The organism is Alloyangia pacifica (genome assembly GCF_020524285.1).
GTDB classification, from domain to species: domain Bacteria; phylum Pseudomonadota; class Alphaproteobacteria; order Rhodobacterales; family Rhodobacteraceae; genus Salipiger; species Salipiger pacificus_B.
The window spans coordinates 55,918-112,337 of record NZ_JAIVKX010000012.1 but is presented as its reverse complement, the minus strand read 5'-3'; the positions used below and the strand labels follow the sequence as shown (position 1 = coordinate 112,337).

Genomic DNA, 56,420 nt, shown 5'->3' with positions numbered 1-56,420 from the left:
GCGATCCACGTCGATGGCAAGTTGCGCCTGCCCGAGCTGGTCTGCGACGGCGCGCTGCTGGCCACGCCGGCCGGCTCGACCGCCTACAACTACTCCGCGCACGGGCCGATCCTGCCCATCGGCTCCGAGGTTCTGGCGCTGACCGCGGTCGCGGCCTTCCGCCCGCGGCGCTGGCGCGGCGCCTTGCTGCCCAAGGCTGCCGAGGTGAGCTTCGAGGTGCTCGAGCACGAGAAGCGCCCGGTGATGGCCGAGGCCGACAGCCAGTCGGTGCGCGAGGTGGTGCGGGTCGACATTCGCTCGGCCCCCGACGTGGCGCACCGGGTGATGTTCGACCCGGGCCACGGCCTGGAAGAGCGGCTGATCCGCGAGCAGTTCGTCTGATCCCCGGCCGCGGCTCGGGACAGGCAGCAACAGGAAGGAACAGCCGATGCTCCAGGGCCTGCATCACGTGGCGCTGATCTGCGGCGATTACGCCCGCAGCCGTGCCTTCTACGTCGATCTGCTCGGGCTGGAGGTGATTGCCGAGACCCACCGCGCCGAACGCGACAGCTGGAAGCTCGATCTTGCCGTGCCCGGAGGCGGGCAGCTGGAGCTTTTCAGTTTCCCCGACCCGCCCGAGCGGCCTTCGCGCCCCGAGGCGAAGGGGCTGCGGCATCTCGCCTTTCGCGTCGCCGACATGGCCGAGGCTGTGCTCTGGCTCGAGGCTGCAGGCGTCGAGGTCGAGCCGGTGCGGATCGACCCGCTGACCGGCAAACGCTTCACCTTCTTCGCCGATCCCGACGGGCTGCCGCTGGAGCTTTACGAGATCTGATTTCCGCGCCGCGAGGTCACGGCGCCTCGCCTCTGGGGACTTCGCCTCCCCCGGGCGCTTCCTTCGTAAGCGTTACAAAGAGCCCCCTAAAGGATCTATTCCCCGCTTCCCTTCGGCACCCTATATTGGCGTACGCCAATACGGGAGCGCGAAAATCGGTTGTGATCGTCCCTTTACAACCGCTCGAGCGAACAGAGGGCTTTACTAGTGAGATCGATCACACGGCAACTGGAATGCCTGCGAACTAGCTTGGTACGCTCTCAGTCGCCGACTAGCAGCAGATACACCCGCATTCGGTCCACAACCGCCGGATACTCTTCCACGTTTGAGATCTCTGGCTCATGCTCGATAGTAGCGAAATAGGACTGATGTGTCTGAACGCGACTCAGGAAACCGCGCATGATGTCGCTAAAGGCGAGCTTGTTCGGAGTGTCGAAGCCGCGCCTGACACCGGCTGCAAGGCAGTCAATGACAGAGACCGGCGTAGCCGTTCCATCTGCGATGGCAGGTATCTCGCTTGCCGTGCGCGCGACCAGACCGGCAGCGAATGAAAGGCTGAGCGGCACTAGCTGAGAGACTAGCTCACGGGCGCGCGGGCAAACTGCCTTTTCAGCGGGGTCGCCGCCGAGTTGTCTTTCTATTTCGCGCAAAGGTTCGCCGCGTAACCAAGCCAGAATCCCGGGTTCGAGGTTTCTCACGGCATCGGCCGTGAGCGGTCCGTCCTTCTTGTTTCCGGTAGCCCCGAGAATTGCTCTACCATCACGGATCAGAAGAGCATCGCGCGCATCCTGATCCTCTGCGAGCCATTTGATGATCCAGGACGTCCAGTCGAGTATTGTCTGGGGTAGCTGTTCAATCTGATCCTCGATCCTTTGCCGGAGCGATTTGAGTATGCCAAGCGGCGCGCCGCTCTGAGTGGCAAGCTCCGCTAGGACCTGATCGTTGGCCTCCTTCGCTCTCTCGCCAATAAGCTCGTTCAGTTTCGCGACTTTCGCATCGAACTCAGCTTTCTTATTGCTTCTCTTGGCCGTGAAGGCCGCCAGTGACCGTCCTATCGAGAAACGCGTTGTTGCTTCGGTTTCTGCGCCATCAGGCGAGACCGCAGTAGCCAAGCGGTTCAGGGCATACTCGACATCGGGGTCGGCAGCAGGCGCCACATTAATGCGATCAAGAATTGTCTGCAGGGGATCGCTCAGGGACAGGCAGCGGTCGTCCTCAGGCAGTACTGACTTCAGTTTGTCGAGCACTCCTGGAACGAAGGGGCTGCCGCGCCTGAATTGAAGCACAGCTTCAGGGATCAGCAGTACGATGCCGTTGGCGAGGTGACCGGCACGCCCTGCACGGGCCGCTGCATTCAGTATCTCATGCGCCTCCAGGTCCTCGCGCCCTCCTTCATCCGGGTCGCTACGCTTGTCCCCGGCAAGAATGGCAATATGAGCCGGAAGGTTGAGCCCCTGCGCCAGCGTCGGTGTGGCGACGATGACTTTTGCCCCGTCGGCACGGCGGAACAAGCGTTCTGCCAGATCGCGCTCCTGCCTGAGCATCAGCGCATTGTGGGGCACAGCAGCGGCGGGCCCGCGCAAGATTGCGTGTTCCAGACCGCCGAGCTCAATCTCCAGCGCCTTCCATCTTTCTTCTTCATCTTGCGTTTGCTCTGGCGGGTCACCCAAAAGCGCCGAGATTTCACGAGCAGTAGACGCGGCAGTATCCTTGCGGTTGACGAAGACGATACCTTTCACGCCGTTGCGAGCAGCAGCCGCCGCAACCTGCGCTGCCACCTTATTTACATTAGGGGTCAGATAGATCGAACCATCCCTGTTGAGCTTACCGGTTAACGTGACCGGCGCATCGGATATGGCCGTCAGAGTGCAGCTTGGCGCTGCGCCAGCCAGCCAGTTGTGCTGAAGTCCAAAGAGAGCATGCGGCGGACATTGTAGCGCCTCAGCGGCCGGTTTGCGCAGGTTCTTTGCGCGCTTCTTCTTTCGGACATCCTCCGCGCGCTGAACGGCAATCGCGTTACGTTTCATCTGAGCGATGGCGGCACTCTCATATAGCAGGACGCCACGCGCTTGTCGGCTCGGCTTCCAAAGCGGATCGACAAAAACACAGGTTCGACCGGTAAGCTCTTCAATCCACTCCGCGAATGCAGCGCCATTTTCAAGCATCGCAGAAAGAAAAAGGAAGTCGGCTTCCGGTGCGATGCTGTTGAAGGCAAGGACGCAGAACATTCCGTCCAGCGCTCGGCGGAGACTCGATACGGGGCTGAGGAGATGACATTCATCAAAGACCAGCAGCCCCACGTTATCAAAAGCCTCTGGCGAGTATGACAGAAGCGCAAGACAGCGCTCCGGCGTCATGACTTCGATGCTTTCGAAGTTGGTGCCGGAGGCGAACAAGCGGTCGAAATCGCTCGATACAACAGAACCTTCCAGCGATTCCGGGAAGACCTTCTGCAGATCGTCGGTGAGCTGATCCACGAGTGCATGAGTTGGAGCGACGAACACAACCGACTTGCCGCTTGCGAGCACAGCAGCAATCTTCAGGCAAGAGACCGTCGTTTTTCCCGCGCCGGTCGGCAGAATTAGCACGGCGGAATTGCCGCTTTCATGGAAGCCTTTCGCTATGGCTTCCCTATGATTTGGCCAGACAAAAGGTGCGGCATTCGCACGATGCCTCAGCCAGCTTCGCCAGTAGTCCCCATCTGAACCATCAGGCGGTTGCAGGCGTGTAACCGCCGCGTCCACAATGGTATCATAGGCTGCGAGCAGCAGTGACGCGAGGTGACGCGGTCCCGGGTAGTTAGTCTGAAAATTCTGGGACAAATCGCCGAGGCGACCGTGCTCTAACGAAGAAAGGGCCAACACGCGGGCGAACGCCGCCCTTGCGCCGTCGAACCGCCCTGCCGCCTTCTCAGGCACGTCTGTTGCCAGCACTTCCGCTGCAAACAACTCGACACCGACGACGAGGCTCTCGAAGAGCGCCGTTGTTCCCCGCTGTTCAAGCGCTCCACCGATGAAGAACCCTGCCGGACGGCGTTGCGCGCGTTCAAGAATGCTCTGGAAACTACCGCGCGCCAAGTCACGGATATCTTCGGCCAAAATTGTGCAGACATAGTCCTGCTCTCCATCTTCCGGCCGGATGAAGCGCGCGGCTTCTTGGGCGTCCGCGTACTGCTCGGCCACCAAGAAAAGCACCGCCGCCGCAATCGCTGGATGTATGCTATCCCGATCCATGATGGCAAAAGGCCGGGTTGCATCGTTCTGCTCGAGGTCCTGCGCCAGAATTTGATGTGCTGTACCGGCAACGAATGCGGCTGCCCGGCGGTAGTCAGCGTCGCGCCGGACGGACACAACGATCTCGTATGCGTCGGCAATACGGGCGAGAGGCCACTCGACGTCAGAGGCGCCGTCACCCATCGCATCTTCAGCGCCTTCTACACGTCTCATTCTGCGAGCAGACAGCTCTGCATACTGCGCTGTAAGTAACTGCGGCAGATCGGCGGGATTCAGGCCTGGCAAGGCTGGCGCGGTACGTATGATCTCCGCGGTCACCGGGTCGAACATTAGTGATCTTCCTTCCCGAGCTCGTCGATGAAGGCGATCGCCTGACCGGCAATTTCGTCAAACCAAGTGCGCAGCTCTGAAGGCGGCAGAAATGTTGCTCCGATGCGCTGAGCTCCGGTGATCATTTCAAGACGCTCATATCCCTTGAACAACGCTGTGCGTCCCGCCTCCGAATCGTGTTCAGAATTGATTGTCAATCCGGCACGGTAGGCCCTGAATTCCATATCAAGAACGCGCCCCGCAGCCTCCATGACCGCTTCGTCGGGAATCTTACCGTCAAGTAACGAGGATGTTGCCGCCACCAGCTCCGAAGCCCTTTTGCCGACATGATAGTTTCGGAAGGCAGGCAGAACTTCGTCTCTGAATTTTCTCCGTGGGTCGTTCGAACACTTGTCTTCGAGAATTGTCACACGGACGACCGTTTCACCCTTTTCGTCCAGTTCGATAATAAGCCCATCAAGGCCCTGTGTCGTCGCACTGATGTGCGGGTCTTTCATGAGAACGTTGGCGGCAGCACCCTGTCGGGCGACGATCCAAAAGATCGCCTCGAAGATCAGACCGTCCCGATGCCATCGATGAGCGTCCTGCTTTTCTGGCGTGTCTCCAGTCACGGTCAGACGCTGTTTCGCATCGGCACGGAGCGCGTCGATCGTCAATGCCGGGACCGCTGGCTGCAGGTCAGTGATAATCCGCGCCGCGTGCTTCGCCTGTCCCATAGCGATGATCGCTATGAGCCGGGCCAGTGAATCGAAATCACCGACAGTCCAGTGATCGCCGACACAGTGCTCGTTGACTTTGCACGCAGCCGTCAAAATCGCCGTTGGAGATACCCCCCGGCTTCCGGTTCGTCGGAAACAGACATCTTGTCGGAGCCGTCTGCCTCAAGGGCCTTGTTCATCTGGCTCAGCCCCTCACACCTCGGCCCCACAGGCACATTCTCTACAGCGAACGCGCCGCAGGCAAGCGAGAGCGAATTCGTGAACTTATCTGGTTTTAGGTGGAAAACCTACTCCATGTCGAGCAGTCTTTCCTGATACGTGGCTCGGGGGGGCTCCTCAATCTCGAACATCCGGAAAATTGCAAGCATTCGGGCTCATGGAAACGAACGTCATTTCACCGCACTACTTCACGGGCGGCAGCTTCACCTTGCAGTGTACTGGCGCATTCCACGGCAAATACCGACTGTAATCGATATCCTCGTCAAGGTTGTTCGTTCTCATCTCCGCGAGATCGTCAATCATCCAGGAAAAATAGCGGTACGTGTCCACTCGGTTCAGCTTGCAAGTTTCAACCAATGAGGACATCGCAGCCCACGTATGCCCCCCCCTCTTCACTGCCGATGAAGAGACTGCCCTTGCGCTGCAGGATAATCGGTTTGAACTGACGTTCAACTGGATTTGTATCGAGATCTATTCGTCCGTCTCTCAGGAAAAGCGTCAGAGAATCCCATCGCTCAAGCGTATAATTAATGGCCTTGCCAAGCCTGTCTTTTTGCAACGTGCGAGAAGACATGCCCCTCAATCTCGAATGAAGCTTCTGAACGACTGCCTGGGATCGTTCATTTCGGTATGTTAGTCTCGCAGCCGGTGTCTGGCCACGAAGAATGCTTTCAACATCAAAAAGCTCTGCCATCATTTCCACGACTTCATTTGGCAGGTTCGATTCCATTGTTTGCGCTGCCTTAATGAAGTTGCGCCGGGCATGCACCCAACATTCAACCGACACAATGTTCTCGACATCACTGCCGGGCTGGCCCAGGCGACCATAACCCGCATAGCCGTCGTGCTGTACGATCAACGACTTGCCACCAAGGATCCCGTGTATATGCGCCATCGACCGAGAGGTTCGATGGAAGAAAACCGTTGAACGCGGGGCATTGCCGCCAAATGAGCTATCGTCGCGATGAGCCGCATACATATAGGATTGCCCAGTCTTTCCTTCACCCGGGCGCAGTATTTTCAACACCGTCTCATCGAAGAAGATGCGGGAAGCATCATCCAGAGTGTGGCGTTGTAGTTCAGATGTTACGTGCCCAAGCTCGGCGGCAAGTCGGCCGATCTGCTTGCACATGGTCGCGCGATGATAGGTGGTGCCACTATGATTGAGCATGTTTTCAATCCGATACATGGGCATCCCCCACCCGTAGCGCATGGTCACCAAGTATGCCAGCATGCTTGATCCGCTGGTCACTCCAGGCATTAGCGTAGGCTTGTACAGAGTGCCGACGGTGACGTCGTCTTTTCGGCAGCGATAGCGAAGATACCTGCGTACTACGATATAAAACTTTGCGGGAATTACCTCCCGCTTCTCATCTGGATAAAAACTTCTAATTGTGCCGCCGCAGCCGCAGGGGCAGGGGCAGGGGCACGTTTTCGGGAAATCCATCGGAATTTCAATGCGTTCCAGGCCTTCCCAATTTTTCGCGCCACGGCCGTTTCTGTTACGTGGCCTGGGCGGCGGAGCGACTGAAAACTTCTTGATTTGCCCCGAAAAAGAAGGATTGCCTCCCTCGCTCTGGCCGTCAGTGCGCATAACTCCTTGACGTCTTTTTGCTTTCGTCGATTCAGATTTTGGGCTGTACTGTTCATGCAGCAATTCTACAGTGCGCGCCGCTTCATCCGCCACTTGGGTGGTCAGATCTTCGACTTGGCTCCTTGTGCGCTTGAGCTCCGAGCGCAATGTCTTGATCTCCGACGTTGCCTTGGAAAGCCTTGCTCTCAATTGGTCGTATTCGTTGTCGCGCTGACGATCCGCCCGCTCAATCACTTCCGAGAGCTCTTGAACATACCTGTCCTGGTGGACTGCGAGTTGGGCGCAGGCCGCTTGTATAGTATCCATCCCATCATCCCAGTGGCCAAACAAGGTCTTGGCTCAAAACCGCAAGCAAGACCCGAGTGTACATGCCCGTGGGGTGACGGGCATGAGGCTTGACTTCTTCGTGCGTGTCGGGAATAGATGAGGTGTCGCGCCGAGCGATTTTCCGAGGCCCTAGGGATTACCAGTCCCGGGGCCTCAACTCTTCCAGAGCCCTTGGTTTCTAGCTCATGTGCCTTCTCCGCTGTTGGCAGGGTAGCGGTCCGGGAAAAGCGCTTCCGGGCGAGTAGCCAATGCCTGCGCCAAGATCAGCTCTATGCGCGAGGATCTGCTTTTTCCAAGTGAAACCGCACTGACGGAAGAAACGCTAACCTCAGCGCGTCTCGCGATCTCCGCAAAGGTCAGGCCGCGCAGGGAAAGCTCGTATCGGATCCGAGCATGTCTTTCTCTATCTATGACCAAATCCAATGGATCGCCCTTCACCTTTGCGAATCACTTTAAGAAAGAAATGATGCACTGAATGGTGAAGATCAACAGTGAAGTTGACATGGGGCATTGACGGCTGTTTTTGAAACGCCGCCACTAATCTCCTAATCGGAATTTTTCGCAGAGGCAATATCGATTTTTTCGCAAGCTGTCATCCCGGCTGAAGCTGGTTATTTATAAGCGCTTCGCTCGAGAATGGAGTTATTTTTCGCAAGGCCTTAATTCCTTTTTTCGCAAGTCTTGCGGACGCCTGCTTGGCGTCAATTTCTTCTGCACCTTTTTTGACGTTGCCGGCCTGTAGCCCATTCAGGGTCGGCAGTTTCAAGGTCTTGGCTCGACTTGATCAGGCAAGGTGTATCTGTTCCTCGCGGCCAGGAGGCGCTAGACCTGAAATCAACTCGCGCGAAGAGAACGCGGGCGACTGGCGAAGGGCAGAACACGATGGCTATCAAGAAGAGCGATATCTACAGATCCCTGTGGGACAGCTGTGACCAGCTGCGGGGTGGCATGGATGCTTCCCTCTACAAAGATTACATCCTCACGCTTCTGTTCGTGAAGTACGTCTCTGACCGCGTGGGCAAGCCCGACGCGTTGATCGAGGTCCCCCAGGGCTGCTCTTTCGAGGACCTTAAGAAGCTTCGTGGCACCAAGGACATAGGCGAAGGTATCGACACGGCCATCGCGGGGATTGCCGAAGCCAATGACCTCAAGAACGTCATCGACCGTGCCTACTTTAACGATTCCGAGAAGTTCGGCCGTGGCGCCAAGATGGTCACGACGCTGACCGCGCTCATCAACATCTTCAGCCGGGAAGAGCTGAACTTCAGCCGCAACCGGGCCGATGGCGACGACATCCTGGGCGACGCCTATGAATACCTGATGCGCAACTTCGCGACCGAGTCCGGCAAGAGCAAGGGCCAGTTCTACACACCTGCGGAGGTTTCGCGTGTTGTCGCCGCCGTTGCGGGGGTCAATCGCGCCACGAGCCCGAAGCAGACCGTTTATGACCCCACCTGTGGCTCAGGATCTCTGCTCTTGAAGGCCGCTGACGCCGCCGACGTCGCGCTCACTATCTACGGCCAGGAATTCGACATCACCACCCGCGGCCTGGCCAAGATGAACATGATCATGCATGGGCGGGAGGATGCAGATGTCGCCCAGGGCGATGTCATCGCCGAGCCCCAGTTCAAGGCGTCTGAGACCGAACTTCTTACCTTCGACTTCGTCGTCGCCAACCCGCCCTTCTCGGCCAAGGCCTGGGGCTCTGGCCTGACCAGCGAGACCCGCTATGGCCGCTTTGACCTCGGAATGCCGCCCGAGAAGAACGGAGACTTCGCCTTCCTGCTCCACATCCTTGGTTCTATGAAGGCCACCGGTTCCGGCGCAGTCATCCTGCCCCACGGCGTGCTCTTCCGCGGCAACAAGGAGGCCGAGCTGCGCGAGAAGATCCTCAAGCGCGGCTACATCAAGGCGATCATCGGATTGCCCGCGAACCTCTTCTACGGCACCGGCATCCCGGCCTCGATCATCGTGCTCGACAAATCCCAAGCCCAGGCCGAGCGCCCCGTCTTCATGATCGACGCCTCGCGCGGCTTCATCAAGGACGGCAACAAGAACCGACTGCGTGAACGGGATATCCACAAGATCACCGACGCCTATACGCGCCAGGCCGAGATCGCGGGCTATTCGCGCCTCGTCCCCTATGCCGAGATCACGCGCAACGACTTCAACCTCAACATCCCGCGCTACATCGACGGCTCCGGCCCCGAGGACCTGCAGGACATCGAGGCGCACCTCAAGGGCGGCGTGCCGAACCGCGACATCGACGGGCTGGCCGCGTTCTGGGAGGTCATGCCCGGCATCCGCGCCACGCTCTTCGGGCCGAACCCGCGCCCGGGCTATTCCGATCCGCTGGTCGAGCCGGAGGAGGTGCGCTGCACCATCCGCGACCACGCCGAATTCACCGCCTTTCAGACCCGCGTCCATGGCATTCTCGATGGCTGGGCCGGGGCGAATGCGCCACGCATGGATGGCATCCAGGTCGGCGACAAGCCCAAGGAGCTGATCCACACCATCGCCGAGGACATGCTCGACCGCTTTGCCGACGCGCCCCTGATCGACCGCTACGAGGCGTATCAGCGGCTCATGTCCTACTGGGCCGAGACCATGCAGGACGATGTCTTCATCATCGCCCATGACGGCTGGGAGGCGGCCAGGGAACTGCGCGAGGCGCGCAAGGAGACCGACGACAAGGGCAAGGTCAAATGGCTGGAAGAGGCCGACCTGACCGTGAACAAGGTGCGCCTTGTGGCCGATGTCATTCCGCCCCGGCTGATCGTTGCGCGCTTCTTCCCGGAATTGCAGCAGGCCGTCGATGATGCTCAGGCCAAGGCCGAAGAGCTGGGCCGCGAGATCGAGGAACTGGTCGAGGAACACGGGGCCGAGGGCGGCCTGTTGGCGGACGCGCTGACCGAGGCGGGCAAGCTGACCGCGGCCTCCATCAGGGCGCGCCAGAAAACTGGCGAGGCCGAGCCGGAAGAGGCGAAGCTGCTGAAACAGGTGGCCAAGCTGATGACGGCCGAGACGGCAGCCAAGAAGGCCGCCAAGGAAGCCGAGGAAGCGCTGACCGAGGCCACGCTGAAGAAATACCCCGAGCTGACCGAGGAAGAGATTCGCTCCCTGGTCGTGGATGACAAATGGCTGACCGACATCGCCGATCTGATCGAGGCCGAGATCGAGGCGCGGACCGAGCAGATGACCGCCCGGGTGCGGGTACTGACGGAGCGGTATGGGCATACTCTGCCGGAGGTTGCCGCCTCCGTCGATGATATCGCAGGCAAAGTTGCAGAGCACCTGAAAGCAATGGGGTTCGAACAATGAACTCCTCTGCTGCGGCCACGAACCTACCCAATGGTTGGTCAAAAAGGCGCCTGTTTGACCTGTGCCAGTTTATCCCAGGAAAAGCCCACGAGCCTTTCATAGATCCGCTTGGCGAATTTATCTGTGTAAATTCGAAGTTCATTTCCACCGAGGGCGAAGTCGCAAAGACCTGCAACCAGAATATCACTCCGGCGCGAAGAGACGACGTTCTATTGGTGATGAGCGATCTACCCAATGGTCGTGCGCTGGCTAAGTGTTACTTGGTTGAACAAGACGAGCTTTATGCAGTGAACCAACGGGTTTGCATCCTGCGGCCCCGCCCAGGAGCTGACCCGAAGATGCTCTTCCACGTGCTAAACCGGAACCCCTACTTTCTGGCCTTCAATGATGGCGTGAACCAGACCCACCTTTTGAACTCGGTGTTTGAGAAGTGCGAGCTGGCCGTTCCGGATGAGGCAGAAGAGCAAACGCGTATCGGGTCGGCGCTTTCGGATGCGGATGCGCTGATCGAGGGGCTGGAGCGGCTGATCGCCAAGAAGCGGCTCATCAAGCAGGGCGCGATGCAGGACCTCCTGACCGCCAAGCGCCGCCTTCCAGGGTTCTCTGGGGAGTGGGTGGAGCGCAAGCTCGGGATGCTCCTCACCGTCCGACATGGGCGTTCCCAAAAGCAAGTTGAGGTCGTTTCAGGTCAATACCCCATTCTGGCGACCGGCGGTCAGATCGGCACAGCCAACAGCTATCTCTGGGACAAGCCCTCAGTTCTCATTGGACGAAAGGGAACAATTGACCGCCCGCAATTCGTCGAGTCGCCGTTCTGGACCGTAGACACGTTGTTCTACACCGATATCCAGCCGCCGAACGATCCGCGGTTTATATTCTATGTTTTCCAGAGGATTGATTGGCAGTCTTACAATGAAGCGTCCGGAGTTCCGAGCTTGAATGCCAAGACTATCGAGAACATCGATGTGTTCGTGCCCAGTCCAGACGAACAGATTGCGATCTCAGCGACACTGAAAGACATGGACGCCGAAATCCAAGCCCTCGACGCCCGTCTCGAAAAGGCGCGACAGGTGAAGGATGGCATGATGCAGAACCTTTTGACCGGACGGATCAGGCTGGTCTGACACCTTATTTGAACGAGTATTTTCCAGAACGGAGAGGTCCCCATGAGCAAGATCGGCGAGGCGGAACGCAAGGCCCAGAACCGGGTCATCGACCTGCTCTGCGGGGACAAATCCGGCACCCCCGGGGGCCTCGGATGGCACTACCTCGGCGACTGGCAAAAGCGCGAGGGCAACGCCAATATCGAGCCCTCGCTGCTACGCCCCTGGCTGGAGGCGCGGGGCTATGCGCCTGAGGTCATTACCCAGGCCATCACCCGCCTTGAACGAGAGGCGCGGATGGAAGGCACCAAGCTCTACGAGGCCAACCAGAGTTTCTACGACATGCTCCGCTACGGCGTGGCCATCGCCCCTGGCCCGGGCGAGGCCCCCGTCACCGTGCGCTTTGTCGACTGGGGCAATGCGGGCACCAACGACCTCGGCGTGGCTGAAGAGGTCTCGATCAAGGGCAAGGACGCCAAGGCCTGGAACAAGCGGCCCGATCTGGTGCTCTATGTCAACGGGATCGCGCTTGGCGTGGTGGAGCTGAAGAAGTCCACCGTGGGCGTGGGGACCGGCATCCGCCAGACGCTCGATAATCAACGGCCCGAGTTCATCCGCCATTTCTTCACCACGGTGCAGATCAACTTTGCGGGCAATGACAGCGAGGGCCTGCGCTACGCCCCGATCCAGACGCCGCAGCCCTATTGGCTGGCCTGGAAGGAAGAGAGCAAGATCTCGGCCCGGCTTGACCGCGATGTGACCCAGATGATGGCGCCGACGCGGTTCCTGGAGCTGATCCACGACTTCACCCTGTTCGACGCGGGCATCAAGAAGATCGCCCGCCCCAACCAGTACTTCGCCGTGAAGGCCGCGCAGGAACGCGTGGCAGCGCGCGAGGGCGGTATCATCTGGCAGACCCAGGGCTCGGGCAAGAGCCTGATCATGGTGATGCTGGCGCGCTGGATTCGGGAGGCGTTCCCGGACGGCCGCATCCTGGTGGTCACCGACCGCAAGGAGCTGGACAGCCAGATCGAGGACGTATTCGGCAATACCGGCGACAAGGTGCGGCGCGCGCGATCGGGCAACGACCTGATGGCCGCACTCGCCGATCCGACGGATCGGATCATCTGCTCCCTCGTCCACAAGTTCGGAAAGAAGGAAGAGGGGGAGCTTGAAAGCCTGATCTCCGATATCCAGAACGCCAACATCGGCGCACCCAAGGGCGAGTTCTTCGTCTTCATCGACGAGGCACACCGCACCCAGTCCGGCAAGCTGGCCAAGGCGATGCGCAAGGTGCTGCCCAAGGCCATGTTCATCGGCTTTACCGGCACGCCCCTGCTGCGGTCCGACAAGGGGACTTCGCTCGAAACCTTCGGCCCCTACATCGGCAAGCCTTATCGATTTGACGAGGCGGTCGAGGACGGCGTGGTGCTGGACCTGCGCTATGAGGCCCGCGACATCGACCAGAGGATCAGCGCGCCGGACAAGATCGACGCCTGGTTCGAAGCCAAGACGAAGGGGCTGACCCCGATCGCAAAGGCGACGCTCAAGCAACGATGGGGTACACTTCAACGTGTGCTGTCGAGCCGTGACCGGCTGGAGCAGATCGCCAACGATATCATTCTGGATATGGAGATGAAGCCGCGCCTGAACGCGGGCATGGGGAACGCCATGCTCGTTGCAGGCTCCATCCCCGAGGCATGCGAGCTCTTCGAGATATTCCGGAAGTCCGGATCAATCTTGGCCGACAAGTGCGCGATCGTCACCTCCTACAAACGCGCGGCACCGGAAATCACCGGTGAAGAAACCGGCATGGGCGAGACTGAGAAGCAGCGCGTCCACCGTGTTTATACCGATCTCCTCGGCGATACGTCGGAGGAAGAGTACGAGGAGGAGGCGCTACGGCTGTTCAAGAAAGAGCCGGGGCGGATGAAGCTGCTGATCGTGGTGAGCCGGCTGTTGACCGGCTTTGACGCGCCGACGGCGACCTATATCTACATCGACAAACAGATGCGGGATCATGGGCTGTTTCAGGCGATCTGCCGGGTGAACCGTCTGGACGGCGACGATAAGGATTTCGGCTATATCGTCGACTACAAGGATCTGTTCCGGAACATCGAGAGCGCGGTGGATGACTATACGTCCGAGGCGTTCGATGCCTTCGATAAGGAGGATGTCGAGGGCCTGATCACGGATCGTGCCGAGCAGGCCGATACGGATCTGCGGACGGCGCGCGATGCTTGGCTGGGGCTTCTCGACGCGGTCGAGCAGCCCAAGGGCGATGAAGAGCTCTTCGCGTATTTCTCCAGTCCCGAAGGCATCGAAAGCGATCCGGACGCGGAAGAGAAAGCTCGCCGCCGCCAAGCGCTCTACAAGTTGGCGGGGCGCTATGCGCGTGCCTACACGAACGTCGCCGCCGAACCGGACGGATCGGACTTCAACGAGCTGGAGCTGGCGGAAATGCGCAAGGAGGTCGAGCATGCCATCGGCATCCGTGATGCCGTGCGGCTCCACAGCGGCGATGCCGTTGACATGAAGCTCTACGAGCCGGCCATGCGCCACCTGATCGACAATTACATCAGGGCCGACGACTCTCAGGTCATCTCTCACCTGGATGACATCAGCCTGATTGATCTGGTCGAGAGCAAAGGGGCCAAAGCCGAGGATGATCTTCCGGCGCCGTCCAAGGGGAAGCGTGAGAATGTTGCCGAGGCGATCGAGAACAACGTCAGGAAGCTGATCATCGACGAGACACCCGTGAACCCTAAGTTCTACGAGAAGATGTCGGAGCTGCTGACTGACTTGGTGGCGCAGCGCCGGAGCGGCGCGATCGAGTACGCCGAGTATTTGGAGAAGATCGCGGAGCTGGTAAGGGCCGCGAAATCCGGGCATGGCAATACCTATCCTGAGAGCATGAAATCGCCCGGGCAGAAGGCGTTGTTCGACAACCTGGGACAAGATGAGGCCCTAGCGCGCCGGGTCGACCAGGCTGTACGGGCGACCGCCCCCCACGGGTGGCGCGGTCATACGATGAAAGAAAAGAAAGTCAGACGCTGCCTGGAAGCTGAGATTTCGGATCCCGACACTGTGGATACGCTACTGCAGATACTGAAGAACCATGGTGAATACTGAACACCACATCATCGGAGGAACGCCGGTCGAGGTCCGCTGGAAGGCGATCAAGAACCTCCATGTCGGTGTCTATCCGCCTGACGGCCAGGTCAGAGTTGCGGCCCCGCTGAGCGTCAGTCTCGATGCGGTCAAGCTGGCTGTACTCTCGAGGATGGATTGGGTTCGCCGCAAGCAGGCCCGTTTCCTCGCTCAGGAGCGCCAGACGCAACGGAAGTACGTCTCCGGCGAAACACACTTCGTTTTCGGCCGGCCTCTTCGACTGGATGTGATCCATTGGGATAAGAAGGTCCACCGGATCGAACTCATCGGCAGTGACCGGCTCCGCTATTCGGTGCCGGCAGACACAACGCCTGCAGTACGCAGGCGATGGCTGGAGAATTGGTACAAGGCTCGCCTAAGGGAGCACGTGGCTCCACGGCTCGAGCATTGGTCATCGCACTTAGGCGTTGCAACCGAAACCTGGGGCATCCGACCAATGAAAACGAAATGGGGCAGCTGCAATCCGGACAAGAAAATCGTCTGGCTTAATCTCGAGCTCGCCAAGAAACCCGTTCGGGCGATTGAGTACGTACTGCTGCATGAGCTCGCCCACCTGATATCGCCGCGCCATGATGAGCGTTTCATCAAGGTCCTTGACGACAATATGCCGAAGTGGCGCAGCATACGCGACGAGCTCAATCAGTATCCGCTTGCCGCGTGGGAAGATCTGCAGACACTGGCTCAGTGATGTCGTCGCTCGGCCTGTCGGTGGCGCGCGATTTTTCCAGGGCCTGCCGCCGCAGCTCCATTCCCCGTTCCACAAATCGCCGAACACGTTCCGGATCTGGTTCGTCATCTCGTATCGAAGAGCGGTAGGCGATGGTGACATGGATGGCGCCAACGATGCATGCGCCGATACCAAACACGACGAAGATGATCTCGAATTCAGTCACGAAGCCGCCTCCCTGGTGTGATGAGCGCGTGAAATCGGTTCAATGCAACGTGGGGTGACATTCGAGATCAGCTGCCCTCTGCAACACCCGTGCCGCAGTTCTCAGACTCGGTTGGCTTGCCTGGCCCGCACGCTTGAAAGCTTCGACCGCAGCGTCCAAGGCCACGTCGCTGGTGCCCTGCCTGCGCCCTTCGCGCCAGATGAACATGACCAGTTCGTCAGTCGTTAACGCTCGTAGGGATATCGGTGGGCATCTGCTCAGAAGCGGCTCGGGCAACGCGTGGTAGTTGTTGGATGTCAGGACCCAGATGACCCAGCTCATGTCGAACTTGACCTGATAGAATGGGCAACTCCAGCTTCGTGCGGTCAAGGGCTCCAACAGGGGTAGCAGCGCCTCCGACAGTCCGAATGCGCGGCCTGACATGGAGGTCGCAGTCCCAGACTTCTCGACCTCATCGACGACCATGACCGGATTGCCGACATGTTCCATAAGGATCGTGGAAATGAGACGCCCGGGGCCGGCGCTTCCCCATCCACGCTGGGATCCGACGACACCGAATGAAGCATTTTCATTCGTTGCCTCGATAACGGTCGTGGGTACGGTCAAGAGGCGACCAAGGCGCCGCGCCCAAAAGCTCTTGCCGATCCCGGGAGGGCCATCGAGCAGGATGGGCGGCAGGCGAAGACCGATGGAGCCTTCTCTCACCGACCTGCGCATGGCCTTCCAGACCTGTTCGGTCGCGGGCCCCATCCAGGGCATTTCATCGTGAAGTGCCGCCGCGATTTCATCCGCTTGGTGTTCGGTCTTCAACGTCGCAAGCCGAACGCCGCCTGCCAAGGCGGTCAATCGCTCGCGCTCATCCCTCTGCAAATGGCCCATCCCTGACGCTTCCTGGCGCCGTGAAATAAGCTTCTTGACGCGTTTTTGGATCCTGCTCTTCTCGAGATGGGTTATCCTCACCTCATGCAGTTCCTGATTGTCGACTCCAAGCAGTTCGACTTCATGCGCCGGCTGGCCGACCAGGCCACTTCGCAATAGCCGTAGGTGCTTGATGAAGCGCTTTTCGAGGTAGTCCGCGGTCTGCTCGACGGGAAAGATCTTGCACTGAATGAATGGGATCGTCGCCATCTCACTCGACCTCCGCGGTTGTTTTGTTGAAAATGGAAGGGTGGTGATAGGCGGCCGAGACGACGCGACGCCAGTCGATCCCTTCAAAGAGAGCTTCAAACTGTGCCTTCGTCAGGGTTATCGTCCCGTCGGAAAGTTTGGGCCAAACGAAGCCCGCGCCTTCGATACGCTTGTAGATCAGCACGAGGCCAGTGCCGTCCCACATCAGAACCTTGATCTTGTCGCGTCCCTTAGAGCGGAAGACGAAGAACGCACCGGAGAAGGGATCGAGTTCGAAATTGGTCATGACGTAATTGGCCAAGCCATCCATCCCCTTCCGGAAGTCGACAGGTTGAGTGGCCAGATAGATACGATAGCTGCTGGACGGCGAGATCACTGAGACTGCCCCGCAACACGGATCAGCTTCAGAAGGTCTGCTTCGTCAATGGACAACGGAAACTGGAGGCAAATCCCGCCCATGTACAGATGAGCGGAGCTTGCTGAGCCAATACCTGCAGCGGGTGTTTGGATGGCTGCCGGAGCGAAGGCCGGTTCGACTGATACCTGTGCAAAGGCTGGCCCATCGACGGAGATCTTTTCGCCTCGCTCTCGCCTATCAGCGACCCACCATTTTCTAACCAGGCATTCATGGGCATCCAGCTCGGCGGCGACATCTCCGGGCGACACGCCATCTTCCCGAAGGCGCCTTGTCGCCTCGCGTTTGAGCTCGCTCGGCCAAATCCTCTTGCCCGACGGGGAGGTCCGGATCTTGAACCCCCAGACTTCACGTTCCGCCATAGTCGCCTCCGATCGTAGTTCGGATGCAGACTAGCGGACGAGAGGTGGTCAGGTTTAGAGGGCAATCAGGGGGTCAGATGCAACGCTTACCTTCCTTCACGCCCTCGACCCGGTGGACCACAAAAAAAGGGGGGCCGAAGCCCAGCCCTTTGCATTTCGTGTTGCAGGAAAAAACTTGGGTTTGCCAGATTTTGGCCAACCTTACCCTCGATAGCCGCAATATGTGGTTTTTTCCGAGGGAGAAAGTATGCTCGCGCCCGCGATTATTTCTTCGCCAGCACTTCAGCGCAGATTGCCGCTTCCGAAATACGGAATCGACATCAACTTCTGTCGCAACCCGCAATGCGAACTCTTCGCGGAGCCGCCTGATCCATACATAAGACAAGGACGACCTCCCGCAAAAGTCAAGCGGAATCAACCCCGTGGCGAAGTCATCGGCTCCGACAACGACAAGACCTTCAAGTGCGGGGTCTGCGGCCAATCGTCGATCATCAAGAACAACGGAGCGGTCGTCGAAGAGTATCGCCGGTTGCGCGGCCGCTTCCGGGCGGAGCTGCCTCCGCCGGATTTTTGCCGGAATGAAGTTTGCGGCAACCATCAAAAGTCGCTCGCCCAGAATCCCGGCCTATACCGGAAATACGGTCGCACTGGGACGGGAACGCAGCGCTACATCTGCAAGGCTTGCCTGAAGACCTTCACGGTCGGGTCTCGCATCCGAAAGCAGCACCGCAGCAGCTCGAACCGCGATGTGCTGTGGATGATCACCAATGGGATGCCAATCTCCAAGATCAGCGATTTCACCGGCCTCTGCCCGCGGGATGTCTATCGCAAGATCGACTTCATCTACGACCGCGTCGTCGACCACACCGCCCGGCGTGAAGGCTCCTTCGCATCGGTGGATTGGAACAAGGTGGGGCGGCGCTTCGCGACGGATTCCCAGACGCTACACCTCAACTGGCCGAACAAGAAAACACGGGCGCAGATAGCGGTGCAGCACCTCTGCACGGCCCACGCCAATACTGGATACATCATGGCCGCCCATCTCGGCCTGGACCCGAGCGTGGATCTCCCGGACATCGAGGCGCGAATGACTGCGGCCGGGGATTTCACCTTGCCCCGCGCGTTTCGGAGCCAAGCCCGGGTCTGGTCGGAAACCGAATTCAAAGCGTATCTCGACAAGATCACCAGAGGCGTTCAGCTTCACCCGCTGGAAGCCCGGATGTGGATCTCGATCTGCAACTGCCGCACCGAGGCTCCCTGTTGCGCCAAGACATCGCACAGCTCGCCCACGCGTTTCTCCTGCGCCACTTTCTCGGGAAAGGAGGCGAGCGGTTCGTCTTCGTGCTGGACGCCGATCCAGGCTTGGCGCTGTCCTTCGTCTCGGCATTCGCGAAATGGGTGAAACAGAAGCGCGCCGATGTCATCGTCGTGCAGTTCAACAAGCACAAGTCCAATGACGAGCGGAATATGCTGGTCGGCGACGGAAAGGCGGCGCTCGAACTTGCGACCGGGATCACCCAGGCGAACTGGGCCAAGCTGGAGGTGAAGGAGAAACTCCAACGCACCGACATGGCCATCGAGGGCCTTCTTTGCGGGCATCTGCTTGGTGAGCCCTTCGCTTGGCCCTTCCACACCAAAAGCGAGCCGCACCGCCGTATCCGCATCCTGACGGATCGACTGGAAATGGCACCGGATCGGCGAGCCCGTCTGATGCGCCTCGCGACGCTTCGAAGCGTCGATGCCTACTTCCACAAGGTGCGATCGAATATCCGCTTCGCCGCACGGCCTGCTCATACGCCCAGCGGAAACGGCCGCACCTGGGATCGACATTACCTCTACAATCCGGAGACGATGGTGAAGATCATCGAGATCTACCGTTTCGTGCACAACTGGATCGGCTCATCGAAGACGAAAGAAACGCCGGCGATGAAGCTCGGCCTCGCCCGAGGCAAGATGCGTCTCAGCGAGTTCTTCGAGTAGAAAATGGAACAGCCGCCGATCCCTCGGCGGCTGCAACACGAAATGCAAAGGGCTGGGGCCGAAGCCCCCCTCTTGCATTCCTGCCGACCGGCTCAGCCGCCGAAGTCGTCGAGCATGATGTCCTCTCGGTCCACGCCCAGATCCAGCAGCATGTTGATCACCGACTGGTTCATGATGGGCGGGCCGCACATGTAGAACTCGCAGTCCTCGGGCGCCGGGTGGTTCTTCAGATACTCTTCGTAGAGCACGTTGTGGATGAAGCCGGTGTAGCCCTTCCACTCGTCCTCGGGCAGCGCGTCCGACAGGGCCACGTGCCATTCGAAGTTGTCGAACTCCTTGGCCAGCTCGTCGAAATCCTCGACGAAGAACATCTCGCGCTTCGAGCGCGCGCCGTACCAGAAGGAGATCTTCCGGTCGCGGTTCTCGAGCCGCTTGAGCTGGTCGAAGATGTGCGAGCGCATCGGGGCCATGCCCGCGCCGCCGCCGATGAAGACCATTTCCTTCTTCGTGTCGCGGGCGAAGAATTCGCCGAACGGACCCGAGATGGTGACCTTGTCGCCGGGCTTGAGGTTGAAGATGTACGAGGACATCTGACCAGCCGGAATGCCGGTGGAGCCCGGCGGCGGCGAGGCCACCCGGACGTTGAGCATGATGATGCCCTTCTCATCCGGGTAGTTCGCCATCGAGTAGGCCCGCTCGATCGGCTCTTCGACCGTCGACTCGTACTGCCAGAGATTGAACTTGTCCCAGTCGCTCCGGTACTCCTCGGCGACGTCGAAGTCCTTGTACGAGAGCTTGTGCGCGGGGGCCTCGATCTGGATGTAGCCACCGGCGCGGAAGTTCACGTCCTCGCCTTCCGGCAGCTTGAGAACCAGCGCCTTGATGAAGGTTGCGACGTTCTCGTTGGAAATGACCTCGCATTCCCACTTCTTCACGCCGAAGACCTCTTCGGGGACCTCGATCTCCATGTCCTGCTTGACCGCGACCTGGCAGGACAGGCGGTCGCCGCAGGCGGCTTCCCGCTTGGTGATGTGGCTCTCTTCGGTCGGCAGGATCGACCCGCCGCCCGAATGCACCCGCACCCGGCACTGCGCGCAGGTGCCGCCGCCGCCGCAGGCGGAGGGCACGAAGAGCTTCTGGCCGGCAAGGGTCTGCAGCAGCTTGCCGCCGGCCGGGACCGAGATGGTCTTTTCGCCGTTGATGGTGATGTTGACGTTGCCCGTCGACACCAGACGCGAGCGGGCAACCAGGATGACGGTTACCAGCGCGATCACGATCAGGGTGAAGAGGATGACGCCGAGGCTGAAAGTTTCCATGAGTTCCTAGTCCTCCTGCCTCAGAGTTTCACGCCGCTGAAGGACATGAAGGCCATGGCCATCAGACCCGCGGTGATGAAGGTGATGCCGAGACCCTGAAGCCCGTCGGGAATGTCCGAGTACTTCAGCTTCTCGCGCACACCGGCCATCGCGGTGATCGCCAGTGCCCAGCCGAAGCCGGACGAGACGCCGTAGGTGAGGCTTTCGGCAAAGTCGTAGTTCCGTTCCACCATGAACAGCGAGCCACCGAGGATGGCGCAGTTCACCGTGATCAGCGGCAGGTAGACACCGAGCGCGTTGTAGAGCGGCGGGAAGTACTTATCGAGCACCATCTCGAGGATCTGCACCAGTGCGGCAATCACCCCGATATAGGAGATCAGGCCGAGGAAGGTCAGGTCGATGTCGGGAAAGCCGGCCCAGGCCAGCGCGCCCGGCGCGAGAAGATAGTCGAGGATCAGGTTGTTGGCGGGCACGGTGATCGCCTGCACGACCATCACCGAGACGCCGAGACCAATGGCGGTCGAGATCTTCTTCGACACGGCGATGAAGGTACACATCCCCAGGAAGAAGGACAGGGCGAGGTTCTCGACGAAGACCGCCTTGACCGCGAGAGAGATGAGACCTTCCATCAGTGCGCCTCCACGCTCTGGATCTTGTATTCACGCTCTTCGACCTGGCCCGGCTTCCAGGCACGGATCGCCCAGATCAGCAGGCCGATCACGAAGAAGGCCGAGGGCGGCAGCAGCAGCAGGCCGTTCGGGACGTACCAGCCGCCGTTGTTGACCGTCTCCAGGATGGTGATGCCGAACAGCGAGCCCGAGCCGAAGAGCTCGCGGATCACGCCGACGACCATCAGGATCAGCCCGTAACCGAGACCGTTGCCGACACCGTCGACGAAGCTGGCCACCGGCGGGTTGCTCATGGCGAAGGCTTCGGCGCGGCCCATCACGATGCAGTTGGTGATGATCAGGCCGACGAAGACCGACAGTGTCTTGGAGATATCGTAGGCATAGGCCTTGAGCACCTGGTCGACGAGGATCACGAGGCTGGCGATGATCACCATCTGCACGATGATCCGGATCGAGCTGGGGATCTGGTTGCGCAGCATCGAGATGAACATCGACGAGAAGGCGGTCACCAGCGTCACGGCGATCGCCATCACCAGGGCCACCTTCAGCGAGGAGGTCACGGCGAGGGCCGAACAGATGCCCAGCACCTGCAGGGTGATCGGGTTGTTGTCGATCAGCGGATCGACGAGCTGCGATTTGCGGGTCTGGGCCATCAGATCTCTCCTGCCTTAAGCCGCTCGAGGAACGGGCCGTAGCCCTGTTCACCCATCCAGAAGCGGACAAGGTTGTCGACACCGCGCGAGGTCAGGGTCGCCCCGGCCAGCGCGTCGATATAGTAGTCCTGGCCGGCGGGCGGCGGCTGCTTGGCGACGGTGATCTGCAGCGTGCCGTCTTCGTCACGCAGCTTCTTGCCGTTCCAGAGCGCCTTCCAGCGCGGGTTGTCGACCTCGGCGCCGAGGCCGGGGGTCTCGCCCTGCTGGTAGAACTGCAGGCCATAGATGTCGTTGCCGTTCTCTTCCAGCGCGATGAAGCCGTAGAGCGTCGACCACAGGCCGTAGCCCTCGATCGGCAGCACCACCTTGTCGATCGCACCCGCGTCATCGCGCAGGATGTAAACCATCTGGAAGATCTGCTGCGTGCCGCCAAGGCCCGCCGGGTCCTCGTCGAGCGCGCGCACAAGCGCCGGATCGCCCGAGGTCGCCAGTTCCTCGAAGGTGTCGATCTCATACTGGTCGGTGAACTCGCCGGTCGCCAGCTCGAGCACATGCGGCTCGAAGTCGCTGAAGGCCTCGGCGATGTTCATGCCCGGCTCGTAGACGCCGGCAACTTCCAGAACGTTGCGCTGCTTGTCGCGCAGGCGGTTGTTCTCCTGCACCGGGCGCAGCGAGACCGCGGCGGCCGACACGATCATCGACGCCACAAGGCACAGCACCACGGCCACGGTCACCGTCTTGACGGTGGAATCCGGCGGCATGTCCAGGAAACGGCGGATCATGCCCTTGTTCGCATTGGTGTCAGACATTGCGCTTGGCCCTCCGTTTGATGTTGGCCTGGACGACGAAGTAGTCGATCAGCGGCGCGAACACGTTGCCGAAGAGGATCGCAAGCATCATGCCTTCGGGGAAGGCCGGGTTGATGACACGGATCATCACAACCATGAAACCGATCAGCGCGCCGTAAATGTAGCGACCGACGTTGGTGTGCGAGGCGGAAACGGGCTCGGTCACCATGAACACCAGGCCGAAGGCGTAGCCGCCGACCACCAGGTGCCAGTACCAGGGCATGGCGAACATCGGGTTGGTGTCGGAGCCGATGATGTTCAGCAGCAGCGAGAAGCCGATCATGCCGCCAAGGCAGCCGGCGATCAGGCGCCAGTTGGCGATCTTCGTGGCCAACAGGAAGGCGAGTCCCAGAAGACAGGCTATGGTCGAGGTCTCGCCGAAGGAGCCCTGGATCGTGCCGACGAAGGCGTCCATCCAGCTGATGCCATGCGCGGGCAGCGAGGCGACGCCGTCGCTGGCGCTGACCGAAAGCGCGGTTGCGCCCGAGAACCCGTCGACCGGGGTCCAGACACGGTCACCGGACATCTGCGCCGGGTAGGCGAAGTAGAGGAACGCCCGCCCGACCAGCGCCGGGTTGAGGAAGTTCTTGCCGGTGCCGCCGAAGACTTCCTTGCCGATCACCACGCCGAAGATGATGCCGAGCGCGACCTGCCAGAGCGGGGCCGAAGCGGGCATGATCAGCGTGTAGAGCATCGAGGTCACGAGGAAGCCCTCGTTCACCTCGTGGCCGCGGACCACGGCGAAGATCACTTCGAAGATGCCGCCCGCGATCAGCGTCACGATGTAGATCGGCAGGAAATACAGCAGCCCGTGCAGGATGTTCGCCAGCGGGTTGGCCGGGTTGAAGCCGATGCCGAGCGCGTCGATGATCGCCGCGCGCCAGCCCGATGCGCCGTACTCGGCGATCGCCATGTTGGTCTGCAGGCCGGTGTTGTACATGCCGAAGAGGATGCAGGGGATCGTCGCGATGACCACGTAGGTCATGATCCGCTTCATATCGATGTACGAGCGGGCATGGGGCGCGACGGTGGTCACCGTCTTCGGGGTGTAGATGAAGCTCTCCACCATCTCATAGACGGGGAAGTACTTCTCGAAACGGCCGCCCTTCAGGAATTGCGGCTCGATCCGATCAAAGAAATTGCGCAGACCCAAGGTCTTACCCCTCCTTCTCGATCTTGCTGAGGCTGTCGCGAAGGGCGATGCCGTATTCGTATTTGGCCGGGCAGGCGAAGCCCACGAGCCCAAGGTCTTCCTCGTCCAGCTCAAGCGCACCCAGCGCCTGCGCCTGGTCGGTGTCCATCACCAGCAGCGCGCGCAGCAGCTGCGTCGGCAGGAAGTCCTGCGGCATCAGCTCCTCGAAGGTGCCGATCGGCACCATGGCGCGGCGGCCGCCGTTGAGGTTCGAGGTCAGCGCGTAGAGCTTCTTGGTGAAGGCAGAGCCGAGCACCGGCTGCACCGCGAATTTCGACCCCATCGGGCGAATCCAGCCCATCGGGATCTGTTTCTGGTCTTCCTCGATCAACGTGATCTGGCGGGCATAGCGGCCCAGGAAGGCATCGGGCCCCGCGCCCATGCGACCGCTGAGGATCGAGCCGGAAATTACGCGCACCGGCGCGGTGCCGTTCAGGTCCTCGGCGCAGAGCTCCAGCATCGAAGCCCCTGCAAGGGTGCGCACCAGCCGCGGACGGCCGCACATCGGGCCGGACAGGGCGATGATGCGCGACCCGTCGAGACGGCCGGTCTCGAGCAGTTTCCCGATGGCGATCACGTCATGGTAGCCGATGGTCCAGACGGTCTTGGAGGCCGACGGCGGCTCGAGGAAATGCATGTGGGTGCCGGCAAGGCCCGCCGGATGCGGCCCCGAGAAGCCCGCGGCGGTGATCCCCGGCAGATCTACGCCGGGAACCGTCGCGCCGATTTCCTGGCACAGGTAGACGTTGCCCTCGGTCAACAGCGGCAGCGCCTGCAGACCACGTGCGAAGGCATCGGCGTCCTCGGCGATGATGGTCGCGGCATCGCCGCTGAGCGGCTCGCTGTCCATCGCGGTGACGTAGATCGCGGCGGGTTTCGCATCGGCGCTCGGCACCTTCGAGTAGGGGCGCGTGCGGAACGACGTCCAAAGGCCGGCGGCGCAGAGCTTCTGGGTCAGGCCCTCGGCCGTCGTGGCGTCCCCGACCGACGAGAAGTCCACCGGCTCGGCAGCGCTCGGATCGACCTCGATCTCGACCGAAATCAGCACCCGGCGGGCGCCGCGGTTGATCGCCTTGATTCGGCCTGAAACCGGTGCGGTGACCTGAACCTCGGGGGTGTCTTTATGGGCCAGAATCGGCGCTCCGGCGGCGATGACATCGCCCTCCTGAACCGCGAGTCTCGGCTTCAAACCGATGTAATCCTGCCCCAGAACTGCAACGGTCCGGACCGCTGCACCGTCTTCGATTCCGCCTACGGGTGTCCCCAGCACCGGGACATCGAGACCTTTTCTCAACGTATATTGCTGCACGTCGCTTCGTCCTGTCCATTTTCCGGCAGCCTTATGCGCCGCAACGCCGCAGTTTGGAAGAGTTTGACGAGAAAGTTTCCAATTTAATGTTGAATCACCCGCCAAAACGGCTCAGAAGCCCTTTGTCTCATCGTCGACCCTACAGCTTCTTGCGGAGATACCGGATGAACCCTCTTACCTTTTCTCGCCGTAGCTTCCTTGTGATGCCTTTCGCTCTGGCAGCGTGCAAGAAAGGGTGGTCCGTTCTGGAACTCACCGGGCTGACCATGGGCACGAGCTACTCGATCGCCGCGATCGACCACAGCAACAAGATCGAGAAGGCCGAGCTGCAGAAGGCCGTGGACGCCAGCCTAGCACAGGTCAACGCGCAGATGTCCAACTGGGATTCCAGCTCGGAGATTTCGCGCTTCAACGCCGCTGGCGCCACCGATCATTTCGCCGTCTCGCCCGAGGTTGCGCATGTGATGACCGCCGCGCACGAAATCAACGCCGCCACCGACGGCGCCTTCGACGTCACCGTCGGCCCGCTGATCGACCTCTGGGGATTCGGCGCCGGCAAGACCCGCAGCGACATGCCCTCCGAGGCAGAGATCGCGCAGGCTCTGGCCTGCTGCGGCCAGTCGCAGTCGGTGAACGTCGGCAACGGCGCGCTGCAGAAGATGCGCCCCGAGGCAGAGGTGTACCTCTCGGCCATCGGCAAGGGCTTCGGCATCGACCAGGTCGCGCGCACCCTCGCCAGCTTCGGCATCACCGATTACATGGTCGAGGTCGGCGGCGATCTCTACACCGCGGGCAAGAACCCCGATGGCCAGCCCTGGCACATCGGCATCGAGACGCCCGAAGCCTTCAACCGCGGCGTGCAGCAGGTCGTGGCCGTCTCCGACATGGGCATGGCGACCTCGGGCGACTACCGCAACTACTTCGACTTCGAAGGCAAGCGTTACTCGCACATCATCGACGCCACCACCGGCCGCCCGGTGACCCACAACACCGCCTCGGTGACCGTGATGGCCGAGAACACCATGCTGGCCGACGCCTGGGCGACCGCCCTGCTGGTGCTGGGCCGCGAGCGCGGTCTCGAGATCGCAAATCAGCGTGATATGGCCGCTCTGTTCATTGATCGCTCGGGCAAAGCGGGCGACAAGGGCTTCGAGATCACCGCCAGCGATCGCTTCACCGCGCTGCAGGCCTGATCGCCAACCGCCGCAACCGCTGAGAGAGGGACGCCATGTCGACCTTCATTCTTGCTTTCGGACTTCTGATGATCGTGATGCTGGGCATGGCGCTCGGCGTCATTCTCAACGGACGCACGATCAAGGGCAGCTGCGGCGGACTCAACGCGATCGCGGGCGCAGACCGCTGCGTGGTCTGCAAGCAGGAGGTCGACCCCGACAGCCCGCTGCGCGACCGCCTGCACTGCCCCAAGGCCCGCAAGATGCTCGAGGACATGGAGCGCGAGGAACGCGCGGCGACCTGAGCGGCACGCCTCATTCGACTACGAAACGCCGGCCCAAGGGCCGGCGTTTTCGCTTTTTCACGGAGAGGTTTTCGCAGCGGGCGCCGGGCAAGCGACGGCCCGTGGGTTGGCGCTGCAACGACTGGGGTCGGCACTTTATCTCGGTCAGGCCCGGACGAACTCGGAACGGCATGCAGACGACCCATAGCGCCAGCCCGTCGGGACGGGCAGCCGCTTGCCCGGCGGCTTCGCCTTGAGTCCGGGCAGCCTCAGCCCCCGGTCAGCGGCGTCAGCCCGAGCACCAGCAGCACCACAGCCGCGATCAGCCCGAACACCCAGAGCTGCCAGCGCGGGCCTTCGGCCTTCCACACGCTGCGGTAGCGGTAACCGGCAAGGCACGCAATCACGAAGAGCACCGTGGCGCTGGCGGGAGTCAGCGTAAGCTCGGGCAAGATTCAGACCTCTCGGCTGGAATTCGTTTACTCGTGCGCTGATTGCACTAACCTGAAAGAGGTTCAAGGGAGGGTAACGCCATGCCAGCTTCATACAAACCTCATACCCGCGACGACGACGAACACGAGAAGACCCACAGCCAGACAGTCGAAACCAACCTTTCGGCAGCCGAGGCGACCGTGCGCCACGTGATGGACGGCAAGAGCGGCGATCTCTTCTGGATCCAGCCGCAGGAGACCATCGGCACGGCCGTCGAGGTGCTGCGCGACCAGCGCATCGGCGCGCTGCTGGTCAAGGATCCGCAGGGCGAGCTGGTCGGCATCCTGTCCGAGCGCGACATCGTTCGCCGACTCGCCGACACGCCGGGCCGCACCCTGCCGCAGACGGTGGCCGAGCTGATGACCTCGGAGCTCGAGACCTGCACCCCCGACGAGACGCTGGTGCGCATCCTGCGGCGGATGACCGACGGGCGCTTCCGCCACATGCCGGTGCTCGAGGACGGCCGGCTGGTCGGGCTGATCTCGATCGGCGACGTGGTGAACTACCGGCTCACCGCGCTGGAATACGAAGCGCTGAAGCTCAAGCAGCTGATTGTCGGCTGAGCGCCGACTCCGGCTCGCAAGAAAAAGGCCCGGCAAAAGCCGGGCCTTTGAGGTTACTCCGCACGGGTGGTGTCAGCTCGCGGGTACCACGCCCGCCTGATCGCGCCGCGCCGCGCGCTGCGAGATGAAGGCGCAGACCAGAAGCTGGCTCATGTGGTAGATCATCACCGGCAGCACGATGGCCCCGACCTGGTCGGGCGCGAAGAGCGCCGTCGCGATCGGCAGCCCCGAGGCCAGACTCTTGGTCGAGCCGCAGTAGAACAGCACCGCGCGGTCCGGGTAGGGCAGTCCGAAAAGCTTGCCCGACCCCGCCATCAGAAGCATCGTGATGGCCAGGAACAGCAGCACGACGAGCCCCAGGATCAGCAGGCTCGCGGCGGGAATCTGCAGCCAGAGCCCCGAGACCGTGCCCGCGCTGAAGGCCGAGTAGACGATCAGCAGGATCGAGCCGCGGTCGACCACCATGGTCAGCACCTTGTGCTTCTTCACGAAGGCCCCGACCCAGCGCCGCACCAGCTGGCCCAGAACGAAGGGCAGCAGGATCTGCGTACCGATCTTCAGCACCGCGTCGAAGCTCACCCCGCCGTCGCCCTGGTGCAGCAGCAGCGCGACCAGCGCCGGGGTCAGCACCACGCCGACGATGTTCGACAGCGAGGCGGCGCAGATCGCCGCGGGCACGTTGCCGCCGGCGATCGAGGTGAAGGCGATCGACGACTGCACGGTCGAGGGCAGCACCGCCAGGAACAGCAGCCCCAGCGTGATCGTCGGGCCGAGCGCCCCGCCGAAGACCGCCGCCAGCGCCAGGCCGATCAGCGGGAACATCACGTAGGTGGCGGCAAAGCTCAGCCCCTGCAGGCGCCAGTTCAGCAGCCCCGCGCGCACCGAGCTCGGATCGAGCTTGGCCCCGTAGAGAAAGAACAGCAGCGCAACCGCCCAGAAGGTCACATGCTTGAGCCCGACCGCGGCGATACCCTGCGCCGGCAGCAGCAGGCCGAGGCACACCGTCGCCAGAAGCAGCAGCATGTAGGTGTCGATGCCGATGCGTTTGAGAAACTTCATCCCGTCTCCTGTCGTTTCCTCTCCGGCGCATGCGCCGCTCGCTGTTCGCGGCAGAGGCGCGTGGGGATTTCACGCCTCTGCCGGGCCGGCCTCAGAACCCTGCGGCCTGCCCATCCTTACGCGGATCGGAGCCGGCCGCAAAGCCGCCGTCCGGCAGGCGATGCACCAGCTGCGCCCCGCCGAAGCCGAAGGCATTGTCCGGCGCCTCGATCTGCACCTTGTGGCCGAGTGCGGCCAGACCGTCCAGAAGCTCGGGAGCCATGGTCGGCTCGCAGGCCACGTCGAGCCCTTCGATCATCCGCCAGCGCGGCGCGTCGGCGGCGGTCTGCACGTCCTGTTCCCATAGCTCGGTGCGCAGCAGCAGCTGCATGTGGCCCTGCGCCTGGATCGGCCCGCCCATCATGCCGTAGGCCATCAGCGGCGCGCCGTTCTTCATGGCAAAGCCCGGGATGATCGTGTGGAAGGGGCGCTTGCCGCCCGCGACCTGATTGGCGTGTCCCTCTTCCGTGGTGAAGCCGAAGCCGCGGTTCTGCATCGACACGCCGGTGCCCGGCACCACGACGCCCGAGCCGAAGCCCGCGTAGTTGGACTGGATGAAGCTGATCATCATGCCCGAGGCGTCGCCGACGTTCAGCAGCACCGTGCCGCCGCGCTTCGGCGCGCCGGGGCCGAAGTCCTGCGCCCTCTCCTCGGAGATCAGCGCGGCGCGGGATTTCAGGTATTCGGGATCGAGCAGCGCGGTCTCGTCGACCTCGGTCATGTGATCGCGGTCGGCGACAAAGGCGTGCAGGTCGGCATAGGCCAGCTTGATCGCCTCGATCTGCAGGTGCACGGCGGTCAGGTCGTCCGGTCCGTGATCGCGGATCGAGGTGTGCTGCAGCATCCCCAGCGCCATGAGCGCGGCGATCCCCTGCCCGTTCGGCGGGATCTCGTGCAGCTCGACGTCGTCGAAGGACTGGCTGATCGTGCCGCACCAGTCGGGCTTGTGGCTCGAAAGATCCTCCAGCGTCATCGCGCCGCCATGGGCCTTGGCGAAGGCGACGATCTCTTCCGCGATCTCCCCCTCGTAGAAGGCGCGGCCCTTGGTGTCGGCAATCGCCCGCAGCGTGCGCGCGGCGCCCGGGTTGCGGAAGCGCTCACCCGCCTTGGGCGCGCGGCCGCCGGGCATGAAGGTCTCGGCGAAGCCGGGCTGCTTGCCCAGGGTCTCGGCGCCCTTGGCCCAGAGCGCGGCAATCACCGGCGAGACGATGAAGCCCTCTTCGGCGTAGCGGATGGCGGGGGCCAGCACCGTCGCCAGCCCCAGCTTGCCGAAGCGCTCGGACAGCTCGACCCAGGCGCTCACGGCGCCGGGCACGGTCACCGCGTCCCAGCCGTGCTGCGGCATGCCATCCGGGAAGCGCTCGGGCGACCAGGCCGCGGGCGCGCGGCCCGAGGCGTTGAGGCCATGAAGCTGCTTGCCGTCCCAGAGGATGCAGAAGGCATCCGATCCAAGCCCGTTGCCGGTCGGCTCGACCACGGTCAGCGCAGCGGCGGTGGCAATCGCGGCATCCACCGCGTTGCCGCCCTGCTGCAGGATGGTCAGCCCGGCCTGCGTGGCCAGCGGCTGCGAGGTCGCGACGACGTTCTCTGCCAGCACGGGCGAGCGGCGCGACGGGTAGACGGGATCATGACGCAGGCGCATCGGTGCTCCTCCCGGAAGTTTTGCGTTGTTTCAGATGGCTGCGGATCGCCCAGGCAATCGAGACGACAGCCGCAATGAGGAAAATGAGGCTGATGGGGCGGGTGAAGAACAGCGACGGGTCGTCGTTGGTCATCAGCGCGCGGCGCAGGTTGGTCTCGGCGATCGGGCCGAGGATCACCCCCAGCACCAGCGGCGCCAGCGAGTAGCCGAGTGCGCGCAGCGCGTAGCCCGCCACCCCGATGAAGCCGAGCAGGTAGAGGTCGGTCACGCGGTTGTTCAGCGCGAAGGAGCCGACGACGCAGCAAACCATCACCACCGGCACGATCAGCCATTTCGGCACCTCGGCGACGCGCAGGAAGAGGCGCATCGACAGCACCGAGACCACCAGCATCATCAGCGAGGCGACGGCCATGGCGATGAACATCCCGTAGACGAGGTCGCCGTGGTCCATGATCAGACGCGGACCCACCGAGATGCCGTGCACCATGAGCGAGGCCATGAGGATCGCGTCCACCGCCGAGCCCGGGATGCCGAGACCGATCAGCGGGATCAGGCCACCACCCGCGGTGGCCGAGTTGCCCGCCTCCGAGGCGACAACCCCGTCAGGGTTGCCCTTGCCGAAGCTGTCGGGGTCCTTGGAATTGCGCTTGGCCTGGTCGTAGGCCACGAGGTTGGCGATCGAGCCCCCTGCCCCCGGCAGCGCCCCGATCAGCACGCCGACGATGGACGAGCGGATCAGGTTCACCGGGCGCAGCAGCACCTCTTTCATCACCTTCCAGGTCTGGAAGTCGATGGCGCCGGTCACCAGCGCATTGCCCGAGCGCACCGATTTCGAATCCTCGACTTCGGAGGTCAGCTGCGAGATGGCAAAGATGCCGATCAGCACCACGAGGAACGGCAGGCCGGTCTCCAGCATTTCGATACCGAAGTCGAAGCGCGGCCGGCCCATGATCGGATCGGTGCCGACGGTCGAGATGGCCAGGCCGATGAGACCCGCCAGCATGCCGCGGATCACGCTGTCCCCGACCAGCGAGGCAACGATGGTCAGCGCGAAGACGATCAGCGAGAAATATTCCCACGGGCCGAGCTTCACCGCGAACATCGCCAGCGGCGGCGCGGCAACGATCAGCACCACGGTCGAGATGACAGTGCCGAAGAAGGAGGCCCAGACCCCGAGCGACAGCGCCCGGCCGGGCTCGCCGCGGCGGGCCATGGGGAAGGCGTCGAAGGTGGTGGCCACCGAGGAGGGCGTGCCGGGAATGCCCAGCAGCGCGGCGGAGATCAGGCCACCGGTGTAGCCGCCCACGTAGACCGAGAGCATCACTGCGATGCCCTGCAGCGGCTCCATGGTGAAGGTCAGCGGCAGCGTCAGCACGATGGCCATGGTGACGGTGAAGCCGGGGATCGCGGCGGCGATGATGCCGGCCACCGAGCCGGCGAGCATGTAGATCAGCGTGGCGAGCGTGAAGATCTGCGCCGCGCCGGAAAGGAAGCTGTCCATGTCAGAGAACCCCGCGCGGCAGGAAGACGGTGAAGACCTCGGCAAAGAGCCAGTTCAGCCCGAAGGAGAAGACGGCGGCCACGATCACCGCGATCAGCAGCGTTGCGGGCTTGCGCGGCATCAGCACCAGCTCGAGCACGAGGATGAAGAGGAAGCTCGCGATCGGGAAGCCGAGCAGCGGAATCGCCAGCAGGTAGACCGCCAGCGTCGCCAGCACGACGAAGACCAGGTAGCGGCGCTTGGCCCAGGCCGCGGTCTGGCCGGCGAAGCGGCCGTAGGCACCCGCGGGAATCTTGCGCAGCGCGTCGATGATGGCGATCACCGCGACCAGCGCGATGCCTGCGAAGACGATCTTGGGGAAGGCGCCGGCGCCGAGCTTTTCGAAGCGCGAGGTGGGAATTGCGGCGGCCGAGACAAACAGCCCGACCGAGGCGAGGAGGATCAGCACGTAGCTCAGGAGGCGGGCGATCTCGCCCGCCTCCCTTGCCTGCTGCTTGTCGTAGCCGGCGTCGCTCACGGTGCGAGAACCTCTGCGAGCGATTTCACGGTCTCGTCGAGCTTGGCGAGATAGGCACTGTAGGCCTCCTGGCCGCGGAACATGACGGCGGCGCCGGCATTGTTGGTCTGCTCGATGTAGGTCGCGTCCTTCGACAGCTCTTCGAGCGCCGCTTCCAGCGTGTCGCGGGCCTCTTGCGGCGCGCCCTTCGGCATCACGATGCCGCGGGTCACCTGCAGCTCGAGATCCTGCCCCAGCTCGGCGAAGGTCGGAACGTCCGGCGCTTCCTCGACGCGCTCGGAGGAGCCCACGGCGAGGAATTGCAGGTCGCCGTTGTCGACGAACTGCTTCGACGAGGAGATGTCGCCGATGGCCGCGTCGAGGTTGCCGCCGACCAGAGCGCGAATGCGCTCGCCGGTGCCTTCGTAGCCGACGTATTGGAACTGCAGGCCGTAGGCCTGTTCGATCATCGCCGCGTGCAGGTGCGGCACGCCGCCCAGGGTCACGCCCATGGTGATCTCACCCGGGTGCTCCTTGGCGTAGGCGACGAACTCCTCGAAATCCGAGTAGTCCTCGGTCGGATGCACCACCAGGTACTGCGGCGAGGCGGTCATCAGCGCGATCGGCTCGAAGTCGTCCCACGCCAGATCGGTGATGCCGGTCTCGGTCGCGACCAGCAGGCCCTCGTGCACCTGGCTGATGGTGTAGCCGTCGTTGGCGCGGCGCGAGGCTTCGCGCAGGCCGACGGTGCCGCCGACGCCGGGCATGTTGATGATCGGCATCTCGGTACCGAGGTAGGGCGCGACATTGCCGGCGATCAGGCGCATCAGCGTGTCCGACCCGCCGCCCGGCGACCAGGGCACGATGAACTCGACCGGGTGGTCGGGGTAATCCTGCGCGCTGGCAGGGGCGGCAATCATGGTGGCCGCGGCAAGAAGGGCGGCAAAGCCCGTGCGAAGTTTCATTGGGAGGCTCCCTGTGTTGAGGCCAGCGGTTTCTCCGCCAGCGTTCTGGTTGGGTAAACCTGAAGTAACACAAGGTCGAGCCACACAAAGCGCGTATTTATTGCCATCTTTTTCAGTTTTACTTATCTTGTGGTGATGGACACGCGTCAGTTGCAGACACTTCTCGCCATCGAGCAGCACGGCGGCTTCGCCGCCGCCGCGCAGGCAATCAACCTCACCGCCTCAGCGGTAAGCCAGCAGGTCTCGGCGCTGGAGGCCGAACTGGGCGTGCAGCTTTACGACCGCACCCGCCGCCCGCCGGTGCTCACCGCCAAGGGCGCCGAGATGCTGCGCTCGGCGCGGCAGATCCTGCGCATCGTCACCGAGACCAAGGCCTCGGTCAGCGGCGGCGATGTCGGCGGCACGCTCGCCTTCGGCACATTGCGCACCGGAGCGAATTCTCTGGTGCCGCAAGCCCTTGCCTCGCTGCAGGGCCGCTACCCGGACCTCACCTACAGGCTGCGCATCGGCATGTCCGAAGAACTGATGGCGGAGGTGGTCTCGGGCCAGCTCGACGCCGCATTGGTCGCCGAACACGTGGCGGTGCCGCCGAGCCTGCGCTGGACCGAGGTGCTGAGCGAACCGCTGGTGGTGATCACCCCGCCCGGCACCGGCGGGCTGGCCATCCACGACCTGATCCGCCGCGTGCCCTACATCCGCTACCGCACCCAGGTGCCGCTGGCGCGCCAGATCGACACCGAGATTGCCCGGCTCGGCGTCGCGCCGCGGCAGGTGGCTTCTGTGAACACGATGACGGCGGTGGTGGGCTGCGTGCGGGCGGGGCTGGGCTTTGCCATCATCCCCTATGTGGCGCTGCAGGATTCGATCACCGCCGCGCTCGACTGGTTTCCCTTCGGCGCGCCACCGATCCACCGCCGGCTGGGACTCGTGCAGCGCCCGACCACCAGCCGGGCCGAGGTGCTGTCAGCCCTGATCGCCGCGCTGATCGAACATGGGCGCCCGCGCGACGATCACGACTGAAGCGACCGGACTGTCAGCTGCGGTCTTCGATCACCCGCGCCAGCGCCGGGTCGTCGCCGAAGAACGGCTCCGCGGCAACGCCCATGGCGTCCCACTGGTCGGGCTGGATCATCAGGCGCGTGCTCAGCTCGTTCTGGAACGGGCTGACCTTGCCCGAGCGGCGCGCACGGGCCTTGAGCAACTCACCTTCGATCGCCGCACCGATGTCACGATATTCACCGCGGGCCACGAGGCCTTCCGCATAGGAAAGAATCTCGCCGCTGATGGTGACTGTCTCTGTCTTGCGCATGAACCGACCCCCCCTCATACTCGCGTGGCAGCGGATCGAGTGTAGCCTGAGTCGGCCTGTGGACAATGCGCTAAGTTAACCTCGCGTTAAGACTTTTGGCGAAAGTGGGACGAAAACGCCGCGCCGGGTCTCCCCGGCGCGGCGCGTGAACGTCTCAACTCATGCGGGTATGGCCGCTCAGGCCCACTCGCCCTTGCGGAAGACCGGCACGCGGGTGCCATCCTTGCGGATGCCGTCGATGTCGGTCTCGGCGCCGCCGATCATCCAGTCGACGTGGATCATCGAGCTGTTGCCGCCCTGCGCCGCGACCTGCTCCGGCGTCAGCGAGGCGCCGTCGAGGAAGCATTTCGAGTAGCACTGACCCAGCGCGATGTGGCAGGCGGCGTTCTCGTCGAACAGCGTGTTGTAGAACAGCAGGCCCGACTGCGAGATCGGCGAGCTGTGCGGCACCAGCGCCACCTCGCCGAGGCGCGCCGCGCCCTCGTCGGTTGCCAGCAGCTCGCGCAGCACTTCCTCGCCGTGCGCGGCCTTGGCCTCGACGATGCGACCCGCTTCGAAGCGCACCTCGATGCCGTCGATCAGGCTGCCCTGGTGCGACAGCGGCTTGGTCGAGCGCACGGTGCCCTCAACGCGCTGCGCGTGCGGCGTGGTGAAGACCTCTTCGGTCGGCACGTTCGGGTTGCAGACGACGCCGTTCTGCGAGGTGCTCGCCCCGCCGTGCCACTCGTGGCCATCGGCAAGCCCGATGGTCAGGTCGGTGCCTGGCCCGGTGAAATGCAGCGCCGAGAAGCGCTCGGCGTTCAGCCATTCGGTACGCGCGCGCAGCGCGGCATTGTGCTCGGCCCAGGCCGCGACGGGATCGTCGCCGGTGACGCGCGACGCGGCAAAGATCGCCTCGGCAAGCTTGGCCTGCGCCTCGGGCTCGGAAAGCTCGGGGAACATCCGCTTGGCCCAGGCCGCGCCCGGCCAGGCACAGATCGACCAGTTCACGTTGAAGTTGGTGATCTTCTCCATCGCCGGCTTGTAGGCGATCGAATTGGCCTTGCCGGTGCGCGACACCTTGGCCGGGTCCTGCCCGGCAAGCAGCATCGGATCCTCGCCGACGATGGCCATGCGCGCGGCGCCCTCGCCGAAGGCCTCGGCCATGCCGCCATAGAGCCAGCCCGCGGCGGCGTCGAAGCTGGCGTCCTGGCCTTCCTCGAAGCGCGCCAGCGCCACGTCGGAATCCGAAAGAAGCGGCGTCACCAGCGAGGCACCGGCGCGATAGGCGGCGCGGGTCACCGCGCGCACCAGCGGCAGCGCCGAAACCGGCGCCGTCAGCACGAGCTGCTGGCCGGGCTGGATGTTCACACCGGTGCGCACGGCCACTTCGGCCAGCCGGTCGATCAGCGTCGGGTCGATGGGGGTCGACGTCATGAAAAGCTCCTGAGTCTGTCTTGTTGCCGCAAAGCTGGGCCTGCGGGCTAGGACAGTCAAGCGCCCGACCGCCAGGCTGACCTCGCGTGAAAGCGTCACAGCTTGGCGCGATCATCGCCAATATAGATTGAAGATCTCCCGGTATTGATGCTAGGAGGCCCGCCATGTTTCGAAACCTCTGGCATAAGGTGTTCGGCCCGGCGTTCCGGCGGCCGCCGCGATTTCAGGTCGCGGCGATGTGCTTCCGGCATGCCGACTGCGCCGACGGGCTGGAGATCCTGCTGATCACCTCGCGCGACACCGGGCGCTGGGTGCTGCCCAAGGGCTGGCCCAAGGCCGGGCTCGACTCCGCCGGCACCGCGATGGAGGAGGCCTGGGAGGAAGCCGGGGTCGTCGCCCCGAACGCCCACACCTCCGAGATCGGCAGCTATCGCTACGACAAGCGTCTCGATGGCGGCCTGCCGATGGACACCGTGGTCTTCGTCTATGCCGCCGAGGTGACCGAGCCGCTGCGCGACGACTACCCCGAGGCCGGCCAGCGCGAACGGCGCTGGGTGCCGCCCAGCGAAGCTGCTAAGATGGTCGACGAGCCCGGCTTGCAGATTCTGCTCGCGCAGGTGCCGAGCCTCCTGCCACAGCCCGAGATCGGCTGAAGCCCATGACCGAGTCCAGGCATCGCGCGGCCGGCCCCGCGTCAGAGCGCGACTCCGAGCAGCACTGGCCGACGCTGGACAAGGATCTCGGGCGCATGTCGCTGATCGAGTCCGCCGCGCTGCACACCGCGCGGCCGCTGGTCGGCGTCGGCATCTCGCTGGTGTTCATCGCCCTGGTCGCCGCCATCGTCGCGCTCGCCGCCGGCGAGTTGCAGGGCACGCTGATGATCGCCATCGCCGCGGCTTTCGCGGCCTACATGGCGCTCAACATCGGCGCCAACGACGTGGCCAACAATATGGGGCCGGCGGTGGGGGCCAACGCCCTGTCGATGGCCGGGGCCATCGCCATCGCCGCCCTCTGCGAGACCGCCGGGGCGCTGCTGGCCGGGGGCGAGGTCGTCTCGACCATCTCGGACCGCATCATCGCGCAGGGCGAGATCGCCGACAGCGCGCATTTCGTGCAGGCGATGATGTCGGCCATGCTGGCCGCCGCCGTCTGGATCAACGCCGCAACGCTGCTGCGGGCGCCGGTCTCGACCACCCACGCGGTGGTCGGCGGTGTCATGGGCGCGGGCATCGCCGCCGCCGGCTTCGGCACGGTGAACTGGCCGACGATGAGCGCCATCGCCGCAAGCTGGGTGGTCTCGCCGATCCTGGGCGGGGTGATCGCGGCGGCGGTGCTGGCCTTCATCAAGTGGAAGATCATGTACGTGCCGGACCGGATCGCCGCCGCGCGCATCTGGCTGCCGGTGCTGATCGGGGTCATGGCGGGCGCCTTCGCCTGCTACCTCGCGCTCAAGGGGCTGCGGCAGTTGCTCGGCATCGGCCTGCACCAGGCGGCGCTCTCCGGCCTCGCGGTCGGCGTGCTGAGCTGGCTGATCGCCATTCCGCTGGTGCGCCGCCGATCGCGCGGGATGGAGAACCGCAACGCCTCGCTCAAGGTGCTGTTCCGCCTGCCGCTGGTGATCTCGGCCGGGCTTCTGTCCTTTGCCCATGGCGCCAACGACGTGGCCAATGCCGTCGGCCCGCTCGGCGCGATCGTGAAGGCGCTGCAGTCCCGCGAGGTCGCGGAGCAGATGACCGTCATCCCCTACTGGGTGCTGATGATCGGCGCGCTGGGGATCTCCTGCGGCCTGATCTTCTTCGGGCCGCGGATGATCCGGCTGGTCGGCAGCCAGATCACCAAGCTCAACCCGATGCGCGCCTATTGCGTCGCGCTCTCGGCGGCGCTGACGGTGATCCTTGCCTCCTGGCTCGGCCTGCCGGTCAGCTCGACCCACATCGCCGTGGGCGGCGTCTTCGGCGTCGGCTTCTACCGCGAATGGTACATGGCGCGGCGGGCCCGGACCGAGGGCGCGACGCGTGCCACCAAGCTGCTGCCGATCGAGGAACGCCAGCGCCGCAAGCTGGTCCGCCGCTCGCATCTGATGACAATCATCGCCGCCTGGCTGGTGACCGTGCCGGCCTCGGCGCTGCTGTCGGCGCTTTGCTTCCTACTCATCACCACGCTGTTCGGCTGAGCGCAATCGACGCTTTACGGACTCGGATGCAGGGTATATAGCGCACCCTTTCCCGGCGCCCTGACTCGGTCTGACTCCTCGTACCGACTTCCTTCGCCGACAGTCCTTGGATCGGATCTCAGACCTTGAAACAGACCCTCGCCGCCGCTCTGCAAGCCCGCGGATACGAAACGCTCACCCCGGTACAGGAAGCCGTGACCGACCCGGCCATCGCCGGTGCCGACCTGCTGGTGTCCGCGCAGACCGGCTCTGGCAAGACGGTGGGCTTCGGCCTCGCCATTGCCCCCGCCATCCTCGGCGATGCCGAGAGCTTCGGCGCCGCCGGCGCGCCGGAAGCCCTGATCATCGCCCCGACCCGCGAGCTGGCCCTTCAGGTCCGCCGCGAGCTGTCCTGGCTCTATGCCGAAGCGGGCGCTGTCATGGCCTCCTGCGTCGGCGGCATGGACGCGCGCACCGAGCGCCGGGCGCTCGAGCGCGGCGCGCATATCGTCGTCGCCACCCCGGGCCGTCTCTGCGACCACCTGCGCCGCGGCGCGCTTGACCTGTCGCAGGTCAAGGCCGTGGTGCTCGACGAGGCCGACGAGATGCTCGACCTCGGCTTCCGCGAAGACCTCGAGACCATCCTCGAGGCGTCGAACCCCGAGCGTCAGACGCTGCTCTTCTCAGCCACCGTCTCGCCGCAGATCGCCCAGCTCGCGCAGCGCTACCAGCGCGACTCGCAGCGCGTTCAGGTGCAGGGCGGCGCCAAGCAGCACTCCGACATCGAGTACCGCGCGGTGATTGTCGCCCAGGGCGACCAGGAGAACGCGATCACCAACCTGCTGCGCTTCCACGAGGCGCCCAACGCCATCGTCTTCGCCAACACCCGCGCCACCGTGTCGCGTCTGGTGTCGCGGCTGACCAACCGCGGCTTCGCCGTGGTGGGCCTGTCGGGCGAGCTGAGCCAGGACGAGCGCAGCCACGCGCTGCAGGCGATGCGCGATGGCCGCGCCCGCGTCTGCGTCGCCACCGACGTCGCCGCCCGCGGCATCGACCTGCCGAACCTCGACCTGGTGATCCACGCCGAGCTTCCGCAGAGCAACGAGGCGCTGCTGCATCGCTCGGGCCGCACCGGCCGCGCCGGGCGCAAGGGGATCTCGGCGCTGATCGTGCCGCTGCGCGACCGCAAGAAGGCCGAGCGCATCATGCGCTTCGCCAAGGTCGAGGCCGAGTGGGGCGAAGCCCCCTCCGCCGACGCCGTGATGGAGCGTGACGAGGCGCGGATGCTGGCCGATCCCATGTGGACCGACCCCTCGCCCGAGAGCGATGCCGCGCTGGTGACCCAGATCACCGAGAAATACAGCGCCGAGGAAATCGCCCAGGCGATGGTGCGCCAGTGGCGCAGCCTGCGCTCGGCCCCCGAGGAACTGCTGCCGGTCGACGCCCGCGCCGAGAAGGCGCCGCGCACCGAGCCCTTCGGCCCGAGCCGCTGGTTCACCGTGACCGTCGGCCGTGAAGGCAACGCCAACCCGCGCTGGCTGCTGCCGAAAATCTGCCGCGCCGGAAACATCACCCGCGAGTCGCTCGGGGCCATCCGCATCGCCGACGAGCTGACCTACGTCGAGATCGCCGACAACGCGGTCGCGGGCTTCCTCGAGGCGCTCGGCCCCGACATGGAAGTGGCGCAGGGCCTGGTGATGGAAGAGGTCGATGGCCTGCCCGAGGAGCTGAAGAGCGCGCCGCGCGGCCCCAAGAAGCCCGGCGGCTTCAAGAAGGACGGCGGGTTCCGCAAGGAAGGCGGCTTCAAGAAGAAGCCCTTCGGCGGCCCCGGCAAGGGCGGCTTCAAGCGCAAGTCCGAGGATGGCGACTTCGACCGCCCGCGCCGCGATGGCGACAAGCCCAAGGGCAAGTTCGGTGCCAAGAAGACCTTCCGCGACACCGACGGTGCCCACAAGAAGGCCGGCCCCAAGAAGCACCGCAAGGGCTGAGAGTCCGAGCGCCGATCGCCGAACACGTCGATTGCTGAATGAAAGGAAGGCCGCCGGACAGTCCGGCGGCCTTCTTCGTTTTCCGACTTTCCGGTTTGCCGACCGGGCGGCGTCAGTGCGCCGCCGCCCCTGCCCCTTTCGCCGGCGGCTTCATCGCCAGCGCCATGATCGCGAGCCCCGCGAAGAGCACGGTGATCAGCAGGAAGACGTCGATGAAGGACATCACCGTCGCCTGCTCGGCGATCCGCCCGGCCATCTGCTGCAGCGCGCCCTTGTCGCCGTCGATGCCCTGCGCCGCAAGGTTCTGTCCCATCATCTCGAGCTGCCGCAGCGCCTCGGGGTTGTTCCAGTTCACCGCTTCGTTGAGCCGCGCCGTGTGCAGCGCGCCGCGGTCGGTGAGCAGCGTATTGATCACCGCAAGGCCCACCGCGCCGCCGAGGTTCCGCATGAGGTTGTAGAGCCCCGAGGCGCTCTTCATCTTCTCCGGCGGCAATGTGCCGAGCGCGAGGTTGTTGATCGGCACCATGCAGATCATCAACGACAGCCCGCGCAGCACCTGCGGCCAGAGCAGCTCCTGGAAGTCCCACTCGGCGGTCATGCCGGTCAGCATCCAGGACGACACGCCGAAGCCGATGAAGCCCATCATCAGCATCAGCCGCAGGTCGATCTTCGACGACAGGATCCCCGCCAGCGGTGCCGAGACGAACATGGCGAGCCCCGACACGAAGACCGTCTCGCCGGTCATCAGGCTGTCGTAGCCGCGGATCGACGACAGGTAGAGCGGGTAGAGATAGGTCATCCCGTAGAGCCCGATCCCCATGACGAAGCTAAACACCGAGCCCACCGCGAAATTGGTATCGGCGAAGGCCGAGAAATCCACCACCGGGTTCTTCAGCGTGAAGGCCCGCCAGAAGGTGACGATGCCGCCCAGCACCATGACAACGAAGAGCACGGCGACGATCTCGTCCTGGAACCAGTCGTTGCCCGGCCCTTCCTCGAGCACATATTCCATCGCGCCGAGGAAACAGGCCAGCGCCCCGAGGCCGATCCAGTCGAAGCTGTCGAAGAGCTTCCAGTCCGGCTTGTCGAAATCCACCAGCGCCAGCACGCCGATGGTGACCGCGATGCCCGCGGGCACGTTCACCAGGAACAGCCAGTGCCAGCTCATCGCGTGGCTGAGATAGCCGCCGACCGTCGGGCCGACGGTGGGGGCGAGAGTCGCGACGAGGCCGATCAGCGGCGAGACGATCGCCCGTTTGGACGGCGGGAAGAGGGTGAAGGCGGCGGCGAAGACCGAGGGGATCATGCCGCCGCCGAGGAAGCCCTGCACCGCGCGCCACAGGATCATCTCGTTGATCGAGCCGGAGGTGGCGCACATGAAGGAAGCCGCGGTGAAGCCCGCCGCCGAGATCGCGAAGAGATAGCGCGTCGACATCATCCGCCCCAGAAGGCCGGAAAGCGGGATCATGATCACCTCGGCGATCAGGTAGGAGGTCTGCACCCAGCTGATCTCGTCCGAGGACGCCCCGAGACCGGCCTGGATCTCCGGCAGCGAGGCCGAGACGATCTGGATGTCGAGAATCGCCATGAACATGCCGAAGACCATGACGAAAAACGCCGCGATCCTGCGCGGCGTGAGTTCGGGCTCTTCGGCCGGTGCTTGGGCGGCGGTGCTCATTGCGAGACCTCCGCCAGCTCCGTGCCCTCGGGCGCGGTGCGCTCGTCGATCTCGACCACCACCGACAGGCCGGCACGCAGTCCGGGCGTGCCCTCGGGCAGCTCGATGCGCACCGGCACCCGCTGCACAATCTTGGTGAAGTTGCCGGTGGCATTGTCAGCTGGCAACAGCGAGAAGACCGAGCCGGTGGCCGGCGCGACAGAGACGACGCGGCCCTCGACCTCATGGCCTTCCATGGCGTCGATGCTGACCTTGGCGGTCTCGCCCGGCCGGATCCCGGCGAGCTGGGTTTCCTTGAAGTTGGCCTCGACGTAGAGCCCGTGATCCGGAACCACGGCAGCGAGCCGCGCGCCGATACTGACCAGTTCGCCCTCTTCGATGGCGATGTTCGCGACGGTGCCGTCGAACGGCGCGCGCAGCACGGTGTGGTCTAGGTCGCGCTGCGCCTGCGCGATGTCGAGCTCCATCTCGCGGCGGCTGGACTCGGTCTCGGCGCGCTCGGCCTTGAGCACCTCGACCTGCGCCTCGGCGCCCTTGATCGCGGCGGCGGCGGCGGCGCGGTTGGCCTTGGCGGTCTCCAGCGCCTCCGTGGCATCATCGAGATCCGCCTGCGAGGTCACCTTGCGCTCCGCCAATCCCTGCGCCCGGGTCAGCGCCGTCTGCGCGCTGCGCAGCGCGGCCTCGGCGGCGGAGAGCTCGGCCTCCGATTGCGTCACCGTCGCCTGCGCCGCGGCGGTCTCGGCGTCGATCCGGGCCAGCGTGCGCTCGAGGGTCGGCAGTTGCGCCTGCGCCTGTTCCAGCGCGATGCGGTAGTCGCCATCCTCGATCCGCACCAGCACGTCACCCTTGCTCACATGCTGGTTCGCCTGCACCGGGATCTCCTCCACATATCCCTGCAGCTTGGACGACACGAGCGAGAGATCCGCCTGAACATAGGCGTCATCGGTCTCGATCATGTAGCGCCCGGTCGTCCACCAGCCGTAGCCCTCGTAGCCACCCGCGAGCAGCGCAAGAAGCGCGATCCCCCCAAGGATGCGCTTCTTGCGGCCGCTCTTGGGCGGCGTCTCCGCGGTTTCGTGAGTGGTGGCTTGCGGAGCCGTCGCGGGGCGGGTCTCGGGATCGTCGGTTTCGATGCGGTCGTGGCGGGACATGGAGGTCACCTTCGGGTGTCGAATGCAGAATGGGAGGAGAGATTCGCTGATCGAACCGCTCGGTTCGACTGGACATAGGCGGCTGCCGTTACGAAATCAAGACTTCATCGAACCGTACGGTTCGATTATATGAGCGTCATGAAACTCGACACACTCACGGAGCGGGCCAAGGCCTGCGCGCAGAAACGCCGCCATGCTGCAGGCGAAGACCCTGAAAAACGCCGTCAAATCCTCGACGGCGCATGGCAGGTTTTTGTCGATCAGGGATTCGACGCCGCCTCGATGAACAGCATCTGCAAGGCGGCGGGGGTCTCGAAAGGCACGCTCTACGTCTACTTCGAGAACAAGGAAGACCTCTTCGTCGCGCTGGTCGAGGACAAGCGCCGCGATTTCTTCGACGGCATCTTCGCGCGTCTGGCCGAGGCCGGCACCATCGAGGAACGGCTGCTGGCCTATGCCGTGGGCCTGTCGACGCAGCTCAATTCGGAAGACGTGATCCGCGCGCAGCGCATCGTCATCAGCGTCGTCGAACGGATGCCCGAACTGGGCACCCGCTTCTACGACGCGGGGGCGAAGCACTTCCTGAGCTGTCTTCAGGATTTCCTGCGGCGCGAGACCGAAGCGGGCAACCTGAACGTGACCGACCCGGAACTCGCCGCCGGGCAGTTCATAGAGCTGTCGACCACGCTGACCTGGCGCCCGCGGCTCTTCGGCCGCCGCCCCGACGCCCCCACCGAGGAAGAGATCGCCCGCGTCGCGAAGGACGCGGTGCGGGTCTTCATGGCCGCCTACAAGGCATAAGGCGCCCCGCGGGGCGCCTTTGGTTCGAGCCGGATGTCACTCAGCCGGCGCGGGTCAGCATCCCGAACAGATCCCGGGGATCGTCCGGATCGGCCAATAGGTCGAGTTGCTCGCAGAACTGCCCGTCCGCCACCAGCGCGTGCACGTAGCGCAGCGCCGAGAAGTCCTCGATGGCAAAGCCCACGGAGTCGAACAGCGTGATCTGCTTGGCATCACGTCGGCCGGCGACCTCGCCACGCATCACCTGCCAGAGCTCGGTCACCGGGTGGTTGTCGTCAAGCTGCTGGATCTCGCCCTCGATGCGGGTCTGCTCGGGGTATTCGACGAAAATCTGCGAGCGCAGCAGGATGTCGCGGTGCAGCTCGGTCTTGCCCGGGCAATCGCCGCCGATGGCGTTGATGTGCACGCCGCTGCCGACCATGTTGTCGGTGAGGATCGTCGCATATTGCTTGTCGGCGGTGCAGGTGGTGATCACCTGCGCGCCCTCGACCGCCGCTTCCGGGCTGTCGCAGCGCACCACCTCGAAGCCCTGCGCCTTGAGGTTGCGCTCGGCCTTGTCGGTCGCAGCCGGGTCGATGTCGTAGAGCCGCAGGCTGTTGATTCCGCAGAGCGCGCGGAAGGCCAGCGCCTGGAACTCGCATTGCGCGCCATTGCCGATCATCGCCATGACCTCTGCCCCCTCGGGCGCGAGGTACTTGCCAACCAGCGCCGAGGTCGCCGCCGTGCGCAGCGCGGTCAGCAGGGTCATCTCGGTCAGCAGGATCGGGTAGCCGTTGGCCACCGACGAGAGCACGCCGAAGGCGGTGACGGTCTGGTAGCCCTCGCGCATGTTCTTGGGATGGCCGTTGACGTATTTGAAGCCGTAGTTCTCGGCATCCGCCGTCGGCATCAGTTCGATCACCCCGTCGCGCGAATGGCTCGCGACGCGCGGTGTCTTGTCGAACTCGGGCCAGCGTTTGAAGTCATCCTCGATCTCCGAGGCAAGGCCCGTGATGAAGGCCTCGACGCCATGGGCGTGCACAAGTTTCATCATGTTCTCGACCGACACGAAGGGCACATAGGCCAATGCGGACGGTTTGAGATCGGCAGGTTTCACGGCCATCATCAGAAGCTCCGGGTCATACGGTCGAGCACGCGGCGGCCGAACAGGCTCGCCGTCAGGTCGCACAGCAGTTTCGCCGTGCGCCCGCGCTCATCGAGGAAGGGGTTAAGCTCAACGAGGTCGAGCGAGCGCACCAGCCCGCTGTCGCCAAGGGTTTCCATGATCAGATGCGCCTCGCGGAAGGTCGCGCCGCCGGGCACGGTGGTGCCTACGGCGGGCGCAATGCCCGGCTCGAGGAAATCCACGTCGAAGCTGACGTGCAGCAGGCCGTTCGCCGCGCGCACCTTCTCGAGGAAGGTCTTCAGCGGGGCCAGCACGCCGGTCTCGTCGATGGCGCGCATGTCGTGCACTTCGATGCCCTGCTCGGAGATCAGCTTGTGCTCGGCGCGGTCGACCGAGCGGATGCCCATCATGCAGATGTTCTGGGTCGGCACGGCGGCGGCGAGCGGCGGGTAGGCGTCATTGCCCGGCTGGCCGGTGAAGTAGTTCACCGGCGTGCCGTGCAGGTTGCCGCTGGTGGTGGTTTCCAGCGAGTGCAGGTCCGGGTGCGCGTCGAGCCAGAGCACGAAGAGCGGACGCCCCTGCCCTTGCGCGTAGCGTGCCATCCCGGCCACGGTGCCGGCGGACATCGAATGATCGCCGCCCATGAAGATCGGCAGATCGTGCGCCTTGGCCGCGTCAAAGGCCGCGGCCTCCAGCACCTCGATCCAGGCGATCGTCTCGGCGAGGTTGTGGATCGCCGCGTTGTCGTGTCCCCGCGGGGACAGCGCCGGAATATTCAGATCGCCAAGATCGCTCACCTGCCAGTCGAGCTCGGACAGGGTCGGCTCGAGACCGGCGGTGCGCAGGGCGGCAGGGCCCATCAGGCAGCCCGGTTGCGACGCGCCGGTCTGCACCGGGGCGCCGAGAAGGGAACAGGTTCTGGACATGGTCACTCCATCTGGATTTGCCGCATCATGCACCGGATTGGTGACTTTTCCGCTCATCAAAGTGACCAATCCGGCATATTTGCTATTCACTTTGATCAATCATGAAATCAAAATGCACAGCATGACCCAGCTTGCCGCCACCGACCGTGCCATCATAGCCGCCCTGCGAGGCGACTCGCGCATGTCGATCACCCAGCTCGCACAGACGGTCGGAATCTCGCGCACCACCGCGCGCGCCCGACTCGAGGCGCTGGTGGCCGAGGGGCGGATCCGGCGGTTCACCATCGAGACGGATCAGGATGTCGAGGGAGAGGTGCGCGCGATCACCATGGTCGAGCTGCAGGGGCGGCTGTCGCGCAACGTGATCCGCACGCTGACCCGCATCCCCGAGGTCTCGACCATCCACGCCACCAATGGCGCATGGGATCTGGTGGTAGAGATCCGCACCGACTCCCTGGTCAACTTCGACCGGGTGCTGCGCGAGATCCGCGATGTGCCCGGCGTGTTGAACTCGGAAAGCTGCCTGCTGCTGGCGCATGTGGCGGGGTGACGCCAGCCCGGAACGAGGCGCGCAGCACCGCCGGGCGAGCGCCGGCCCGTCCGGGCGGGCTGGCGCTTTGTCATTCATTTGCTCGTGAACGAGGTCACGCGGACTTGGCTGGCATAAAGCGTGGACCTCTGCGTTTGCAGCGCCAACCCACGGGCCGACGCTCGCCCGGCTTCACCCCTCAGAATCTTCCGACAGCGCCTTGAGACGGCGCAGCAGCGCCGCATCGCGAAACGCGACATCCTTGGCGAAGCTCTCCTCGGTCGGCGTGCCATAGGCCTCGGTCAGCATGGCGCGGGTCTCGGAGTCGAGCCGCGCATCGCCCAGGTCATCCCACCAGGTCTCGACCGCATCCCCGAGGTGATCGAGGAAATGCGCCATGCCGCCGACGCCGCCCGCCAGCGCAAAGATCTTGCCCTGCCCGATGAAGGCCCACCGCTGGCCCGGCCCCATCGAGGCCGCAAGATCGATGTCCGCCATCGAGGCGACGCCCTCGCGCGCGAGGTAGACGCTCTCGCGCAGCACCGCAGCCTGCAGGCGGTTGGCGATATGGCCGATCATCTCGCGGTTGAGCTTGATCGGCACCTTGCCGACCGACTTGTAGAAGGCCATCGCCGCCTCGACCGCCGCCTCCGAGGTCAGCTTGCCCGGCACCACCTCGACCAGCGGCACGAGGTGCGGCGGGTTGAACGGGTGGCCGACGACCAGCCGCTCGGGGTGTTTCATCTCGGCCTGCAGCTCGCTGGGCATGATGCCGCTGGTCGACGAGGCAATCACCACCTCGGGTGCCAGCGCCGACTCGAGGCTGGCGTAGGTCTCGCGCTTGATCTCGATCCGCTCGGGGGCGTTCTCCTGCACCAGCTCGGCACCGGTGGCCGCTTCTTCGGGCGTGGCAAAGAAGGCAAGCGCGGCTTGCGCCTCGTCGACGGCGCGGCCCGAGGTCTGGCCCAGCGTCTCGAGCGACGGCCAAGCGGCGGTGACGAAGGCACGCAGCTTCGCTTCGGCCCCCTCGCCCGGGTCGCTGGCGCGGACGCTCAGGCCGGCGCCGAGGAACAGCGTCGCCCAGCTGGCGCCGATGGTGCCCGCGCCGATGACGGCGACGGTCTGGGGATTGGTCGGGAAGGGCATGGGAAAACCTCTCGGATTCGGGAAATCGCGCATGGCTGGGCGGAGACCGCCTCGCTTGCGCGCACCCTAGCCGTTTGCACGGCGGACAAAAGCCCCCTCGGAGGGATCGTGCCGGACCGCCGCGCGCCATGCCGCTGCGTAACTTTGCAGCGCCGCCCGGTCGGAGGTCATCTCATGCGGCCGCACAGCGCCGACCGGGGCCGCTTCGACCGCCAGCAGGGCCGCGCCGATGCTGGTGCCGGTGGCCGAGGCGGAGCAGGCCACCTCGCGCCCCGTCGCCACGGCGAGCATGTCGAGCAGCAGCGCGTTGCGGGCAAAGGGCCCCTCGACGATCACCGGCCCCTCGGCCCCGATCAGCGCCAGGCAGTCTGCGGTCATCAGCCCGAGGTAAAAGGCCAACGCCACGGATTTCTCGCCGGGCGACATCGCCTCGGACCAACCGCCGTGCCGCCCGGGAAACGGGCCGGAGGAGGTCTCGACCGAGGGTAGCAACATGGCCTGCCGCTGCAGAACGGCGCTCACGTCGCGGTCCGAGTGCGGGCCGGTCTCGGGCTTCAGACTCTCGTACTCGCGCCCGCCCATGAAGCGGGCCGAGGGGGTCGGGCCGCCAAGCGCGTTCACGTTGATCAGCAGGTCGCGCGCCGGATCGAGCGGCACCTGCGCGCCGCCGACGGCCATGGAGATCACCCAGGTGCCGGTCGAGACCACCGCGAAGGGCTGTGGCAGCGCCTTGAGGTGCGGCAGCAGCGAGGCGTTGGAATCGTGGATGCCCGAGAGCACCGGCGTCTCCGGCGCGATCCCCGTCTGCGCGGCGATCTCCGGCAGCAGCGTCCCGGCCACATCGCCCGCATGGGCCAACGGTGCCATCTTCCCCTCGAGCCCGAGCGCGGCGACCAGCGCAGAGAAACGCCCCTCGCGCGGTTGCCACAGGTCGGTGTGGCAGCCGAGCGAGGTGTATTCGCAGCCGAACCGCCCGGTGAGCAAACCCGACCAGTACTGTGGATAGGTCACCACCTGCGCCAGCCGCTCGCGCAGCCCGGGCCGGGTTTCCAGCAGCCAATGCAGCTGCGCGCCCGCGTTCAGCCCCATCGGCAGGCGCGGCGAGCCGGTGAGGGCAAAGTCCGGGCGGAGCTGATCGTAGGCATCGGCCAGCCCGTCCGGCCCGTCATGTTCGTAATCCAGCACCGGGCAGGCCAGCGCCCCTGCCCCATCGAGCAGCACCAGCGAGGCGCCATGGGTGGTGATGCTGATCGCGTCAATGCCGTGCTCGCGCTGAAGCGCGGTCAGCCCCTCCAGCAGGAAGGCCCGGAGCCCTTCGATGTCGTAATGCGGATAGGGGCCGTCACGCAGTACCCTGTTCGGCAGGGTCCGCACGCCGATCTCGGACATGCTGGCAATGTCGACGACGGCGAGCTTGGCGTTGGTCTTGCCGATGTCCCAGACGGCGACATGACGGGGGCTCGGGCGGGGCGGCTTGGTCATCGCGATCTCATTTCATGTGAAACATGGGCTCGAGCGGCACCGCCACCGGCGCGTTGTCCGGATGGGTGCGCATGATGTCGGCCATATGCGCCCACCAGCGCTGCATGACCTCGGTCTGCGGCAGCGCGTCCATGCCGTGGTCCTCGCGCCGCCAGAGCACACCGAAGAGATGGTTCGTCTCGGGATCGAGGTGGATCGAGTAATCCTCGACCCCGGCCTCCTTCAGCAGCGTGACCAGTTCGGGCCAGATCGCGTCGTGGCGGCGCTTGTACTCCTCGGCGCAGCCGGGGTTCAGCTCCATGCGGAAGGCGTATTTCTCCATCAGCGCCTCCACATGGCCCAGAGCCGCGGCAGGGCGATGACCCCGATCAGCAGCAGGCCGATGAAGATCGACATGACGATGCCCGGCACGTTCAGCAGCCCCAGCCCGAAGGTCACCAGCCCCATGACGAAGGCGGCGATCACCACGCCGGGAATCGAGCCCGAGCCGCCGAGGATCGACACGCCGCCGAGCACCACCATGGTCACCACCTCGAGCTCCCAGCCGAAGGCGATGGACGGACGCGTCGAGCCGAGCCGCGAGGTCAGGCAGATCGCCGCGACGCCCGACATGAGCCCGGTGAGCAGGAAGAGGATGAACTTCACCCGCGCCACCCGGATGCCCGAGAAGCTGGCGGCGGTGGCATTGTTGCCGATGGCATAGACCATGCGCCCGAAGTTGGTCCGGTGCAGCAGGATGTAATAGAGCACCGCCAAGAGGGCGAAGAGCACGAACTCGAAGGAGATCACCCAGAAGACGTAGCCCTGCCCGAAGTAGGCGAAGTCCGCCGGGTAGCCGCGGTAGGCGCCATCGCCGAGCACGATGTAGGAAATGCCGCGGAAGAGACTCATCGTGCCGATGGTCACCACGATGGACGGCAACCCCATCTTCGTCACAAGCACCGCGTTGAAGGCGCCACAGGCGAGACCCGTGGCCAGGCCGATCAGCACGATCTCGGGCGTGCCCGCGCCGTATTGCACCGCCGCCCCCATGGCGGTGGAGCAAAGCGCGATAATCGAGGCGACCGAGAGGTCGATCTCGCCGCTGATGATCAGCAGCGCCATGGCAAAGGCGATCATCGCCTTTTCGGTGAAATTGAAGGTGGCGTCGCTGAGGTTCCAGGCGTTGAGGAAATAGGGCGAGGCGAAGCTGTTGGCGACGAAGATGGCCACGGCGACGGCGAAGAGCAGCAGCTCCCAGCTCTTCAGCAGCCGCGCGCCCGGGCCCTGCAGCCGGTCGGGGATGTGGCGGGGCGCCTGCCCGTGGGATGCGGTCTCGGTCATGCGTGGCCCTCCGCGCGCTTGAGGATGATGCGGCCCTTGTTGCGGCCCGAACGGGTGTTGAAGGCCACCGCGACGATGATCGCCGTGCCCGAGATGGCGAGCTGCCAGAACGGCGAGATGTCGACCACCGGCAGGGCGTTCTTGACGATGCCGAGGAAGAGCGCGCCGAGCAGCGTGCCGAGGATGGTCCCCGCCCCGCCGGCGATGGAGATGCCGCCGATGACGCAGGCGGCGACCACCTCCAGCTCGAAGCCGCCGGCGATGTCGACATAGGCCACCGAGTAGCGGGCGACCCAGAGATAGCCCGTAAGCCCCGCGAGCATGCCGGAGATGGTGAAGGCCATGAACTGGGTCTTCCCGACATCGATGCCGGTATAGACCGCCGCATGCGGGTTGCCGCCCACGGCGTAGAAGGCGCGGCCCAGCGGGGTGCGCGCGATGCCGAGGAAGAACAGCCCGGTGACGAGGATGGCGATCCAGGCCAGCACCGGCAGGCCGAGCAGCTCTGCGCGCGGGAAGCCGGTGAAGGCATGGCTCATCTCGTGAGCGTTGACCCAGGCGCCGCCGGAGATGACGAAGATAATGCCGCGGTAGATGGTCATCGTGCCCAGCGTCACCACGATGGGCGGGATGTTCAGCTTCCACACCAGCAGACCGTTGACCATGCCCATCACCGCGCCCATGACGAGCGCGAGCACCAGGATCACCGCCACCGGCACGCCCGGGTAGGTGGCGTTGAGCATGGCGCAGACCATGCCGGTGAGCGCGAGGTTGGCGGCCACCGACAGGTCGATGCAGCGGGTGAGGATCACCACCGTCTGCCCCAGCGCCAGCAGGATCAGCGGCGAGGTGTCGGTGAAGACCCGCGCGAGGTTGCTGGGCGCCACGAAGGCCGGGAAGCGGCTGGCGATCAGCATCAGCAGCGCGAGGATCGCGGCCGACAGGATCGCCTCGCGGGATTTCAGGAACTGGGTCATAGGGCGGCTCCTGCTGGTGAGGGGGGCTGGGGGGCGCTGCCCCCTCTTCGCTGCGCGAATTCACCCCCGGCGTATTTGGAAAGAGAAGAAGTGGCTTGGGTTGGCGCTTGGGTCATGGCTGCGCCCCGATGCCGGCGGCGTGGCGCACGAGGTTTTCCGGGGTGAGCGCCTCGCCCTCGAGCTCGGCGGCGATGAGCCCCTCGCGCATGACGATGACGCGGTCGGACATGCCGAGCACCTCGGGGATCTCGGAGCTGACCATGATCACCGACAGGCCCTGCGCCGCGAGCTCGGCCATGAAGCCGTGCACCGCCGCCTTGGAGCCGATGTCGATGCCCTTGGTGGGCTCGTCGAGGATGATCACCTTGGGTTTCGTCGCCAGCCACTTGGCGATCACCACCTTCTGCTGGTTGCCGCCCGAGAGGTTGCCGACGTCCTGATCCAGCGCCGCGGCACGCAGGTCGAGCCGTTCCGTATATTCGCGCGCGAGGGCGAACTCCTCGGACAGGCGCAGGAAGCCGCCCCGCGAGGTCTGCGCCAACGAGGGCAGCGTGACGTTCTGGAAGATCGGCAGGCCGATCACCGCCCCCTGCCTGCCGCGGTCCTCTGGGACGTAGACGATGCCATTCTCGACCGCCTCGGCCGGAGAGCGGATCACCCGCACCTGCCCGTCGATGCGCACCGCGCCCTTGCTGGGCCGGGTGACCCCGAAGAGCGCCTGCATGACCTCGGAGCGCCCTGCCCCGACCAGCCCGTAGAAGCCGAGGATCTCGCCGCGGCGCAGGGTGAAGTTGATCTCGTCGAACTCGGTGGGATGGGCGTAGCCCACGACCTTAAGCACCTCGTCGCCGACGTTGTGGGCGCGCTGCGGGAAGATCTGGTCCACCGAACGGCCCACCATCAGGCGCACCAGCTCGGCCTCGTCCACGTCCGCGATAAGGCCCGAGCCCACGTGCTGCCCGTCACGGAAGACCGTGTAGCGGTCGGCGATGCGGAAGATCTCGTCGAACTTGTGCGAGATGAAGAGGATGGCGCGGCCCTCGGCGCGCAGGCGCTCGACCAGCTCGTAGAGCTCCTCGATCTCCTTGTGCGAGAGCGCGGCGGTGGGCTCGTCCATGATGACGACGCGGGCGTCCACCGAGAGCGCGCGGGCGATGGCCACGAGGTGCTTCGAGGCGATCCCGAGCTCGCGCAACGGCATGTCGGGGTCGAGATCGGCGTCGATGCGCGACAGGATCTCCTGGGCATCACGGCGCATCTTCGACCAGTCGATCAGGCCGAACCGCCCGCGCGGCGCATGGCCGATGAAGATGTTCTCGGCGACGGAAAGCTCGTCGAAGAGCACCGTCTCCTGGTGGATCGCGGTGATCCCGGCGGCGGTGGCGTCCTGGGCGGTGGCGAAGTGCACCGGCTCCCCGCCAAGGGAAATCGTGCCGCCGTCGGGCTGGTAGATGCCCGTGAGCGTCTTGACGATGGTCGACTTGCCCGCGCCGTTCTCGCCCACCAGCGCGGTGACCTGACCGGGGTAGAGCTCGAGCGTGACGCCGTCGAGGGCCTTCACCCCCGGGAATGTCTTGGTGATCCCCTCGAGCCGCAGCACGGGCGCGGCATCGGCCGTCGCCCCGTTGCGTGACTCGGCGACGGGCGGGGTGGTGAGGCTGACTTGCATCGAGGCCCCCGATAAGTGGGTTTGGGTGGGACCCCGGCGCAAACGCGCGCCGGGGCTCAGGTCAGGAGCGGATCAGAAGATGCTCTTGAACTCGTCGATATTGCTGCTGTCGTAGACGAAGGGATCGGCCATGGCGCCCTCGTTGTTGTCGTCGAGGGTCAGCGTGCCCATGCGGCCCATGGGGATCTCGGCGCCCGGCGCGGCCTCGGCATCGCCGGTGGCCAGCTCGTAGGCGAGATAGGTGGCCGAGTAGCCCAGATCGATCGGGTTCCAGATCGCGAAGCTCTTCGACGCGCCGCTCTCGATCGCGCCGGCCATCTCGGACGGCAGGCCGAGGCCGGTGACATTCACTTCGCCGACCTTGCCGGCATCCTCGACGGCACGGGCGGCGGCGACGATGCCCACCGAGGTCGGCGCGATGATCGCGTCGAGATCCGGGTAGGTCTGCATCAGGCCCTGCGCCTCGCGGTAGGACTTGTCGGCGAGATCGTCGCCGTAGACCGTGGTGACCACCTCGATGCCCGGGTAGTCGCCCATCACCTTGTTCATCTCGTCGATCCAGATGTTCTGGTTGGTCGAGGTGGTGGTGGCCGAGAGCACCGCGACCTCGCCGCCGTCGGGCAGGTTGTCGGCGGCGAGCTTGATGATCATGTTGCCGATCAGCGGGTTCGACGAGGGGTTGAGGTGGAGCTGCCGCCCCTCGGGGGCGACGCCGCTGTCCCAGGAGATCACGGTGATCCCGCGCTGCATCGCCTTCTTCAAGGCGGGCACCAGCGCGTCGGTGTCATTGGCGGAGACCGCGATCGCATCGACGTTCTGCGCGATCAGCGAATTGATCACCTCGATCTGGCCTTCGGCGGTGGTGTCGGTGGGGCCGGTGTAGATCACCTCGACATTGCCCAGCTCGGCGGCGGCCTCCTCTGCGCCCTTGGCGGCGGCCTCGAAGAAGCCGATGCCGAGCGCCTTGACCACCAGTGCGATGCGCACATTGTCCTGCGCCTGCGCGGCACCGCCGGCCAGCATCATCGCGGCCAGCGCGGTCCCTCCGAAAAGTCGTCTCGAAATGCCCATGGTATCCTCCCTGATTTATGAGCGTTCACGTATCGCGCGGGGCGGTCACCCTGCCCCGGCGGTTTTCGCCCGTCCGGTCTGCGCCACGATCAGCCGGATCTCGGCTGCCTCCAGCATCGAGGCGGTGCGGTCGGAAATGCCGTCATCGGTGATGACGATGTCGATGCGCTCGAGCGGGCAGAGCACCAGGCTCGAGCGGTTGTCGAATTTCGTGCTGTCGACCAGGACCACCAGCTCGTCGGCCTGGTCGATGAGCTTTTCCTCGGCCTGGATCAGCAGCGGGTCCGCCTCCATCAACCCGATCGGCCCGAGCGCATGGGCGCCCATGAACATGCGCTTGGCGTAATAGTGCCGCGTCATGTCGTTGGCGAAGGGCGACAGGATGATGTTCTGCTCGCGGTAGAGCGCGCCACCGGGCAGCATCACCGTGTTCTTGGAATTCTTCAGCAGGTGCTCGGCGATCGGGAAACTGTTGGTCAGCACCTGCAGCCGGCGGTTGGCCAGCGGGTGGACCATCTGGAAGGTCGTCGTGCCGCCGTTGATGATGATCGCCTCGCCATCGTCGCAGAGCGCCACGGCTTCGCGCGCGATGGCCTGCTTCTGGTCGATGTTGATCGCCTGGTTCACCGCGAAGGGCCGTCCGGCCAGCCCCGGCAGCGGCGGCGGCGTCAGCGCCTCGGCGCCGCCGCGCACCCGGCGCAGCCGCTTGGCGCCATGCAGCGTGGCGATATCGCGCCGGATCGTCGCCTCGGAGGTCCCGGTCAGCGCGACGAGCTCGGACACCGTCACGATCGGCCGCTCCTGGACGGCGGAAAGAATGATCCTGTGGCGTTCGGTTTCGTGCATCTGGTCCTCCCGTTCGGTTCAGATTGGACGAATCCCCGATCAAGTCAATCATCATTTTTCAGTTTCAATCATGCTGCGCTGCCGCATGATCGTTTCTGATCGTTTCTGGTTGACAGAACGCGGGGCGAGCCGCAGCTTTCAGGGCGAGGAGGCGGCCATTCCGGACCGCGACAATGGAGGATCACCATGCTGACACGGGCCAAGGACCGCCTGCAAAATCTGTGGGATAGCGGCAAGGCTGCGGGGATGAGCGAGCCGGAAAAGCTGCTCTACCGGTCCAACCTTCTGGGGTCGGACAAGCGAATCACAAACTACGGTGGCGGCAATACCTCGGCCAAGGTCATCGAGCGCGACCCGCTCACCGGCGCAGAGGCCGAGGTGCTCTGGGTCAAGGGCTCCGGCGGCGACGTCGGCTCGATGAAGCTGGACGGGTTTTCGACCCTCTACATGGACAAGCTGCGCGCGCTGAAAGGTGTCTACCGCGGGGTGGAGTCCGAGGACGAGATGGTCGGCTACCTGCCCCATTGCACCTTCAACCTGAACCCCCGCGCCGCCTCGATCGACACGCCGCTGCACGCCTATGTGCCGCGCGCCCATGTGGACCACATGCACGCCGACGCGATCATCGCCATCGCCGCCTCGAAAGATTCCAAGGCTCTGACCCGCGAGATCTTCGGCGAGCGCATCGGCTGGCTGCCCTGGAAGCGCCCCGGCTACGAGCTGGGTCTTTGGCTGGAGAAGTTCTGCCTCGAGAACCCCGAGGCCGACGGCGTCGTGCTGGAGAGCCACGGTCTCTTCACCTGGGGCGACACCGCCGAGAGCTGCTACGCCACCACCATCGAGATCATCAACGAGGCCATTGCCTGGCTCGAGGCCAGGACCGACGGCAAGCCGGCCTTCGGCGGCGCCAAGTTGCAGAGCCTCGCCCCCGAAGCCCGTCGCGAAGTAGCGGCGGCGCTGATGCCGGCGATCCGCGGCATGGTCTCGGGCAACCAGCACATGGTCGGCCATTTCGACGACCAGGAGGCCGTGCTGGACTTCGTCAATTCCAACGCGCTGGACACCCTCGCCCCGATGGGCACCTC

Annotated in this window: 54 protein-coding genes (2 of these 54 only partly in view); 18 read left to right on the top strand and 36 right to left on the bottom strand. The window is 64.2% G+C overall.

Annotation, left to right across the window (positions count from 1 at the left end; all coding sequences use genetic code 11):
• Positions 1-381, top strand: the 3' end of a protein-coding gene (locus LC039_RS17380; RefSeq protein WP_226626831.1) for an NAD kinase. 381 nt of this gene lie to the left of the window's left edge; only the last 381 of its 762 coding nucleotides appear in the window; its start codon lies beyond the left edge, outside the window; its stop codon occupies positions 379-381.
• Between the two features lie 46 nt (positions 382-427).
• Positions 428-811 (top strand): VOC family protein, encoded by a 384-nt coding sequence (locus tag LC039_RS17375; RefSeq protein WP_226626829.1) that lies wholly within the window; start codon positions 428-430, stop codon positions 809-811.
• Between the two features lie 260 nt (positions 812-1,071).
• On the opposite strand, the gene LC039_RS17370 is transcribed toward LC039_RS17375, so the two are convergent.
• From LC039_RS17370 to LC039_RS17350, 6 genes are all read right to left on the bottom strand, one after another.
• Positions 1,072-4,374 carry a DEAD/DEAH box helicase gene (locus tag LC039_RS17370; protein WP_226626826.1) on the bottom strand — a complete coding sequence of 1,101 codons (3,303 nt, stop codon included), beginning with the start codon at positions 4,372-4,374 and terminating at the stop codon, positions 1,072-1,074.
• Positions 4,374-5,186, bottom strand: a complete 813-nt coding sequence (locus tag LC039_RS17365) for a hypothetical protein (protein WP_226626823.1) — start codon at positions 5,184-5,186, stop codon at positions 4,374-4,376. The genes LC039_RS17370 and LC039_RS17365 overlap by 1 nt, the downstream gene beginning before the upstream one ends.
• A gap of 309 nt (positions 5,187-5,495) precedes the next feature.
• Positions 5,496-5,678 carry a transposase domain-containing protein gene (locus LC039_RS27070; RefSeq protein ID WP_413463847.1) on the bottom strand — a complete coding sequence of 61 codons (183 nt, stop codon included), beginning with the start codon at positions 5,676-5,678 and terminating at the stop codon, positions 5,496-5,498.
• Positions 5,662-7,212: an IS66 family transposase gene (tnpC, locus tag LC039_RS17360; protein WP_226626820.1), complete on the bottom strand. Its 1,551-nt coding sequence runs from the start codon at positions 7,210-7,212 to the stop codon at positions 5,662-5,664. Before tnpC ends, LC039_RS27070 begins: the two co-directional genes overlap by 17 nt.
• 204 nt (positions 7,213-7,416) lie before the next feature.
• Positions 7,417-7,671, bottom strand: a complete 255-nt coding sequence (locus LC039_RS17355) for a helix-turn-helix domain-containing protein (protein ID WP_226626818.1) — start codon at positions 7,669-7,671, stop codon at positions 7,417-7,419.
• A 154-nt stretch (positions 7,672-7,825) separates the two neighbouring features.
• A complete protein-coding gene (locus LC039_RS17350; RefSeq protein ID WP_226626815.1) occupies positions 7,826-7,999 on the bottom strand; it encodes a hypothetical protein in 174 nt (57 codons plus the stop codon).
• Between the two features lie 116 nt (positions 8,000-8,115).
• Here LC039_RS17350 and LC039_RS17345 point away from each other — a divergent pair, with 116 nt between their 5' ends.
• The 4 genes from LC039_RS17345 to LC039_RS17330 are packed head-to-tail and all read left to right on the top strand — an operon-like array spanning position 8,116 to position 15,516.
• Complete coding sequence (locus LC039_RS17345) at positions 8,116-10,554, top strand: type I restriction-modification system subunit M (RefSeq protein WP_226626813.1); 2,439 nt, start codon at positions 8,116-8,118, stop codon at positions 10,552-10,554.
• Positions 10,551-11,678: a restriction endonuclease subunit S gene (locus LC039_RS17340; protein ID WP_226626810.1), complete on the top strand. Its 1,128-nt coding sequence runs from the start codon at positions 10,551-10,553 to the stop codon at positions 11,676-11,678. Before LC039_RS17345 ends, LC039_RS17340 begins: the two co-directional genes overlap by 4 nt.
• A 42-nt stretch (positions 11,679-11,720) precedes the next feature.
• Complete coding sequence (locus LC039_RS17335; RefSeq protein WP_226626807.1) at positions 11,721-14,789, top strand: type I restriction endonuclease subunit R; 3,069 nt, start codon at positions 11,721-11,723, stop codon at positions 14,787-14,789.
• Positions 14,776-15,516 (top strand): M48 family metallopeptidase, encoded by a 741-nt coding sequence (locus LC039_RS17330; protein WP_226626805.1) that lies wholly within the window; start codon positions 14,776-14,778, stop codon positions 15,514-15,516. The genes LC039_RS17335 and LC039_RS17330 overlap by 14 nt, the downstream gene beginning before the upstream one ends.
• On the opposite strand, the gene LC039_RS17325 is transcribed toward LC039_RS17330, so the two are convergent.
• Genes LC039_RS17325 through LC039_RS17310 form a run of 4 tightly spaced genes read right to left on the bottom strand, consistent with a single transcriptional unit; the run spans position 15,464 to position 17,626 of the window.
• Positions 15,464-15,721, bottom strand: a complete 258-nt coding sequence (locus LC039_RS17325) for a hypothetical protein (protein WP_226626804.1) — start codon at positions 15,719-15,721, stop codon at positions 15,464-15,466. The two genes, LC039_RS17330 and LC039_RS17325, sit on opposite strands and share 53 nt — an antisense overlap.
• A 39-nt stretch (positions 15,722-15,760) precedes the next feature.
• Positions 15,761-16,849: an AAA family ATPase gene (locus LC039_RS17320; RefSeq protein WP_226626803.1), complete on the bottom strand. Its 1,089-nt coding sequence runs from the start codon at positions 16,847-16,849 to the stop codon at positions 15,761-15,763.
• 1 nt (position 16,850) lies between these two features.
• The gene (tnpB, locus tag LC039_RS17315; RefSeq protein ID WP_226626801.1) at positions 16,851-17,225 is read right to left on the bottom strand and encodes an IS66 family insertion sequence element accessory protein TnpB; all 375 of its coding nucleotides are present in this window, start codon (positions 17,223-17,225) and stop codon (positions 16,851-16,853) included.
• Entirely contained in the window at positions 17,222-17,626 is a 405-nt protein-coding gene (locus LC039_RS17310) for a hypothetical protein (protein ID WP_226626799.1), read from the bottom strand. The genes tnpB and LC039_RS17310 overlap by 4 nt, the downstream gene beginning before the upstream one ends.
• Positions 17,627-17,873: 247 nt before the next feature.
• Between LC039_RS17310 and LC039_RS17305 the strand changes: the two genes are divergently transcribed.
• Positions 17,874-19,028: a hypothetical protein gene (locus tag LC039_RS17305; RefSeq protein ID WP_226626797.1), complete on the top strand. Its 1,155-nt coding sequence runs from the start codon at positions 17,874-17,876 to the stop codon at positions 19,026-19,028.
• On the top strand, positions 18,968-19,606 hold the full coding sequence (locus LC039_RS17300) for a hypothetical protein (RefSeq protein WP_226626796.1): 639 nt from the start codon (positions 18,968-18,970) through the stop codon (positions 19,604-19,606). Before LC039_RS17305 ends, LC039_RS17300 begins: the two co-directional genes overlap by 61 nt.
• A 92-nt stretch (positions 19,607-19,698) precedes the next feature.
• Here the strand turns inward: LC039_RS17300 and nqrF are convergent, their stop codons facing one another.
• Genes nqrF through LC039_RS17270 form a run of 6 tightly spaced genes read right to left on the bottom strand, consistent with a single transcriptional unit; the run spans position 19,699 to position 25,553 of the window.
• Entirely contained in the window at positions 19,699-20,922 is a 1,224-nt protein-coding gene (gene nqrF / locus LC039_RS17295; RefSeq protein ID WP_226626792.1) for an NADH:ubiquinone reductase (Na(+)-transporting) subunit F, read from the bottom strand.
• Positions 20,923-20,942: 20 nt separating this feature from the next.
• On the bottom strand, positions 20,943-21,551 hold the full coding sequence (gene nqrE, locus LC039_RS17290; RefSeq protein ID WP_226626790.1) for an NADH:ubiquinone reductase (Na(+)-transporting) subunit E: 609 nt from the start codon (positions 21,549-21,551) through the stop codon (positions 20,943-20,945).
• Positions 21,551-22,204: an NADH:ubiquinone reductase (Na(+)-transporting) subunit D gene (locus tag LC039_RS17285; protein ID WP_226626787.1), complete on the bottom strand. Its 654-nt coding sequence runs from the start codon at positions 22,202-22,204 to the stop codon at positions 21,551-21,553. Before LC039_RS17285 ends, nqrE begins: the two co-directional genes overlap by 1 nt.
• Positions 22,204-23,013 carry a Na(+)-translocating NADH-quinone reductase subunit C gene (locus tag LC039_RS17280; protein ID WP_226626785.1) on the bottom strand — a complete coding sequence of 270 codons (810 nt, stop codon included), beginning with the start codon at positions 23,011-23,013 and terminating at the stop codon, positions 22,204-22,206. Before LC039_RS17280 ends, LC039_RS17285 begins: the two co-directional genes overlap by 1 nt.
• Entirely contained in the window at positions 23,006-24,205 is a 1,200-nt protein-coding gene (locus tag LC039_RS17275) for an NADH:ubiquinone reductase (Na(+)-transporting) subunit B (protein WP_226626783.1), read from the bottom strand. The genes LC039_RS17280 and LC039_RS17275 overlap by 8 nt, the downstream gene beginning before the upstream one ends.
• A gap of 4 nt (positions 24,206-24,209) precedes the next feature.
• Positions 24,210-25,553 carry a Na(+)-translocating NADH-quinone reductase subunit A gene (locus tag LC039_RS17270; RefSeq protein ID WP_226626782.1) on the bottom strand — a complete coding sequence of 448 codons (1,344 nt, stop codon included), beginning with the start codon at positions 25,551-25,553 and terminating at the stop codon, positions 24,210-24,212.
• A gap of 203 nt (positions 25,554-25,756) precedes the next feature.
• Here LC039_RS17270 and LC039_RS17265 point away from each other — a divergent pair, with 203 nt between their 5' ends.
• Complete coding sequence (locus LC039_RS17265; RefSeq protein WP_226626780.1) at positions 25,757-26,746, top strand: FAD:protein FMN transferase; 990 nt, start codon at positions 25,757-25,759, stop codon at positions 26,744-26,746.
• Between the two features lie 35 nt (positions 26,747-26,781).
• Positions 26,782-27,030 carry a (Na+)-NQR maturation NqrM gene (gene nqrM, locus LC039_RS17260; protein ID WP_092423003.1) on the top strand — a complete coding sequence of 83 codons (249 nt, stop codon included), beginning with the start codon at positions 26,782-26,784 and terminating at the stop codon, positions 27,028-27,030.
• A 248-nt stretch (positions 27,031-27,278) separates the two neighbouring features.
• Here nqrM and LC039_RS17255 read toward each other — a convergent pair whose 3' ends face one another.
• A complete protein-coding gene (locus tag LC039_RS17255; protein WP_092423001.1) occupies positions 27,279-27,461 on the bottom strand; it encodes a hypothetical protein in 183 nt (60 codons plus the stop codon).
• 81 nt (positions 27,462-27,542) lie between these two features.
• On the opposite strand from LC039_RS17255, the gene LC039_RS17250 reads away from it, so the two are divergent.
• Positions 27,543-28,064 carry a CBS domain-containing protein gene (locus LC039_RS17250; RefSeq protein WP_226626778.1) on the top strand — a complete coding sequence of 174 codons (522 nt, stop codon included), beginning with the start codon at positions 27,543-27,545 and terminating at the stop codon, positions 28,062-28,064.
• 72 nt (positions 28,065-28,136) lie between these two features.
• Here the strand turns inward: LC039_RS17250 and LC039_RS17245 are convergent, their stop codons facing one another.
• The 5 genes from LC039_RS17245 to LC039_RS17225 all read right to left on the bottom strand — a co-directional run bounded on the left by LC039_RS17245 (position 28,137) and on the right by LC039_RS17225 (position 33,766).
• The gene (locus LC039_RS17245) at positions 28,137-29,123 is read right to left on the bottom strand and encodes a bile acid:sodium symporter family protein (RefSeq protein ID WP_226626776.1); all 987 of its coding nucleotides are present in this window, start codon (positions 29,121-29,123) and stop codon (positions 28,137-28,139) included.
• Between the two features lie 91 nt (positions 29,124-29,214).
• Complete coding sequence (locus tag LC039_RS17240; protein WP_226626774.1) at positions 29,215-30,804, bottom strand: gamma-glutamyltransferase family protein; 1,590 nt, start codon at positions 30,802-30,804, stop codon at positions 29,215-29,217.
• Positions 30,788-32,305 (bottom strand): tripartite tricarboxylate transporter permease, encoded by a 1,518-nt coding sequence (locus LC039_RS17235; RefSeq protein WP_226626771.1) that lies wholly within the window; start codon positions 32,303-32,305, stop codon positions 30,788-30,790. Before LC039_RS17235 ends, LC039_RS17240 begins: the two co-directional genes overlap by 17 nt.
• Before the next feature lies 1 nt (position 32,306).
• Entirely contained in the window at positions 32,307-32,822 is a 516-nt protein-coding gene (locus tag LC039_RS17230) for a tripartite tricarboxylate transporter TctB family protein (RefSeq protein WP_226626769.1), read from the bottom strand.
• A complete protein-coding gene (locus tag LC039_RS17225) occupies positions 32,819-33,766 on the bottom strand; it encodes a Bug family tripartite tricarboxylate transporter substrate binding protein (RefSeq protein ID WP_226626767.1) in 948 nt (315 codons plus the stop codon). Before LC039_RS17225 ends, LC039_RS17230 begins: the two co-directional genes overlap by 4 nt.
• Positions 33,767-33,901: 135 nt before the next feature.
• Here LC039_RS17225 and LC039_RS17220 point away from each other — a divergent pair, with 135 nt between their 5' ends.
• Positions 33,902-34,786 (top strand): LysR family transcriptional regulator, encoded by an 885-nt coding sequence (locus LC039_RS17220; RefSeq protein WP_226626765.1) that lies wholly within the window; start codon positions 33,902-33,904, stop codon positions 34,784-34,786.
• 13 nt (positions 34,787-34,799) lie between these two features.
• Here LC039_RS17220 and LC039_RS17215 read toward each other — a convergent pair whose 3' ends face one another.
• Together LC039_RS17215 and LC039_RS17210 are read right to left on the bottom strand one after the other, a co-directional pair.
• Positions 34,800-35,075 carry a hypothetical protein gene (locus LC039_RS17215; RefSeq protein WP_226626762.1) on the bottom strand — a complete coding sequence of 92 codons (276 nt, stop codon included), beginning with the start codon at positions 35,073-35,075 and terminating at the stop codon, positions 34,800-34,802.
• Positions 35,076-35,252: 177 nt separating this feature from the next.
• Complete coding sequence (locus LC039_RS17210; protein ID WP_226626759.1) at positions 35,253-36,491, bottom strand: aminopeptidase; 1,239 nt, start codon at positions 36,489-36,491, stop codon at positions 35,253-35,255.
• A 164-nt stretch (positions 36,492-36,655) separates the two neighbouring features.
• Here LC039_RS17210 and LC039_RS17205 point away from each other — a divergent pair, with 164 nt between their 5' ends.
• The 3 genes from LC039_RS17205 (at position 36,656) to LC039_RS17195 (ending at position 40,631) form a co-directional block, all read left to right on the top strand.
• Positions 36,656-37,144 (top strand): NUDIX hydrolase, encoded by a 489-nt coding sequence (locus LC039_RS17205; RefSeq protein ID WP_226626756.1) that lies wholly within the window; start codon positions 36,656-36,658, stop codon positions 37,142-37,144.
• Between the two features lie 5 nt (positions 37,145-37,149).
• Entirely contained in the window at positions 37,150-38,664 is a 1,515-nt protein-coding gene (locus LC039_RS17200; RefSeq protein WP_226626755.1) for an inorganic phosphate transporter, read from the top strand.
• 125 nt (positions 38,665-38,789) lie between these two features.
• Positions 38,790-40,631, top strand: coding sequence for a DEAD/DEAH box helicase (locus LC039_RS17195; protein ID WP_226626753.1), 1,842 nt, complete (start codon positions 38,790-38,792; stop codon positions 40,629-40,631).
• A gap of 112 nt (positions 40,632-40,743) precedes the next feature.
• Here the strand turns inward: LC039_RS17195 and LC039_RS17190 are convergent, their stop codons facing one another.
• Together LC039_RS17190 and LC039_RS17185 are read right to left on the bottom strand one after the other, a co-directional pair.
• The gene (locus LC039_RS17190) at positions 40,744-42,309 is read right to left on the bottom strand and encodes a DHA2 family efflux MFS transporter permease subunit (protein ID WP_226626751.1); all 1,566 of its coding nucleotides are present in this window, start codon (positions 42,307-42,309) and stop codon (positions 40,744-40,746) included.
• Positions 42,306-43,460, bottom strand: coding sequence for an HlyD family secretion protein (locus LC039_RS17185; protein ID WP_226626750.1), 1,155 nt, complete (start codon positions 43,458-43,460; stop codon positions 42,306-42,308). The genes LC039_RS17190 and LC039_RS17185 overlap by 4 nt, the downstream gene beginning before the upstream one ends.
• 138 nt (positions 43,461-43,598) lie before the next feature.
• On the opposite strand from LC039_RS17185, the gene LC039_RS17180 reads away from it, so the two are divergent.
• The gene (locus tag LC039_RS17180; RefSeq protein WP_226626748.1) at positions 43,599-44,261 is read left to right on the top strand and encodes a TetR/AcrR family transcriptional regulator; all 663 of its coding nucleotides are present in this window, start codon (positions 43,599-43,601) and stop codon (positions 44,259-44,261) included.
• 40 nt (positions 44,262-44,301) lie between these two features.
• Here the strand turns inward: LC039_RS17180 and LC039_RS17175 are convergent, their stop codons facing one another.
• Positions 44,302-45,363 (bottom strand): ornithine cyclodeaminase, encoded by a 1,062-nt coding sequence (locus LC039_RS17175; RefSeq protein ID WP_226626746.1) that lies wholly within the window; start codon positions 45,361-45,363, stop codon positions 44,302-44,304.
• Positions 45,364-45,365: 2 nt separating this feature from the next.
• Entirely contained in the window at positions 45,366-46,292 is a 927-nt protein-coding gene (gene rocF / locus LC039_RS17170) for an arginase (RefSeq protein WP_226626745.1), read from the bottom strand.
• A gap of 112 nt (positions 46,293-46,404) precedes the next feature.
• On the opposite strand from rocF, the gene LC039_RS17165 reads away from it, so the two are divergent.
• Positions 46,405-46,842: an Lrp/AsnC family transcriptional regulator gene (locus tag LC039_RS17165; RefSeq protein ID WP_226626743.1), complete on the top strand. Its 438-nt coding sequence runs from the start codon at positions 46,405-46,407 to the stop codon at positions 46,840-46,842.
• A gap of 171 nt (positions 46,843-47,013) precedes the next feature.
• Here the strand turns inward: LC039_RS17165 and LC039_RS17160 are convergent, their stop codons facing one another.
• The 8 genes from LC039_RS17160 to LC039_RS17125 all read right to left on the bottom strand — a co-directional run bounded on the left by LC039_RS17160 (position 47,014) and on the right by LC039_RS17125 (position 55,335).
• Positions 47,014-47,967: a 3-hydroxyacyl-CoA dehydrogenase NAD-binding domain-containing protein gene (locus LC039_RS17160; RefSeq protein WP_226626741.1), complete on the bottom strand. Its 954-nt coding sequence runs from the start codon at positions 47,965-47,967 to the stop codon at positions 47,014-47,016.
• Positions 47,968-48,033: 66 nt separating this feature from the next.
• A complete protein-coding gene (locus LC039_RS17155) occupies positions 48,034-49,449 on the bottom strand; it encodes an FGGY-family carbohydrate kinase (protein ID WP_226626740.1) in 1,416 nt (471 codons plus the stop codon).
• Positions 49,450-49,456: 7 nt separating this feature from the next.
• On the bottom strand, positions 49,457-49,771 hold the full coding sequence (rhaM, locus tag LC039_RS17150; protein WP_226626738.1) for an L-rhamnose mutarotase: 315 nt from the start codon (positions 49,769-49,771) through the stop codon (positions 49,457-49,459).
• Positions 49,771-50,772, bottom strand: a complete 1,002-nt coding sequence (locus LC039_RS17145; protein ID WP_226626735.1) for an ABC transporter permease — start codon at positions 50,770-50,772, stop codon at positions 49,771-49,773. Before LC039_RS17145 ends, rhaM begins: the two co-directional genes overlap by 1 nt.
• Positions 50,769-51,749 (bottom strand): ABC transporter permease, encoded by a 981-nt coding sequence (locus LC039_RS17140; protein ID WP_226626733.1) that lies wholly within the window; start codon positions 51,747-51,749, stop codon positions 50,769-50,771. Before LC039_RS17140 ends, LC039_RS17145 begins: the two co-directional genes overlap by 4 nt.
• A gap of 112 nt (positions 51,750-51,861) precedes the next feature.
• Positions 51,862-53,418 carry a sugar ABC transporter ATP-binding protein gene (locus LC039_RS17135; RefSeq protein ID WP_226626730.1) on the bottom strand — a complete coding sequence of 519 codons (1,557 nt, stop codon included), beginning with the start codon at positions 53,416-53,418 and terminating at the stop codon, positions 51,862-51,864.
• Positions 53,419-53,490: 72 nt separating this feature from the next.
• Positions 53,491-54,489, bottom strand: coding sequence for a rhamnose ABC transporter substrate-binding protein (rhaS, locus tag LC039_RS17130; protein WP_226626728.1), 999 nt, complete (start codon positions 54,487-54,489; stop codon positions 53,491-53,493).
• Between the two features lie 45 nt (positions 54,490-54,534).
• Positions 54,535-55,335, bottom strand: coding sequence for a DeoR/GlpR family DNA-binding transcription regulator (locus LC039_RS17125; RefSeq protein ID WP_226626726.1), 801 nt, complete (start codon positions 55,333-55,335; stop codon positions 54,535-54,537).
• Between the two features lie 186 nt (positions 55,336-55,521).
• On the opposite strand from LC039_RS17125, the gene LC039_RS17120 reads away from it, so the two are divergent.
• Positions 55,522-56,420, top strand: partial view of a bifunctional rhamnulose-1-phosphate aldolase/short-chain dehydrogenase gene (locus LC039_RS17120; protein ID WP_226626724.1) — the 5' portion only. The gene runs 1,201 nt beyond the window's last position; 899 of the gene's 2,100 nt are visible here — the first part of the coding sequence; its start codon is at positions 55,522-55,524; its stop codon lies off the right edge, out of view.

Excerpts from the sequence above, each read along its gene's own strand:
- LC039_RS17245 (WP_226626776.1), bottom strand. The coding sequence starts at position 29,123 with ATGAAGTTTCTCAAACGCATCGGCATCGACACCTACATGCTGCTGCTT.
- LC039_RS17240 (WP_226626774.1), bottom strand. The coding sequence starts at position 30,804 with ATGCGCCTGCGTCATGATCCCGTCTACCCGTCGCGCCGCTCGCCCGTG.
- LC039_RS17190 (WP_226626751.1), bottom strand. The coding sequence starts at position 42,309 with ATGAGCACCGCCGCCCAAGCACCGGCCGAAGAGCCCGAACTCACGCCG.
- LC039_RS17175 (WP_226626746.1), bottom strand. The coding sequence starts at position 45,363 with ATGGCCGTGAAACCTGCCGATCTCAAACCGTCCGCATTGGCCTATGTG.
- LC039_RS17250 (WP_226626778.1), top strand. The coding sequence starts at position 27,543 with ATGCCAGCTTCATACAAACCTCATACCCGCGACGACGACGAACACGAG.
- LC039_RS17320 (WP_226626803.1), bottom strand. The coding sequence starts at position 16,849 with ATGGCGACGATCCCATTCATTCAGTGCAAGATCTTTCCCGTCGAGCAG.
- nqrF (WP_226626792.1), bottom strand. The coding sequence starts at position 20,922 with ATGGAAACTTTCAGCCTCGGCGTCATCCTCTTCACCCTGATCGTGATC.
- LC039_RS17125 (WP_226626726.1), bottom strand. The coding sequence starts at position 55,335 with ATGCACGAAACCGAACGCCACAGGATCATTCTTTCCGCCGTCCAGGAG.
- nqrE (WP_226626790.1), bottom strand. The coding sequence starts at position 21,551 with ATGGAAGGTCTCATCTCTCTCGCGGTCAAGGCGGTCTTCGTCGAGAAC.
- tnpC (WP_226626820.1), bottom strand. The coding sequence starts at position 7,212 with ATGGATACTATACAAGCGGCCTGCGCCCAACTCGCAGTCCACCAGGAC.
- LC039_RS17145 (WP_226626735.1), bottom strand. The coding sequence starts at position 50,772 with ATGACCGAGACCGCATCCCACGGGCAGGCGCCCCGCCACATCCCCGAC.
- LC039_RS17160 (WP_226626741.1), bottom strand. The coding sequence starts at position 47,967 with ATGCCCTTCCCGACCAATCCCCAGACCGTCGCCGTCATCGGCGCGGGC.
- LC039_RS17205 (WP_226626756.1), top strand. The coding sequence starts at position 36,656 with ATGTTTCGAAACCTCTGGCATAAGGTGTTCGGCCCGGCGTTCCGGCGG.
- LC039_RS17185 (WP_226626750.1), bottom strand. The coding sequence starts at position 43,460 with ATGTCCCGCCACGACCGCATCGAAACCGACGATCCCGAGACCCGCCCC.
- LC039_RS17200 (WP_226626755.1), top strand. The coding sequence starts at position 37,150 with ATGACCGAGTCCAGGCATCGCGCGGCCGGCCCCGCGTCAGAGCGCGAC.
- LC039_RS17140 (WP_226626733.1), bottom strand. The coding sequence starts at position 51,749 with ATGACCCAGTTCCTGAAATCCCGCGAGGCGATCCTGTCGGCCGCGATC.
- LC039_RS17330 (WP_226626805.1), top strand. The coding sequence starts at position 14,776 with ATGGTGAATACTGAACACCACATCATCGGAGGAACGCCGGTCGAGGTC.
- LC039_RS17370 (WP_226626826.1), bottom strand. The coding sequence starts at position 4,374 with ATGTTCGACCCGGTGACCGCGGAGATCATACGTACCGCGCCAGCCTTG.
- LC039_RS17180 (WP_226626748.1), top strand. The coding sequence starts at position 43,599 with ATGAAACTCGACACACTCACGGAGCGGGCCAAGGCCTGCGCGCAGAAA.
- LC039_RS17155 (WP_226626740.1), bottom strand. The coding sequence starts at position 49,449 with ATGACCAAGCCGCCCCGCCCGAGCCCCCGTCATGTCGCCGTCTGGGAC.
- LC039_RS17265 (WP_226626780.1), top strand. The coding sequence starts at position 25,757 with ATGCCTTTCGCTCTGGCAGCGTGCAAGAAAGGGTGGTCCGTTCTGGAA.
- LC039_RS27070 (WP_413463847.1), bottom strand. The coding sequence starts at position 5,678 with ATGTCCTCATTGGTTGAAACTTGCAAGCTGAACCGAGTGGACACGTAC.
- LC039_RS17340 (WP_226626810.1), top strand. The coding sequence starts at position 10,551 with ATGAACTCCTCTGCTGCGGCCACGAACCTACCCAATGGTTGGTCAAAA.
- rhaM (WP_226626738.1), bottom strand. The coding sequence starts at position 49,771 with ATGGAGAAATACGCCTTCCGCATGGAGCTGAACCCCGGCTGCGCCGAG.
- LC039_RS17285 (WP_226626787.1), bottom strand. The coding sequence starts at position 22,204 with ATGGCCCAGACCCGCAAATCGCAGCTCGTCGATCCGCTGATCGACAAC.
- rhaS (WP_226626728.1), bottom strand. The coding sequence starts at position 54,489 with ATGGGCATTTCGAGACGACTTTTCGGAGGGACCGCGCTGGCCGCGATG.
- LC039_RS17280 (WP_226626785.1), bottom strand. The coding sequence starts at position 23,013 with ATGTCTGACACCAATGCGAACAAGGGCATGATCCGCCGTTTCCTGGAC.
- LC039_RS17235 (WP_226626771.1), bottom strand. The coding sequence starts at position 32,305 with ATGGACAGCTTCCTTTCCGGCGCGGCGCAGATCTTCACGCTCGCCACG.
- rocF (WP_226626745.1), bottom strand. The coding sequence starts at position 46,292 with ATGTCCAGAACCTGTTCCCTTCTCGGCGCCCCGGTGCAGACCGGCGCG.
- LC039_RS17225 (WP_226626767.1), bottom strand. The coding sequence starts at position 33,766 with ATGAAACTTCGCACGGGCTTTGCCGCCCTTCTTGCCGCGGCCACCATG.
- LC039_RS17215 (WP_226626762.1), bottom strand. The coding sequence starts at position 35,075 with ATGCGCAAGACAGAGACAGTCACCATCAGCGGCGAGATTCTTTCCTAT.
- LC039_RS17305 (WP_226626797.1), top strand. The coding sequence starts at position 17,874 with ATGCTCGCGCCCGCGATTATTTCTTCGCCAGCACTTCAGCGCAGATTG.
- LC039_RS17310 (WP_226626799.1), bottom strand. The coding sequence starts at position 17,626 with ATGGCGGAACGTGAAGTCTGGGGGTTCAAGATCCGGACCTCCCCGTCG.
- LC039_RS17375 (WP_226626829.1), top strand. The coding sequence starts at position 428 with ATGCTCCAGGGCCTGCATCACGTGGCGCTGATCTGCGGCGATTACGCC.
- LC039_RS17220 (WP_226626765.1), top strand. The coding sequence starts at position 33,902 with ATGGACACGCGTCAGTTGCAGACACTTCTCGCCATCGAGCAGCACGGC.
- LC039_RS17210 (WP_226626759.1), bottom strand. The coding sequence starts at position 36,491 with ATGACGTCGACCCCCATCGACCCGACGCTGATCGACCGGCTGGCCGAA.
- nqrM (WP_092423003.1), top strand. The coding sequence starts at position 26,782 with ATGTCGACCTTCATTCTTGCTTTCGGACTTCTGATGATCGTGATGCTG.
- LC039_RS17335 (WP_226626807.1), top strand. The coding sequence starts at position 11,721 with ATGAGCAAGATCGGCGAGGCGGAACGCAAGGCCCAGAACCGGGTCATC.
- LC039_RS17135 (WP_226626730.1), bottom strand. The coding sequence starts at position 53,418 with ATGCAAGTCAGCCTCACCACCCCGCCCGTCGCCGAGTCACGCAACGGG.
- LC039_RS17165 (WP_226626743.1), top strand. The coding sequence starts at position 46,405 with ATGCACAGCATGACCCAGCTTGCCGCCACCGACCGTGCCATCATAGCC.
- LC039_RS17345 (WP_226626813.1), top strand. The coding sequence starts at position 8,116 with ATGGCTATCAAGAAGAGCGATATCTACAGATCCCTGTGGGACAGCTGT.